Raw genomic sequence first — 56,933 nt, forward strand, 5'->3', positions numbered from 1 at the left:
CCGGTTCCGGACGGACGGGTATGTGGCGGGGGCGAAGGACGACTCGGAGGATGGGTGGGCCAGCGTGCCTGGGTTGTCCGCCTGGTAAAAAACGGAAGCGGGGCCGTCCGGACGGACGGCCCCGCTTCTTCTCGGGTTGTCTAGAGGAGGACCGAGAGCAGCAGGACGAAGCCGATCCCGACGACCGAGATGATCGTCTCCATCAGCGACCACGTCTTGACCGTCTGCCCGACGCTCATCCCGAAGTATTCCTTCACCATCCAGAACCCGGCGTCGTTGACGTGGGAGAAGAACAGCGAACCGGCGCCGACGGCGAGGACGAGCAGGGCCGAGTGGGTCGTGCTCATGTCGGCGGCGAGCGGGGCGACGAGGCCCGCGGCCGAGATCGTGGCGACGGTCGCCGAGCCGGTGGCGAGCCGGATGCCGACCGCGATCAGCCAGGCGAGGAGCAGCGCGGAGACGGACCAGTCCTTGGAGACGTCCAGGATCATCCGTCCGACGCCGACGTCGATGAGCGTCTGCTTGAAGCCGCCGCCCGCGCCGACGATCAGCAGGATGCCGGCGATCGGAACGAGCGACTTCTCGACGGTCCCGGCCAGCCGGTCGCGGCCGAAGCCGGCGGCGCGGCCGAGGGTGAACAGCCCGACGAGCACGGCGGCGAGCAGGGCGACGAGGGGCGAGCCGATGACGTCGGCGACGCGCTGCACATGGTTCTTGGGGTCGTCGACGACGATGTCGACGAGCGCCTTGGCGAGCATCAGGGCCACGGGCAGCAGAACGGTCGCCACGGTGGCGGCGAAACCGGGCCGCCGCTCCAGCGTCTCGGAGGGGCGCTGCGGGATGAGCTTCTCCGGCGGCGTGATGTCCACCCAGCGGGCGGCGAGGCGCGAGAAGACCGGGCCGGCGATGACGGCGGTCGGCACGGCGACGAGCACGCCGAGCGCGAGCGTCACCCCGAGGTCGGCGCCGATGGCGTCGATGGCGGCCAGCGGGCCGGGGTGCGGGGGCACCAGACCGTGCATGACGGAGAGTCCGGCGAGGGCCGGGACGCCGATGCGCATGAGCGAGTGCCCGCCCCGCTTGGCGACCAGCAGCACCACCGGGATCAGCAGCACGATGCCGACCTCGAAGAACAGCGGCAGGCCGATGACGCCCGCGATGAGCACGATCGCCCACGGCATCGAGCGGGTGCCCGCCCGGGCGAGGATCGTGTCGACGATCTGGTCGGCGCCCCCGGAGTCGGCCAGGAGCTTGCCGAGTATCGCGCCGAGGGCGATGAGCACGCCGACGCCGGCGACGGTGGAGCCGAGGCCCGCCGTGAAGCTGGCGATGACCTTGTCCATGGGCGCCCCGGCGGCGGCGCCGAGGACGAGGGAGCCGATGGTCAGGGAGAGGAAGGCGTGGAGTTTGAAGCGGGTGATGAGGAGGACGATGACGGCGATCCCGACGAGGACGGCGATGCCGAGCTGTGCGTGACCCGCCGAAGTGATCGGTGCGGTGGGCGCTGCCGCGGCCAGCATCTCGACGCTGAGAGTGCTCACGGGCTTCCTTGGGGGGAGGAGGGGGGAGGAGGGGGCCTGTTCAGGAGGGGGTGTGTCAGAGCCGCCGCAGGGCAATGACGGCCCGGTCGGCGATGACGCGGGCGTCGGGGGTGACGTCGACGGCGACGCCGGCCTCGTCGTCCCGGAGGGGTTCGAGGGCGGCGAGCTGGGACTCCAGCATCCGGGTGGTCATGAAGTGCCCCTGCCGGGCGGTCATTCGGGCGGTGATCAGCTCGCGGTCGCCGGTGAGGTGGAGGAAGACGACCCCGGGCGCGGCCGCGCGCAGCCGGTCGCGGTAGGCGCGCTTGAGCGCCGAGCAGCTGACCACGCCACCCCGTGCGGCCCGGTCGTGGAGCCAGGCGCCGACGGCGTCGAGCCATGGGGCCCGGTCGGCGTCGTCGAGGGGGACGCCGGCCGACATCTTGGCGATGTTGGCGGCGGGGTGGAAGTCGTCGCCCTCGGCGTAGGGGACGCCGAGGGCGTCCGCGACCAGCGGGCCGACCGTGGTCTTGCCCGTCCCGGCGGTGCCCATCACCACGACGAGGTGGGGGGTGGTCATGCGGTCCTCGCTGTCTCCGTCGACATCGGGGCTGTGCGCCCTGTGGGGCCTCACTGAAGCTCATCGGATATGACGTATTCAAGCCCCCGTAACTAAAACGTCATACTTATTTCGTCGGTAGGCGGACCGTAGGCTGATCCCATGGACAACCAGGGACAGGCGACGGAGGCCGCGGGGGAACGGGGAGGCAGCGGCCTGCACGCGCGGGTGCTGGACTCCCTGGGGCCCGCGATCACGGCGGGCGAGCACCCGCCGGGCAGCGTGCTGCGCACCGACGAGATCGAGGAGCGCTTCGACGTCTCGCGCAGCGTGGTCCGCGAGGTGGTCCGCGTCCTGGAGTCCATGCACCTGGTCGCCTCCCGGCGGCGCGTGGGCGTGACCGTGCTTCCGCCCGAGGAGTGGAACGTCTACGACCCCCGCGTCATCCGCTGGCGGCTCGCCGGCCCGGACCGCCCCCGCCAGCTGCGCTCGCTGACCGTGCTGCGCTCGGCGGTCGAACCGGTGGCCGCGGGCCTCGCGGCCCGGCACGCCACGCCCGCGCAGTGCGCCGAGCTGACCGAGCACGCGCTGGGCATGGTCGCGACCTCGCGCGGCCAGCAGCTGGAGGGCTACCTGGTCCACGACATCGCGTTCCACCGCGTGATCCTGCGCGCGTCGGGCAACGAGATGTTCGCCCGGCTCGGTGACGTGGTGGCGGAGGTCCTCACGGGACGTACGCACCACCAGGTGATGTTCACCGACCCCGACCCGGCCGCGGTGACGCTGCACGTACGGGTGGCGGAGGCGGTACGGGAACGGGACGCGGAACGGGCGGAGGCGCTGACGCGGGAGATCGCGACGGGCGCGATGGCGGAACTGGACATCCTGGTCCCGTAGGACGATGCCAGGTGCGGTGCCGGCCCTTTCGGATCAGTCGGGCCGGACCCCGGGCCACTGCTCGTACCACCGCTGATCCACCTCCAGCTGGGCGGCGAGGGAGATGAGCAGGGGCTCGCTGTTGGCGGGGCCGAGGAGCTGGGCGCCCATCGGCAGCCCGGCGGCGGTGAGGCCGGAGGGGACGCTGAGGGCGGGCCAGCCGAGGACGTTCCAGGGCCAGGCGTACGGGCAGGCGGCGATCATGCGGGCGTTGGTGTCGCGGCTGCCGAGGCCGGCCAGGTCGCCGGTGCGCAGGGGCGGTACGGCGGTGGTGGGGGTGAGAACGGCGTCGAACCGCCAGAACATCTCGCCGATGCGCCGGCGCAACGGCGCCTCCGCGGCGCGCGCGGCGCGCAGGACGCCACCACCGAGGACGCGGCCGCCGCGCACGTTGACGTGGGTACGGGCCTCCAGGAGCGTCCGGTCGGGGACGCGCGCGGACCAGTCCCGTACGCCCGCCATCGAGCGGGGTACGAAGGCGAACCCGATGGGCCCGTAGCGCGGGTCCTCCTCGACGACGTCGTGCCCGAGGAGTTCGAGGCGGCGGGCGATGCGGAGGGTGGCGTCGCGGACGACGGGATCGAGCCAGTGCCGGACGGCGGCGAAGGCGGGGCGGAAGGAGAGGGCGATCCGCAGCCGCCGCCGGGGCTCGTGCCCGGCGGCGGCGAGGGCGTCGACGGCGGGCGGCCGGTGGAGGTCGCCGGGGTGCGACCCGGCGGCGGCCTGGAGGAGGAGGGCGGCGTCACCGACGGTGCGGGCGAGCGGCCCGTCGCTGGTGATGCCGCGGAAGGCCTCGCCCTGCGGCCAGGTGGAGATGCGGCCGCGCTGGGGCTTGATGCCGACGAGGTGGGTCCAGGCGGCGGGTATGCGGATGGAGCCGGCGCCGTCGGAACCGAGCGCGGCGGGCACCAGCCCGGCGGCGACGGCGGCGGCCGCCCCGCCGGACGAGCCGCCGGGGCTGTGCTCGGGGCTCCACGGATTGCGGGTGACGCCGAAGGCGGGGCCGTCGGTGACGGGCCACTGGCCGAGCTCGGGGGTGTTGGTCTTGCCGACGATCACGGCGCCGGCGGCACGTAATCGCCGGACGGCCTCGCTGTCGGCCTTCTTCGCCGGAAACGTTCCGGCACATCCGAAGGCGGTGGGCTCGCCGGCCACGTCCATGTCGTCCTTGACGGCGAGGGGCACCCCGAGCAGGGGCAGCCGCTCCCCGGCGGCGAGCCTCCGGTCCGCCTCGTCGGCCTCCCGCAGCGCGGCCTCGTCCCGTACGACACGGAAGGCGTTGAGCGTCCCCTGCGTCTCGTGAATACGCCGCAACGCCCGCCCGACGAGCTCGCGGGAGGAGACACGACGCGCGGCCAGGGCCCCGACCTGCTCGGCGAGCCCCTCGAACCCCTGCTCCCCCTCGTGCGCCCCGCCTGTTGAACCGGTCACAAGAGCCCCTTCCTCCCGATCGAACACACGTTAGTGCGACGACAGTTGGAGGGACATGGGGCCGGTGCGCACGGATGCGGTCACGGCCCGCGTCACGGCCCGTCAGTAATCTGTGACGGAAGGGAGGGGAGCCGCATGACGGGGAATCCGGTGGGACCTGTGGGGCCGGTGAGTCCAGCGCTGCCGAAGCCGGTGAGCGGGCTGGTGATCGCGTCGGACTTCGAGTCGAAGACGCACGGGGAATTGTGCGCGATGGTGGAGGCGGCGGACGTGCATCGCACGAACCTGATGTCCGCCCGCCTGACCGCCGCCGCCGCGCTCCTGACGGAGGTGGGCGAGGAACTGAAGCGGCACATGGCGGGCGTGTCGTGGGAGGGGGACGCGGGCCACGCCTTCCGGATGTGGGGCGGCGACCTGGCGAACGCGACGTTGCGGCTGGGCGAGCTGAGCGGAAGCGCGGGGCTGTGGATGGGTAACGCGGCGGCGACGCTGGCGAAGGTGAAGTCGTCGATGCCGAAGCCGTCGGAAGAGGCGCACTCGACGCTGGAGGCGTATCGGAAACATCCGCAACCGGGCCAGGTGGGGCTCGGGCCGTCACCCTTGGTGTCGGACACGTCGGGCGGGGTGACGCCGGCGTCGAGCCCGTCGCAGCGTCAGGCGTACGCGGCCCAGCAGCGACTGGACGCGGACCGGACGGAGGCGGCGGGCCTGATGCGGCAACTGGCGGAGTCGTACGCATGGTCGGCCCACCAGATCGCGGTGGCGCCTCGGCCTACGTTCAGGCCGTTGCCGGCGGAAGTCATGCCGAGCCCTGGAGACCGGGAGAACATCCGGCACCTGCCCCAGGGCGCCCCCTCGTCGCCCTTCCACGGCGGAAGCGCTGGGAGCCCGGCGGGTTTCGCGGACACCGGAGCGGTTCCTCGGGGGATCTCCGGCGGACGACACGCCTCGGCGAATCCTGCGGCCATCGCCCCCGATTTCCCGGCACCGAGCCGTCTCGACGGGTCGGCGGTGAGCCCTGCCCTTCCGAGCGAACCCTCCGGTTCTGCGAGCGTTCCGAGGCTCGACAGCACCGACCTGCCCGCAAGCCCTGTTCAGACCCCGCCATACGCATCGTCTGCCATGCCTGCTGGACGGGATGGCCATCCTGAAACGCCGGGAGCGGTCCGTTCACCCGACGTGTGGCCGGGAGGGCTGCCCGCGATGGGCCGGCCACCTCACACCAGGACTTCCACCAGGCCCCCCGAATTCCGGGCACCGCGCCCGCCCCTGGGAGACCTCCCCGACGGTGTTGTCGGAGGCCGCCAGTCCCCCCGGCCGACGGAGCAGACGAGCGGAAGGCTGCCACGCAGGACCGTGATCGGCACCGAATCGGGCCAGACGCGTTCCCCCATGGGCTACGGTCCCGTCGCCGGCCCTGTCGGCGGCACCGCGGGCAGTGGAGGGCAAGGCCGCTTCGGCGGCCGACGTCTGACCACCGAACGCGGAGGAACCGTGGGAGGTCGCCAGCCCCAGCGAGGCAGCACCTCCCAGGACTCCTTCACACCTGGGGGCACGGGCCTCGTCCGGAGCCCTTCCGCGTCGGAGGAGCGGCCACGGCGGAATGATCGTGGCCAGCGGCCCGGCTATCTGGTCGAGGACGAAAGCAACTGGACCAACGGTCATCGCGGCGTCGTCCCCCCTGTCATCGACTGATGTCCCGAACCACAGCTGCCGAAGAGGATGCGTGCAGAAGAAAGTGAGAATCCACGCCCGCGGATTGCTCGCCGCAACAGCCTGCCTGGTCTCCCTGTGTGCCCATGGCACACAGGCCCACGCCGATTCGATTCGTAGTCAGCAGTGGTACCTGGATGCCATGCAAGCCGAGGAGATGTGGAGGACGAGCACGGGCGAGGGAGTGACAGTGGCCGTGGTCGACTCCGGCGTGGACGCGAATCTGCCGGACCTGAAGGGACAGGTCCTCGAGGGCCGGGACTTCACGGGCCTCTCCGACACGGCGCAGACGGACACCCACGGCCACGGAACCCGGATGGCCCTCTTCATCGCAGCCACCGGCAAGGGTGACGGGGCGTTCGGCCTCGCTCCGGGCGCGAAGATTCTCCCCCTGCGGGCTTCCGGCACGAAAAACGCCAAAACAGGGGCATCGGCTATGGCATCGGCGATCCGATTCGCGGCCGACTCCCCGGCAAAGATCATCAGCATCTCGCTCGGCACGCCCGAGGAGAGTCACGAGGAGGCGGACGCCGTCCGCTACGCGGTCGCCAAAGGCAAACTGATCTTCGCGAGCGTCGGCAACTCCGGTGACAAGACCAACCTGCGGGAGTTCCCGGCCGCCACCCCCGGCGTGGTCGGCGTAGCCGCCGTGGACCGGCAGATCAAGGCGGCCCCCTGGTCCCAGCACGGCCCCCAGGTCGACCTGGCCGCCCCCGGCGCCGACATGGTGGCCCCGTGCGCCGACGGAACCGCCGGCCTCTGCGCCGGCGACGGGACCAGTGACGCCACCGCCCTGGCCTCGGCCTCCGCCGCCCTGGTCTGGGCCGCGCACCCCGGCTGGACGGCCAACCAGGTGTTGCGTGTGCTCATCAACACCGCCGGTGCCCCCAAGAGCGGCGAAAAGCGCAGTGACACCATCGGGTACGGCGTCGTCCGCCCCCGTATCGCCCTCCAGAGCCCCGGCGACCCCGGCCCCGCCGACACCAGCCCCCTCCCCGAGCTCGCCGCAGGCGACAAGGCGGAGGCACCGAGCCCCACCCCTCGGCCCGCGGCGACCACCGACGATCCGCTGGTCTCACCCACCACGGCGGTCGCGGCGACAGTCATCGTTCTCGCGGCAGGGGGCGCCCTCTTCCTCACCCGCCGCCGGAAGCGTCACAGCGGCCCCCCGGCCCACTGACGGCTCGCCCACCCCCCTCACCCCCTCACCCCCTCCCCCTCGAAGGCCGCCCCATGCCCCAGGACACCCCACTCCGCACCCGCATCGACGCGATGTACGACCAGGAAACCGAGCCGCACCCCGCCGCCCTGGTCGGCGAGTTCCGCCGTACCGCCGTCCTGGTCCCCCTCATCGACCCCGCCTCCGGTCCCGACCCCGCCTTCTGGACCGTCGACATGGACGGCATCCGCTGGATCTGCGCCTTCTCCGGCGAACCCGCCCTCGCCCGCTTCGCGGTGGCGCACGGTCTGACGGCCGACGGGGCGTGGGAGTACCGGTCGGTGCTGGGCGCCCGGCTGCTGGACGTGGTGATTCCGGCGGTGACCGGAACCACCGGTGCCCCCGCGGGCGTAGCTCTCGACGTGGGGAGCGAGCGGCCGGTCCTGTTGCCGCCCGTGCGCGCAATCGTTCCGGACGAGGTGGCGCTGGACGCGCCGGACGCCCCGCAGAATCGTTTCTTCGCCACCAGACCGAACGAGGGGGACCACAACCAGTGAGCGGGCAGACGAGCGGAGCCCACGGCGGGGCCAAGGGCGGCATACGCGCCGGCGCCGACGCCCTCGACGGCGTCGCCAAGGGCATCGACGCCGCCATCGGCGAGCTCAAGACCCTCGGTACGCCGGGCGCCGCCTCCGTCGGCCGCGGGTTCGAGGAGCTCGCGCTGTCCGGCGTGGAGACGGGTCATGACGGTCTGACGGCCGCGTTCCGGACGTTCTGCGAGCGCTGGGAGTGGGGCGTGCGCGCGCTGGTGCACGACGGTGGCGAGTTCGCGCGGCGCGTGGGGCTGGCCGCGGGTTACTACCACGAGAGCGACCAGTACGTGAAGGACACCGTGAAGGTGGTCGTCAACGCCGCCATCGGCAACCCCCACCTGACGGACGAGCAGGTCGAGCACAAGCGCATGAAGGACGTGCTGGCCGACAACCCGGTCACGCAGATCCGTGACGCGGACTACAGCAAGGGCTCGTTCACGAAGGCGGCGAAGGACGCCGAGCAGGCGTGGACGAGGACGGCCGAGGACGTCGGCGGCACCGCCGGCGTGGTGGGGGCGACGGGCCGGCGGGCCAGCAAGATCGAGGACTACAACTGATGAGTTCGTTCGGGGACGCGGTCGACAAGGTCGGCGGCGCGGTCGAGGACACGTTCGACAAGGGGAAGAAGGCCCTCGGCAAGGCCGTCGACAAGGGCACCGACGCGGTGGCCGACGGCCTGCACGCGGTCGGTGCGGACGACGCGGCGGACGCGGTCGAGCGCTGGGGCGACCGGACGGCGTCCGGGCTCGGCGCGCACGTCGGCGAGCACGCCCTCGGCCGGACCGAGGACCCCCGGGAACTCGTCCACGGCGACGCCAAGAAGATCAACGCCACCGCCAAGCACCTGCGGAACTTCCACACCGCCTTCGACACGACCCACGCGGCCCTTCTGAAGGTGCGTGCCACGGACGGCTGGAAGGGCGAGGGGGCGGACGCCTTCGCGACGCGGTTCGTGGAGGAGCCGCGGAAGTGGGCGGAGGCGGCCGACGCGTGCGAGGCGGCGGCCGGGGCACTGGAGGCGTACGCCCACACCGTGACCTGGGCGCAGGGTCAGGCGAAGGAGGCCGTCCGGCTCTGGAAGCGGGGTGGGGAGACGGACCGCAAGGCCGTCGAGGAGTACAACCGCCAGGTCGACGCGTACAACGCGGAGGCCGCCGAGGCCGCCCGCGCCTGCCGGGTGCCCGGTCCCGCCCCGACCAAGCCGGGCACGCCCGGCGCGGCGGACCGCAAGGAGGCCGAGCGCATCCTGGCCGAGGCGCGCAAGCAGCGGAACGCGGCGGCGGGCGAGGCGCGGACGAAGGTCGACGCGGCGGTGTCCAATGCCCCGAAGAAACCTTCCTTCAGCAGCCGTCTCGCCGCCACCTCGGCCGACCTCGCCGACGGCGGCAAGGTCGAGCTCCTCCACGCCGGCGGCGGAGTGGTCCGCTCCGTGACGGACGTGGCCAAGGCGGCCCGCAGCGTCAGCCCCTTCGACGTCTACAACATGACGCACCCCGCGGAATACCTGGGCTCCGTCAACGCCACCGTCACGGGCATGCTCTCCCTCGCCTCCCACCCGGAACGCGTCCCGGCCGCCCTGGTCGGTACCGGCTGGGGCTCCGACCCCTCCGAGGCGGGCGGCCGCCTGGCCGGCAACCTCGCCATGGCCGTCCTGACCGGCGGCGGCAGCGCGGGCGCCGCGAGCGGCGAACGCGCGGCCCTCGCGGCCGCCCGCCGCGAGACGGTCCGGGGCGCCGAGGGCGCGTCCGCGAAGGGCGCCGCCAAGGAGACGCCGCGCCCCGCCCGGGAAGCCGTCCGCGAGAACCCGGACGACCCCGCGCGCACCACCGCCGACAAGGCGTGCCGGCAGGACCCCGTCGACATGGCGACCGGCCGCGTGCTGCTGCCACAGACGGACGTCACCCTCCCGGGCTCGCTCCCCCTGGTCTTCTCGCGCCACTTCGAGTCGTCGTACCGGGCGGGCGTCTGGTTCGGCCCGGGCTGGGCGAGCACCGCCGACCAGCGCCTGGAGATCGACTCCGAGGGCGTCGTCCTGGTCCGCGAGGACGGCGTCCTGCTGTCCTATCCCCACCCCGTCCCCGGCGTCCCCACCCTGCCCGTCGCGGGCCGGCGCCGGCCGCTGACCGTCGACGCCGACGGCACGTACACGGTGAGCGACCCGGCCGACGGCCGGACCTGGCGCTTCCGCCCGTACGCCCACAGTGCCAACGGTGCCGACGGTGCCGACGTGGACGGGATCGCGCTGCTCGACGAGATCACCGACCGCAACGGCCGCGGCATCGTCTTCCACTACGCGGAGGACGGGGCGCCGACCGACATCGTCCACGACGGCGGCTACCACCTGCGCGTCACGACCGACGCCGGACGCGTCACGGCCCTGCACCTCGCCGACGCCGGGCCCGACGGCTCGGACCTGGAGCTGGTCCGCTACGGCTACACCGACGGCCACCTCACCGAGATCGTCAACTCGTCGGGGCAGCCCTTGCGTTTCGGATACGACGAGCGCGGACGCGTCACGTCGTGGACCGATCGCAACGGCAGCCGCTTCGACTACGTCTACGACGAGCGCGACCGCTGCGTGGAGCAGTCGGGCGCCGCGGGCCACATGCGGTCGGTCTTCGACTACGACCTCACCGACCCGGAGACCGGCCTCCGGATGACGGCCGTCACCAACTCGCTCGGCCACACCGAGCGCTTCGTGATCGACGACGCGCTGCGTGTGGTGGCCGACGTGCTGCCGGACGGAGCGACGATCCGTTCGACCTGGGGCAGGGGCAACCGGCTGCTCTCGCGCACCGACCCCCTCGGCCGCACCACCCGTTTCCGCTACGACGAGGACGACCGGCTGGTCGCGCTCACCCGCCCGGACGGGCGGGAGGCCACCGCCACGTACGGCGACGGCGACGGCGACGGCGACGACAGCGGCGGCCCGGACGGGGCGCACCTGCCGGAGACAGTCATCGAGCCGGACGGTTCGGTGTGGCGCCAGACGTACGACGCCGCGGGCAACCGGACCTCCCTGACCGATCCCACCGGGGCCGTCACCCGCTTCACGTACGACGCGCTCGGGCACCCCGCCTCCGTCACCGACGCGCTGGGCGGCACGACGCGCGTCCGCTGCGACGCGGCGGGCCTGGTCACCGAGGTGACCGACCCGCTGGGCGGGATCACCACGTACCGGCGCGACGCGTTCGGCCGCGTCAAGGCCGTCGTCGACCCGATGGGCGGGGTGACGCGCCTGTGGTGGTCGGTGGAGGGGCACCTCCTCCGCCGCGTCGCCCCGGACGGCGCCGAGGAGTCGTGGACGTACGACGGCGAGGGCAACCGCCTCACGCACACCGACGCGGTGGGCGGCGTGACGACGTACGAGTACACGCACTTCGACCTGCTCGCCGCGCGGACCGGACCGGACGGCGTACGGCACGAGTTCACGCACGACACCGATCTGCGGCTGACGCGCGTCACGAACCCGCAAGGGCTGACGTGGGACTACACCTACGACTCCGTGGGCCGGCTCACCGCGGAGTCCGACTTCGACGGCCGGCCGGCGGCGTACGCGCACGACGCGGCGGGCCGGCTGACCGCCCGGACGAACGCCCTCGGCCAGATGGTCACCTACGAGCACGACGTCCTCGACCGGATGGTCGCCAAGGAGGCGGCGGGCGAGATCACGACGTACTCGTACGACGCGGCGGGCCGGCTGGTGGCGGCGGCCGGGCCCGACGCGACGGTGGTCTACAGCCGGGACCGGCTCGGCCGGGTCAAGTCGGAGACGACGAACGGCCGGACGCTGACGTTCCGATACGACGAACTCGGGCGCAGGGTGCGGCGCACGACGCCCGTGGGGGCGACGAGCACCTGGACGTACGACGCGGCGGGCCGCCGCACGAGCCTGACGGCGTCGGGCCACACGTTCGGGATCGAACACGACGCGGCGGGCCGCGAGATCGCGCGCCACTTCGGTGACGGGCTGTCCCTGCTGCACACCTGGGACGCGGCGGGGCGCGTGACCGGCCAGGAACTGACCGCCGACGGGCGGCGGCTCCAGAACCGGTCGTTCACCTACCGCCGTGACGGCTACCTGACGGCCGTCAACGACCGCACCTTCGAACTGGACGCGGTCGGCAGAGTCACGGCGGTCAACGCGCCCGGCTGGCAGGAACGCTACGCCTACGACGAGGCCGGCAACCAGACGAACGCCACCTGGCCCACCACCCACCCCGGCCGCGAGGCCCAGGGCTCCCGCGACTACACGGGCACGCGCATCACCCGCGCCGGCAACATCCGCTACGAGCACGACGCGCAGGGGCGCGTCGTGCTCCGCCAGAAGACCCGCCTGTCGCGCAAACCCGACACCTGGCGGTACGAATGGGACGCGGAGGACCGCCTGAAGGCGGTCACCACGCCGGACGGGACGCGGTGGCGGTACCTGTACGACCCGCTGGGCCGCCGCACGGCGAAGCAGCGGCTGACGGCCACGGGCGAGGTCGCCGAACAGACCGACTTCACGTGGGACGGCCCGACCCTCACCGAACAGACGACGACCTCGGCCGATCTCCCCCACCCCGTCACCCTCACCTGGGACCACGACGGGCTCCGCCCGGTCGCCCAGACGGAACGCATATCGGCGGCGGACGCCACGCAGCGCGAGATAGACAGCCGCTTCTTCGCGATCGTGACGGACCTGGTCGGCACCCCGACGGAACTGGTCGACGAATCGGGCACGATCGCGTGGCGCACCCGCACCACACTCTGGGGCACGACGGCCTGGCCCAAACGCAGCACGGCGTACACCCCCCTCCGCTTCCCGGGCCAGTACTTCGACCCGGAAACGGGCCTGCACTACAACGTCCACCGCCACTACGACCCGGAAACGGCGAGATACACCACCCCGGACCCCCTGGGCCTGACCCCGGCCCCGAACCCGGCGACGTACGTCCACAATCCCCACACGTGGGCCGACCCGCTGGGGCTGGCCGCGTGTCCGCCCGAGAAGATCGCCATTTACCGGGGGACTGAAATGGGTACAGAGAACTACATCGCGCGGGAAACCGGGATGCTCATGAGTGAAGCTGCACAACGAGGATTCATGGAAGGCGGCTTCTCTACCGAAGCCGGCCTTCAGGCATCACAGAAGGCCCATGCGGCAGCACTATTGGAATGGGGCGGCGAAGAGAATCTCATGCACGCCCACGCTCTATTCGGAACGGACATGGGCAAATTTGGACTACGGTCAACCATGTCCTTTACCACCGACCCCGACACCGCTATATTCTTCGCCCGGGGCGGACCTGTCTATAAGTCGTTGATCCACCCGAGCGAAGGCCTATGGCAAACTTTGGAGACATCAACCGAAAGCGAAATCCTCATACCCCATATGATCAAGGTGACGCCATGGCTGGAATAGAAATCACGCTCGGTTACGCATTGCCGATCACCCTTACTTACTTTCCGGCCGGCGAGCCGCTGACCCCGAAGGGAGAGGTTGTTAATTTCAATGAGCAGGACGACCGCACGCTGGCAGATCACCGCAGCGTGCGACGCGTGCTGATGCGCCTGTCCCCCCAGTGGCCGCTAACTCTCTACTACCTGCACTGGAGCGACGCCACTGATCTGGCTCAACTGGACACCAAGATGGTTGAGCGGACCGCCACCGAGCAAGACTTCGAAGGAGCTCATCTGGGCGAGGCCCAGTGGTTCTCGTGCCCTCACTGCCAGGCGACTTTCCGAGTCATTAAGCCCGACTTCGTCATCCCCCTGTTCAAGGACCAGACGCGGAGAGCACAAGACCATCTGTTCAAAAGGGAGTGCCCTGCCTGCGGTGGGCATCTGATCCACACCCCGCTCGAGTTCATCGGAAAATACTGAACCTGAACCATATCGATCAATGTGGCGACCTCGAGGATCCCAAAAATGCGGGCAGAAGTAGTAAGAGTGATCGGCTCGGAGGGCGACAATGTCACCTTCACGTCCGCCCTCGGCAACGCTTCCGGGGTCTGGAGAGGAGAAGAGCGTCCGGAGCCCGGCGTCTATCACGTGGAGCTGGAGGTACCCGACGAGATCCGCACGTGGGTCGTCCATCCTCGTGGAGAGCGCGGCGCACAGCTTCGGTCGCTCGATGGCGGCCAAGGCGTATCCATCACCGCCCTGGTCGAACGCGTCGACGACGACTCCGTCGTCGCGCTGAGGGTGGATACCGACATCCTCCTGGTCGAGGTCTCGCCCGCGGCTCCCGCCGTCGCGCGCGGTGACTTCGTGACGTTCGTTGCGCCTGTGCTGGAGCTCTACCCGTACACGGTCTAGGAGGAAATCCGGTGGCCAGTCGGCGTCCGGCTCCGACAGACTCCCCGCGTGCGTGAAGAACTCGAAGCCCCGGGCCTCCTGTTGCGGCCGTGGGCACCGGAAGACGTGCCCGCCGTCCTGCGGGCCTTCGCCGAGCCGCTTATGCGGTGGCAGGCGCCCAGCCCCGTCGAGCACCTCGGCGATGCCCGGCAGTGGGTCCTGGCACGCGCGGCTCAGTGGGCGAGTGGCGACGGGTTCTCCTTCGCCGTCGTCTCGGCCGACGGTGACGTCCTCGGGAACGTCGCCGTCACCGCCGTCGATCCCCGGCACTCCACCGGATGGGTCTCGTACTGGACCACCGCCGCCGCCCGGCGGCGTCGTGTCGCCACGCGGGCCTGCCGGGCCGTCGCGCGGTGGGCCTTCGACGATCTCGGGTTGTTCCGGCTCGAGCTCGGGCACCGGGTCAATAATCCCGCCTCCTGCCGCGTCGCCCACGCCGCCGGCTTCGCCGTCGAGGGCGTCCAGCGGCAGAGGCTGCTCTACGACGGCGTCCGCTACGACGTCGAGACCCACGCCCGCCTCGCCACCGACCCCGAGCCGCGCGGCTGAGTCAGCCGCGGCGCTTCGGCGGGGCTATGCGCACCCGCTGGTCGGTCGGGGCGTTCTCGAGGTCGTCGAGCTGCGCCACGATCGTCTCGCGCAGGTCGTCGTAGTCCTCGAAGCGGTGGTCGTTGAACAGCGTGTAGCCCGTCCACATCAGGTTCGCGCACACCCGTGCCGGTACCCGGCCGGTCCGGGCGCCCATGCCGACGAGGGCCACCGACCCGATGCTGCCCGGCTTCTCCCCGTTCTGCCGGTGGATCGCCTGGAACGCGGCGGCGCAGGCCAGGGCCACGTTCAGGGTCTCGCTCACGTTCTGCGCGGAGTGCTCCATCGTCGGCGTCGAGATGAGGAACCTCGGGTTCGTCGCCCCGGACGGGACGCACACCGCGCTTCCCACCGGCAGTCGGCCTTCGAAGCGGTCGCGGATCGCCCGCTGTACGCGCAGTTGGATGCCCGCGCCGAGGTGTCGCTTGATGACCGCGTCGACCCCGCCGTCCATCCGGCCGCGGGAGTTGGTGGGCGTGACCCAGGCGTCGACGTTCTCGTCGAGGATCGAGCCCTTGCGGATCTCGATCCCCGGGGTGTCGGCGAACGCCGCCCGCCACGCCTCCACCACGCTCGCGTTGACGTCGGTCAACACCACCCTGAGTGACGGCTGCACGTGGTTCTCGGTCATGGTCCACTCCCATCGGAACGCGGTTCTTCCAGCACGAACGACGCTACAGCCACCCACTGACAACGCCCCCTCGCCCCCGCTTCGGTGACTGGCCGTCACGATTGCCCGCTCCTCCGACCGGTGCTAGCCTGCCGCCAGATTTCCGCGAGCCGAGCCTCTCCGCGATCCGGCGCTGTCCGCTTTCGCGCGCTTCAGGCCCCTCGTCACCCGATGCCGTCCGATCAGGCATTCGCGCGGAGATCGACTACTTCACTCACTCACCTCGGAGTTCCTCCATGAGCGATGCCCACTCCCCCTCCGACCCGCTCGCCCTCGCCGACCTCTTCAAGGGCGGCGGCGAACCGTGGCTCCCGCTGCTGAAGCCGGTCATCGAGGCGCAGCCGGGCGCGGACGCGTTCATCGGGGCGAGCCGCGGCCAGGACGTCGTTCCCGTTCGCGAACTCACCTTCCAGGCGCTCAAGCCCAACCCTCCGCACAAGTGGAAGGTCGTCGCCTTCGGCCAGAACCCGTACCCGCGGCCGGAGAGCGCCACCGGCATCGCCATGTTCGACAACACCTTCCACGACTGGAAGGACAGCCAGTTCGGCAGGGTCGTCAGCATCCGCTGCATCATCAAGGCCGCGGCGATGTGGAAGTACGGCATACCCAAGAAGACCCCGATCGCCGACATCCGCGCGCTGTTGAAGGAGCGGGACACCGTCCAGCCGCCGGAGTGGTTCCAGGCGATGCTCACACAGGGTGTGCTGCTGCTGAACACGGCGCTCACCGCCAGCAGCAACGCGGGACGGGGCGCCGACGCCGACCGGCACGCCACCTTCTGGCGTCCGGTGGCCGAGCGGATCGTCGAGGAGATCCTCAAGGCCAAGCAGGACGCCGACGAGGAGGACCGCGGCGTCGTCTTCGCCTGGTGGGGCGCCCACGCGCGCAGCCTGAAGAAGGTCGTCCTCCGGCTTCAGGAGAAGTACCCCGACGTCGACGTCCGGCACATCGACCACCCGAACCCCGCGGCCCAGGGCGACATCTTCTGCGACGGCGACCACTTCGCGGTCGTGAACGACGCCCTCGCGTCGCTGGGCGCCGAGACGATCGACTGGCTGCCCAGCAAGGGCTGGGACAAGGCCGCGGCGGAAGCCGGCGGCGGAACCGGCGACAGCGACGTCGCCGAGCGCATGGGCGCCTTCATCACGTCCACCATGGAGCTCCACCAGCTCTATCTGGAGCGTCTCGCCAGCGTCAAGGACGAGGGCCTCGCCCTCCCCGCGATCACCGGCGTGTCCGACACCCCGCTCATGGACTTCCGCGAGGCCGTCGCCCCGGTGGCCGAGCTGTTGAACGGTCTCGACCGGCACGTCGGCCAGTCGCACGACTTCGGCACGAGCCGGGCGGCCGAGCCGGACGCGGCCGGCGGCCTGTCCGCCGACGCGATCGCGGCCCTCTACCTCTACACCTGCGAGTCCGCGTTCTACCGGGAGATCAACGCCATCCTGCGCTCCCCGGACCGCTCCAAGGTCGTCCCGTACCTGCCGTATCTGCGGCTGCTGTTCTCGGCCGTGTCGGGCCTTCCGGCCCGTACGGAGCCGCTGTGGCGCGGCGTGTCGCTGGACCTGCGCGCGCAGTACCCGGTGGGCCGGACCGTCACCTGGTGGGGCGTGTCGTCCTGCACGCCCAAGCTCGGCGTGGCGCGGGCGTTCCTCGGCAGCCGCGGCAAGCGGACGCTGTTCGAGGTGCGTCCCTCCAGGGCCGTGGGCATCCAGCGGTTCTCGGCGTTCACCGGCGAGGAGGAGTACATCCTCCTGCCCGGTACGCAGCTCAAGGTGGAGGACGTGAAGGTCGAGCGCGGCGGTCTGTGCACCGTACGGCTGGCCGAGCTGGACGAGCAGCCGCTCGTCTCCTGAACCGAATCCTGAACCGAATCCTGAACCGAACGGATCTCAGGGGTGGGCGCGGCCCGGACCCAGGCGCCCCGGCCGCGCCCACCGCTTTCGCATCACCGGTGACCGCGACAGTCCACCCGTGATGCGGCTACATCGGCACTCGTCGTATGGCGGCTCCTCCGGTGATTACCCCCCGGACATCTGTTGTCAAGAGGACTTGCCGGAGAGAGCTGAACATAAGCCTCTATGTCGACATATTCACACCTTTGGGGCAGCCGGCCGGTGGCTGGCCGGCAGCCGGCCGGCGTTCGATCACCCCTCCAGACCCGACAGGTCCAGCCGCTCCAGCCGCTCCGGGTCCGCCAGTACATCGATGGCGGCGACCTTCCCGTCCACCACCGTGAACGCCATGACGGACCACCGCAGCGCCCCGTCCGCCACCACGACGCCCGCGACACCGTTGACGAGCGCCGGGCGGATGAACGGCGCGAACTGCCCGAAGCTGACCGCCTGTCCGGCCACCGTCCGCGCACCGCGCAGCACCATCGACAGGCCGGCGCGCGCCGTACCGCCGTCGGCCCGCAGGACGACGTCGGGGTCGAGGACGCCGACCAGCGCGTCGAAGTCGCCGTCGTGCGCCGCCGCGAAGAACGCGTCGACGGCCGCGCGCTGGCGGGCCAGGTCGGCGTCCGGGGCCGGGGCCCGGCCCTGGACGCGGCGGCGGGCCCGGCTGGCGAGCTGCCGCGTCGCGGCCGGGGTCCGTTCGAGCAGCGGCGCGATCTCGTCGAAGGGGACGCCGAACATGTCATGGAGGACGAACGCCAGCCGCTCGGCGGGCGCCAGCGTCTCCATCACCACCATCATCGCCAGGCCGACCGAGTCGGCCATGAGCATCTCCCGCTCGGGGTCGACCACCCCGGACGCGGAGCCGATGAGCGGGTCCGGGACCCGTACCCACGACGGCTCCCCGAAGGGCTCCCCGGACGGCTCACCGAGCGCCCCCTCGATGGGCTCCTCGCGGCGCAGGCTCCGCGACCGCAGCATGTTCAGGCAGACGCGCCCCGCGACGGTGGTCAGCCAGCCGCCGAGGTTCTCGATCCCGCTCGCGTCGCTACGGCCGAGGCGCAGCCAGGTCTCCTGGACCGCGTCGTCGGCCTCGCTCAGCGAGCCGAGCATCCGGTAGGCCACGGCCCGCAGGTGGGAGCGGTGTTCCTCGAACCGCTCCGCCAGGCCGGCGAACTCGTCCACCGTCACGTGTCACATTCCTTCGTCGCCGCGAGTCATAGGAGTAGAGCCACGAAAACTAACCGATACGAACGGGAGTTCAACTCCCGGGCCGAAGGAACTCGGAGTAACACCATGACGTCGTCCCTCATCCTGGTCACCGGCGGTACGGGCACCCTCGGCCGGCTCGTGGTTCCGCTTCTGCGTGCCGAGGGCCGCCGGGTGCGGGTGCTCAGCCGGAACCCCCGCCCCGCCGAGGACGGCGTCGAGTACGTGGGCGTCGACCTGATCGACGGCACGGGGCTCGACGCCGCGCTCGACGGCGTCGGAACGGTCCTCCACCTCGCCGGCGGCCCCAAGGGCGACGACGAGGCCACCCGCAACCTCGTCGCCGCCGCCCAACGCGCCGACGTACGGCACCTCGTGTACATCTCGGTCGTCGGCGCCGACCGGGTCCCGCTGGCCTGGCTCCGGTCCAAGCTCGCCGCCGAGGAGGCCGTGGCCGGCTCCGGGCTGCCGTGGACGACGCTGCGTGCCGCGCAGTTCCACGACCTCGCCCTGACCGTCGTCGAGAAGATGTCGAAGCTGCCGGTCGTACCCGTCCCCGGCGGCCTCCGCTTCCAGCCGGTCGACGTCCGCGAGGTGGCGGACCGCATCGTCGAGCTCACGCTCGGGGAGCCGGCCGGCCTGGTGCCGGACCTGACGGGCCCCCGCGTGTACGGACTCGACGAGCTGGTCCGCGGCTACCTGCTGGCCCAGGGCCGGAACCGCCGCCTGATGATGCCCGTCCGGATGCCCGGGAAGGCCGGCCGCGCCTACCGCGCCGGCGCGAACCTCACCCTGGAGGGCGCCGCGGTCGGCCACCGCACCTGGGAGGACTTCCTGGCGGAGCGCGTCGCCGCCTGAGGCCACGCGCCGGGTCGGGACCCGGGGGCCGTTCGGCGGCACGGGCTTGCGTTGGAGTCGGCTCCAACTCCTACGTTTCTCCCGTGGCGCCGGCCAGGCCCACCCCGCACCACCACGCACCACCACGCACCACCCCGCACCACGAACGAACGGAGCACGCCATGACCACCGCCGAGAACCGTCCCGAGACCCGTCAGGACCGCTTCGAGCGCGGCATGCGCGTCCTCAGCGACATCGACGGGGAGGCCGGCGAGCGGGTCGTGTCCTCCCTCGCCGACATCTCGCCCGAGCTCGCCCACCAGGTCGCGGCCTGGGGCTTCGGCGACATCTACAGCCGTCCCGAGCTCGCTCCCCGCGACCGGCAGCTCGTCACCCTCGGCATGCTCACGGCCCTGGGCGGCTGCGAGCCGCAGCTGGACGTGCACATCAACGCCTCCCTCAACGTCGGGCTCACTCCCGAGGAGATCGTCGAGGCCTTCCTCCACTCCGCCGTCTACTGCGGCTTCCCGAAGGCGCTCAACGCGACGTTCGTCGCGAAGAAGGTGTTCGCCGAGCGCGGCCTCCTGCCGGTCGGGACCCCGTAGCGCTCCCCCTGCTCAGGCCGGCTCGGGCCGGGGACAGGCCGAACACGGCTTGTCCTTGTACCGGTCGTGGATCGCGTCCAGCCGGCCCACCTCCCGCCGCGCCACGGCCGCGTGGCCCAGGTCGAGGGCCATCGCGAGGCGGCCGCAGATGTAGTGGAGGTCCTCGCGGTCCCGGGGGGTCAGGTCGCAGCGCCTGAGGATCTGCGAGCGCCGGACGTCGAGGGACAGTTTGATCCCCTTCAGTTCGTCGAGCTTCTCCACCGGCATGAGGTCCCGCGTGAGGTCCTTCGCGTAGTCGCGGACCTGGGCGTCGGACTCGTAGCGGCTCGTGGTGGCCGGGAAATGGGGGTGGTCGGCCCAGGACTCCGCCGCGAACTCCAGATCATCGACGAAGCGCCATGCCGCCTCGAAGTCGTCGGCCGCCAGGGCCACCTGTACGGCCGCCGTCGTGCCGGCCAGCCTCCGGCGGGCCGCGACCGCGTCGTCGTCGACGCCGAGGTGTCGTGAGGCGAGGAAGCCGACCAGCACGTCGACGCGCTTGAGCACCTCGCTCCTCCGCCACGCGTCGTCCATCCCGGCGCACAGCAGCTCCGCCACAGCCTTCTCCTCTTCGGGCCCCCGCTTCGAACCAGGTGATTATCAGCCTCCCCCGAGATCCACCCTGGGGGTACCCCCACCCCACCTGGGTGGAACTCCTGATGTTCCCGCGCGTCCCGCTCAACGACCATGGTCCGCATGGCACTTACCTCCGCGGTCCACGGCCGCCGCAAGGCCCTCCTCCTGACCCTCGCCACCGCGGCCGTCGCCGGCGCCCTCGCCTCGCCCCCGGCCGCCGCCGGCACGTCCCGGTCCGACTCCCTCGCCTGGCACCCCTGCCAGGCGGGCTCCCCCACCGAGTGCGCCACCCTCACCGTCCCCCTCGACTACCGCGAGCCCACCCGCCGTACCGTCGACATCGCCGTCTCCCGCCTGCGTTCCGACCGGCCCGCGGCCAGACGCGGCACGCTGCTCCTCATACCGGGCGGGCCGGGCAGCTCGGGCCTGGAGAAGCTGAACAGGACGGGCGAGCGGCTGCGCACGGAGACGCGCGGGGTCTACGACATCGTCGCCTTCGACCCGCGCGGCACCGGCGGCAGTGTCAAGGCCGACTGCGGGCTCGGCGCCGACGATCTCGACCTCACCCGCCTGCGGCCCTGGCCCGGGCCGGGCGGGGACATCGGCGAGAGCGTCGTCCGCGCGCGCCGCATCGCCGAGGCCTGCACCCGCAACGGCGGTGAGGTGATCAAGTCGTTCTCCACCGCCAACGAGGTACGCGACATCGAGCGCCTCCGCCAGGCGCTCGGCGAGGACAAGCTGTCCGCGTGGGGCACCTCGTACGGTACGTACGTGGGCGCCGTGTACGCGCAGAAGTACCCGAAGCGCACCGACCGTTGGGTGCTCGACAGCAGCGGCGACCCCGATCCCCGCCGCGTCGCGCGCGGCTGGCTGGCGAACATGTCGGGCGCCGCCGACGACCGCTTCCCCGACTTCGCCGCGTGGGCCGCCGACCCCGCCCGCGACCGCGCGCACCGGGTGGCCGAGCGGGCCGGGGACGTCCGGCCGCTGTTCCTCTCCCTCGCGGAGAAGCTGGACCGCGTGCCCGAGCGGTCGGCCGACGGGAAGGAGCGGCTCACCGGCAACCGCCTGCGGATGCTCATGCAGAGCGCGCTGTACGACACGGGCTCCTTCGAGCGGCTCGCCGCGCTGATCGTCACCGCCCGCGACGCCGGGGACGCCCCCGTCCCCTTCGAACCCCTCCGCGCGACGTCCACCGAGGCCGCCGTCAGCGTCGGCGTCATCTGCAACGACGTGCGCTTCCCGCGCTCGCTGCCCGGCTACGCCCGGGACGTCGCGGCCGACCGCGTCGCCCACCCGCTCACCGCCGGCATGCCCGTCGGCGTCATGCCGTGCGCGTTCTGGCCGTACGACCCCACCGACAAGCCCACCCGCATCACGTCCGACGGGCCCTCCAACGTCCTCATGGTGAACAACCTGCGCGATCCCTCGACCCCCCACCGCGGCGCGCTGAAGATGCGCGAGGCCCTCGGCGACCGGGCCCGCCTCGTCTCCGTCGACTCCGGCGGCCACGGCGCGTACCTCCGCAACGGCAACGCCTGCGGCGACCGGACCGTCACCACGTTCCTCACCACCGGACGGCGGCCCGCCCACGACATCCTCTGCCCGGCCGGAATGGACCACAGCTGATCGCAGTTGTTGAAGCCATGACCAATCTCGATCAGCCCGTGCAGCCCGTACAGCCCGAACAGTCCACCAACAAGCGGAAGTTCCTCTTCCTGGTCGGCAGCTCCCGTACCGACGGCAACACCGAGGCACTCGCCCGCGCGGCCGCCGCCCAGCTCCCCTCCGACGTGGAGCAGCGGTGGCTGCGGCTGCGCGATCTGCCGCTGCCCGCGTTCGAGGACCTGCGGCACACCGGCGACGGCACCCGCCCCCTCCCGGCCGGCAACGAGAAGGCCCTGTTCGACGCCACCCTCGACGCCACCGACCTGGTGATCGCCTCTCCGCTCTACTGGTACACCGTGTCCGCCGACACCAAGCTCTACCTGGACTACTGGGCGGGCTGGCTGCACCTGCGCGACGAGCTCCGCTTCAAGGCCCGGATGCGCGGCAAGACCCTCTGGGGGATCACCGCCATCAGCGAGGAGGACGCCTCCCAGGCCGACCCGCTGCTCGGCGCCCTCCGCCGCTCCGCGGAGTACATGGGCATGGAGTGGGGCGGCGGACTGGTGGGACACGGCGACCGGCCCGGCGACATCGAGGCGGACACGGACGCGCTCACGGCCGCCAAGACCTTCTTCGCGACGGCTCCGAATAACGGCTGACGCCTCAGAACAGCTGCTGCTGCCCGTCCATCGGCGGCTCCTCCGGGTCGAACAGCCGCGGTTCCGTCGCCAGCAGGGGCGCGGAACGGCGCGAGCCGGGGCAGGAGACCAGCTCGTACGAGAACGTGGGACGCCGGCCCGGCGGGTCGTGGCGGGCGAAGCGGCCGCCGACGACGGCGATCTCTCGGGTGCATACGGGGCAGTGCCGGCGGGGTGAGGACATACCTCCCAGTGTCCCTCACCCCACGGGCCGTCCCACAAGCCGGCCGGTACGCCGGCGTGCGTCAGCGTGCGTCAGAACGCCTCCGTCGGCACGTACGACCCCCACACCTCACGCAGCGCCCCGCACACCTCGCCCACCGTGGCCCGGGCGCGGAGGGCGTCCTTCATTGGGTACAGGACGTTGTCCGTCGTCCCCTCGGCGGCCTCCCGCAGGGCGGCCAGGGCGGTCCCGACCGCCCGCCCGTCACGCTCGGCGCGCAGCCGGGCCAGCCGCTCGCGCTGCCGCGCCTCGATCTCCGGGTCCACGCGCAGCGGCTCGTACGGCTCCTCCTCCGCCAGCTGGAAGCGGTTGACGCCGACCACGACCCGTTCGCCGCTCTCCGTCTCCTTCGCGATCCGGTACGCGTTGCGCTCGATCTCGGCCTTCTGGAAGCCCCGCTCGATCGCGGCGACCGCGCCGCCGAGGTCCTCGATCCGCCGCATCAGATCGGTGACGGCCTCCTCGACGGCGTCCGTCAGCGACTCGACGGCGTACGAGCCGGCGAACGGGTCGACGGTCGCCGTGACGTCCGTCTCGTACGCCAGCACCTGCTGGGTGCGCAGCGCCAGCCGGGCCGCCTTGTCGGTGGGCAGGGCGATGGCCTCGTCGAACGAATTGGTGTGGAGCGACTGCGTGCCGCCCAGCACCGCCGCCAGGCCCTGCACGGCGACGCGCACCAGGTTCACCTCCGGCTGCTGGGCGGTGAGCTGCACGCCCGCCGTCTGGGTGTGGAAGCGCAGCATCAGCGACTTCGGGTCGCGCGCGCCGAACTCCTCGCGCATCACCCGCGCCCAGATCCGCCGGGCCGCCCGGAACTTGGCGACCTCCTCCAGCAGGGTCGTGCGCGCCACGAAGAAGAACGAGAGCCGGGGCGCGAGGTCGTCCACCTCCATGCCGGCGGCCACGGCCGTACGGACGTACTCGATGCCGTCGGCGAGCGTGAAGGCGATCTCCTGCGCGGGCGAGGCCCCCGCCTCGGCCATGTGGTAGCCGGAGATGGAGATGGTGTTCCAGCGGGGCATCTCGGCGCGGCAGTAGCGGAAGATGTCGGCGGTCAGCCGCAACGAGGGCTTGGGCGGGAAGATGTACGTGCCGCGCGCGACGTACTCCTTGAGCACGTCGTTCTGGACCGTGCCCGTCAGCCGGCCGGCCGGTACGCCCTGCTCCTCCGCCACCAGCTGGTACAGCAACAGCAACAGCGCGGCCGGGGCGTTGATGGTCATGGAGGTGGAGACCTCGCCCAGCGGGATGCCGTCGAACAGCACCCGCATGTCCTCGATCGAGTCGATCGCGACCCCGACCTTGCCGACCTCGCCGCTCGCGATCGGCGCGTCGGAGTCGTGGCCCATCTGGGTGGGCAGGTCGAAGGCCACGGACAGGCCATGGCTGCCGTGGGCGATGAGCTGCCGGTAGCGGGCGTTGGACTCGGCGGCGGTGCCGAAGCCCGCGTACTGCCGCATGGTCCAGGGGCGTCCGGTGTACATGGAGGCGTACACGCCACGGGTGTAGGGATACGCGCCGGGCTCGCCGAGCCGCTCGGCCGGATCCCAGCCGGCCAGGTCGGCGGGGCCGTAGACCGGCTCGATGGGCGTCCCGGACTCGGTCGACCGGATCGACGGGGACTCGGTCATGGGGTGCCTCCCACGCGCTCCTCGGCGGAACCTCCGCTTGGGACTGTAGCGGTGCGCGGGCGCGAGACGTGGGGGGCGCGGGCAGAGCCGGGGGAAGAGCCCCGCCCGCGCCGATGCGAGGAGCCGACTGTATGGGGGGAACTCCGGCTCCTGCGCAGCCGATGACCAGTCGGCTTCATTACGTACAGCGCCGTGGCGCCGAAAAGTGTCACACCGGGTGCGGCACGGGGTGCCGCGGCCGGCGTCAGCCGGTCGTCAGGCCCCGCGTCAGGTCCGTCGCCGCAGACACCGGTACGGCCGATACGGCCGATACGGCCGACACGGTCGAGGTCACCGTTCCCGTCACGCCCTGGGTGAGGGCCGACGCACTGCGGGAGCGCGGCTTGCTCGGGATGACCGGGTCGCGGTCGTCCCCCGAGGACCCCGAGGAGTCGTCGCCGGACTCACCGCCGTCGACGGCGTTCAGCAGCCGCTCGCAGTACGCGCGGATGGCCGCGGCGCCGCTGCCGGCGCTGCGCTCCAGGGTGCGGACCCCGTCCTCGTCGACGCCCGCTCCCCCGCCGTTCCGCTTGCCGTTCACCAGGAACTCGCGGCACAGCCGGGCCGCCCAGGTCTGGCCGTTCCCGCTGGTCGCGTCGTCGTCCCCCTTCTTCCCGTCGCCCTTGCCGCCGGTGCTTCCGCCGTCGCGGCGCGGGGTGGCCGAGGGGGTGCGGCCGGGTCCGGTCCCGCCGGTGCCGGGCAAGGAGGGCGTGGCGCCGCCGGGCTTCCCGGAGGAGTACGGCTCGGGGCTGCCGCCCGGGTGCCCGCTCGCGGATCTGCCGGGGGCCGGGGTGACGCCGGGCGCGGCGGCGCCGGGACCGGAGGTCTCCCTGCCGGATCCCTCGGCGGCGGTCACGCTCCGGGCGGAGTCCGGGGACTTGGAGCCGCGACCGAACGGGCTGGGCAGCACGCCCGTGCCCGCGGCCACCGCGACGCCGCCGACGGCGCAGCCGGCCAGGGTCATGGCGACGACGACCTTCAGCGGACGGTCGAGGTACGCGCGGAGGGCCGCGAGGGGCCCGGTGCGGGGCCGGCCCGCGACGGGGTCCGTGGTGGCCGCCGGCGCCGGGGCGGCCCGTGCCGCGCGGAACGCCGCGACCGCCGCCTCCTCCCCGGGCAGCGGTGCGTCGCCGGGCGCGGCGGCGGGGACGGCGAGGGACCGGAGCACCGCGTCGAGCCGCGCGGCCACGGCCTCGGCGTCCGTACGGTCGTCCGCGGCACCGTCGGCAGACGCGTCGCCGGTGTCGTCGTCCCTGCCCGTGGCGCCCTTCCCCATGGGGCCGGATTCGTCACGACCGGCGACGAGGGCGCCGCGCAGCAGCCGCTCCACGGCGTCGTCATCCAGCCAGTCGTACCGGTGGTCGTCCGCCATCACATGTCCTTCTGCGTCCGCGCGCGCAATTGCGTCACACCGGCAGAAGCGTTCGGTCCGCTCGCGCCGGTCGGTGACTGCCGCTGTCCGGGAGTGGTGTCGCCGCCGACCAGTTCGGCCAGTCGGCGCAGGCCGCGGTGGGCGGCGGTGCGCACCGCGCCGGGGCGTTTGCCCAGGACCCCGGCGGCGCTCTTGGCGTCGAGGCCGACCACGACCCGCAGCACGACGGCTTCGGCCTGGTCCTGCGGGAGCTGGGCGATGAGGGCGAGGGTCCGCCCGGTGCCGAGGGCCTCCAGGGCCTCTCCTGCGGTGTCGGCGTCGGCGGCCCGGCCGGCGAGCTCGCTCTCGTCGCCGCCGATGGCCGGGCGCCTGCCGCGCATGCGTATGTGGTCGAGCGCGCGGTTGCGGGCGATGCGGGCCGCCCAGCCGCGGAACCGGTCGGCGTCGCCGGTGAACCGTTCGAGGTCGCGGGCTATCTGGAGCCACGCTTCCGAGGTCACGTCCTCCGCGTCGGCCTCGCCGACCAGCGTGCGCACGTACCCGAGCAGACGGGGGTGCACGGTCCGGTAGACCGTACGGAATGCCGTCTCGTCCCCGCCCTGCGCCGCGCGCACCGCGTCGGTCAGCTCAGCGTCGTCCCCCTGCACGCTCTCATCCTGCACCACGTACCGTGCCCGCGGTTCAGGTGCCCGTGGGACCACTGCCGAAAGGATTCTGCGGGGGCTGGTAGGTGTGCGGTGGACCGTACGGGGCTCCGTACGGGGCGCCGGGCTGGGCGCCGGGCTGGGCGCCGGGCTGGGCCGGCGGCATCGCCGGGCCCCAGGGCTGGGCCGGCGCCGGTGCCATCGCACCGTAGGGCATGCCCGTCGCGGCGCGCTGCTCCTGCATCCGCGTCAGCTGGCGCACCACCAGAATGGCGAGGACTCCGGCCACCGCCGTCAGCAGCGCCCCCAGGCCGCTGACCGCGAGGGCGTTCTGCAGCCCGGAGGCCGCGTCCTCCCAGCCGGAACGGTCCAGCGTCCCGTCCCTGAACTTCTGCTTGGCGTCCGTCTTGGTCGCCGCCTCCATCACGAGACCGGCGAAGCCGACCGTGAACGAGCCGACCCACACCGTCCACCAGGCGTTGAGCAGGCCCTTGGGCGCGCTCTGCGGTCCCGCCGGGGCACTGGCGCGGTAGATGTCGTTCGCCATCTGCTTGGGGAACCAGAGGCTGACGACCGGGGTGATCCACGAGCCCACCGCCCAGCCGCTGCCGAAGCGGTGCGTGCCGGGCGCGAAGACCTCGGCGTTGAGCCGCGCCCGGCGGAACCAGATGACCCACAGCACGCCGGTGGCCAGGTTGGTCAGGCCTGTCAGGATCGTCATCGCCGCGTCGAACGTGTCGGCGTCGTCGGCCTTGTCGAGGGCGGCCTGCGTGATGCCGTCGTCGAGCATCATCTGAATGGCGCTGCGCTGCTGCCCGAGCGCCGCGACGCTCAGCAGCGCCATCAGCACCGCCACGCCCAGCAACACCATGACCCCGATGGGCACCCCGCGCCGCAGGTCCACCCCGCCGACCGGCATCGGCGCGGGCATGCCCGCCGGTGCGGCCGAGGGGTAGCCGTACACCGGCGCGGCCGACGGGTAGCCGTACGCCGGTGCGGCGGCCGTCGCCGGCGCTCCGGCCGGCTGCTGGTACGCGCCGCAGGCGGCACAGCGCCCGTCCGGGCCGACGGCGGTGGCGCGGCAATGACCGCACGGATACATGTCTGCTGACCCCCAGGGTGGTGGCCTGTGTCCCGGCCACCGGGAAAACGTCTACGAGCGGGTGATACTACGCGTCTTCGTGCCCGCGCCTGAGCGCTCCCGGCCATATGTGCGCCGACCTGTGCGTACCCCGGTGTGACGAATTTTCGATTCGTGGCGCTGTAGGAAGTGCGTACCTCACCAGGGTTCGCAACGGGCGGGCGGCCGGGGCCTCTCCTGTGGGGGGTGGCGGCCCCGGCCGTCCTCCGTCCGTCTCGTTCCGGGCCGTCAGGCCTCCGTGCCCTCCGTGGCGCCCGCCGCGTCCTTCACCGTGACCGTGAGGTCGTTCGTGACCGTGAAGTACGGGCGCAGCCGCACCGCGCCCCGCACCGCGCCGGGGAAGGTGTCGATGCCCTTGCGGTCGGCGAAGTCGCCCGTGAGCCGGCCGAGTCGCACCAGCGCGGCGCCCGCCTTCGGACGCACGTAGAGGTCCCACAGGTCCTGCTCCTCGTCGGGGCGGACGCGCCGGGCCATCGGCTCGTGGGGCAGGAAGGCGGTGCCGTTCTCGACGTCGGCCCGGACGTCGGCGGTCGAACCGTCGGCGCCGCGCAGCCGGGCGATGAGCTCGGCGCCCTCGCCCAGCACGGCCTCCCCGTACGCCTGGAGGGTGACCGTCGTCCCCTCCTCGTCCACCCGCACCTCGACGGCCTCGACGTGGTGGGTGCGCAGCCAGGTGCGGACGGCGAGGAACCCGTCGGCGGTCTCGTAGGGCACCCAGGCGGCGACGCCCTTGGCAGTCCGCTGGAGGGGCAGGCCCAGCAGGGCCTTCTGCTCGACGAGCACGGCCGCGAGCCGGCGCCGGGACTTGTCGCCGGAGCGCTCGACGTAGGTGTCCCAGCGGCCCTCGGTCAGGGTGTGGGCGTCGCGTCCGAGGCGGGCCTCGACCCACTGGCCGGGCTCGGGGCGCCGCTCGGGCAGGGCCGCGCGCACCGACTCCTTGCCCTTGCTGCCGCGGTGGCGGAGCAGGACGTGGGTGTCGGCGGCGGTCAGCTGCTCGGCGCGCAGCCGGACGAGGAGGGAGCCGTCGGTGTCGACCGCGCAGCGGGCCTCGGGGTGCGGCGCGTCGCCCTGCGGGGCGGCCGCGGGGGTGGCGGGCCGGCGGTCCTTGCGGCCGCCGCCGAAGAGGCCGCGCAGCAGGCCGCCCTTCTTCTGCGGCTGGGCGGTGCTGCCAGGGCGGAGCTCCTCGAAGAGCTCCTCGTAGCGCCGGGCGATGGCGTCGGGCTCGTAGCGGTGGGCCGCGGTGCGGGCGGCGGCGCCGAGGCGGGCGCGCAGGGCGGCGTCGCCGGTGAGCTTCAGCAGGGCGTCGGCGTAGGCGTCGACGGCGTCGGAGTCGTCGAGCGGGACGAGGACGCCGTCGGTGCCGTCGGTGAGGATCTCGCGCGGGCCGTAGGGGCAGTCGGTGGCGATGACCGGCAGGCCGGCGTGCATGGCCTCGACGATGGTCATACCGAAGGACTCGGCGTCGGAGGCGACCGCGGCGACGGCTCCCTTGGACCACTCGGTCTCGATGGGCGAACGGGCGCCCATGAGCGTGACGCGCTCGTAGAGGCCGAGCTCCTCGATCTGCTTGCGCAGCTTGGCCTTGGCGGGCCCGCGGCCGTAGATGCGCAGGTCCCAGTCGGGGCGGTCGGCGGCGACCTTGGCGAAGGCGGCGATGAGGCGGTCGTAGCGCTTGACGCCGACGAGGCGGCCCGCGGACACGATGGTCCTCGACGTGCCGTCGGAGGGCGCGGCGGCGGGGGACGGGACGGCGTTGGGGATCGCGAGGATGCGGGCCTTCGCGTCGGGCAGGGCCTCGCGGTAGTGGCCGGCGTCGGCCTCGGAGACGGTGGCGAAGGCGTCGAGGGCGGCGATCGCCGGGTCCATCACGGCGTGGAGCTCGGCGACGTGCGCCTCGTGGGTGAGGTGCTCCTGGCCGAGGCGCAGGTAGGGGCGGTCGGCGCCGTACTTCGCGAGGTAGCCGATGAGCTTGGGGCGGGTGGCGATGACGACGTCGGCGTCGGTGGCGGCGAGGTGGGCGGCGACGCGCTGGTCGGTGAGGGCGGTGGCGGCCATGCGGCCGTTGTCGATGCGCTCGTCGCGGAAGATCTCGCTGGGCTGCTGGTTGAGGGGGGCCGCGTACTCGTCGCTCTCGGTCCCCTCGCGCAGATCGACGAGGGGGACCAGGCGGACCCGGGGGTCGAGGGTGAGCTCCGGCTCGTCGACGGGCCGGTTGACGCTGATGATGCTCACTTCGTGCCGGTCGGCGAGGGCGGCGGCGAGGTTGACGGTCGAGCGGATGGTGCCGCCGATGCCATACGCGTTGTGCAGCAGGAATTCGATCTTCATCGGGCCCTCGTTCAAATGCGCGTTCTGGGCGCGGCGCGCGGGCGCGCACACCGCCGGGGGTCAGCTGGACGGGCGACGCGCGCTCCGCAAGCTTCACCCCCGGAGGTTAGGCCCTTCGGCTCAACGTCGCACGCGACCGGCCAAAGCGGAGAAATCAGCCCATGTCCGCTGCGGGGTGGCGGGGTCCCAGAGGCGCTGGGCCACGGCGGCCAGCGGGAGCCGGATGCCGGCGGCGACCTGCTCGGGGGTCTGGGCCTGGGGCCGGTCGCACCACACGGCGAGCCGGCCGCCGGGGACGCGGTCGGCCCCGGTGGGTCCGGTGGGGACGGACACGGTGCCGCGCAGGACGGCGGGCGACCACTGGTGGTAGATGCGCTCGCCGGTCGGGTAGCGGAAGGCGTTGGGCTGGCCGAGCACGTAGTAGAGGTACTCGTCGTTGAGGTTCATCACCACGCGTCCCTCGTTCAGGTACTCCTGCGGGGGGCGCGCGCCGAGTTCCTTGCCCGTCCAGTACTCGACTTCGATGGATTTGTCCGGAGTGACCACTCCGCCGCGGAAGAATCCGTCGTTCCAGGCCCGGGGGGTCTTGCCCAGGCCGCGCACCACGGCGGCCCGGTCGTTGAGCCAGCCCGTCGCCAGGTCCTGGACCCGGCCCGCGTTCCCGTACCGCTGCCGGGCCAGCTCGGCCAGGCGCGGGTAGGAGGCCTGCGGGTCCTTCGCCATCAGCGCGCGGTACTCGTCGCCGCCGAGGTGGAAGTACGGCCCGGGGAAGAGGGGGGCGTACTCGCGCAGCAGGTCGTCGACGATCCGGCCGGCCTCGGGGTTGGCGACGTCGACGGCGCCCCGGGCCACGCCCCCGGACGCGTCGCGCAGCTGGAGGCCGGGGTGGGCGCCCAGGACGGCGCCGAGGTGGCCGGGCGAGTCGATCTCGGGGACGACGGTGATGTGGAGGGCGGAGGCGAGGGCCACGACGCGCCGGACCTCGGCCTTGGTCAGGTGCTCGGGCGAGACGACCTCGGGATGGGTGGCGGACTCGATGCGGAAGCCCTGGTCGTCGGAGAAGTGGAGGCCGAGCTGGTTGAGCTTGAGGTCGGCCATCTCGCGCAGCCGGGCCTCGATCCAGCCGGCGGTGAAGGACTTGCGGGCGATGTCGAGGTTGAGGCCGCGCTGGGGCCGGTCGGGCCCGTCCCGCAGGACCCCCTCGGGCAGGCCGCCGCCGCTGCGGACGGCCTGGACGAGGGTGCGGGTGCCGTAGAAGAGACCCGCCTCGTCGGGCGCTGTGATCATGACCTTGCGGCCCTGGACGACCAGCTCGTAGGACTCGGGGCCGCCGCCCTGGCCGGCCCGCAGGCCCAGCTCGACGTCGCCGGCCCGCGCCGGCCCGGCGACGGAGGTCAGCCGGAGGTCCTCGGCGAGCCGGCGGGCCTCGTCGGCCAGCGGTCCCTTGGGGTCGGCGACCACGCGGGCGCCGGGCGCGGGCCGCCACCCGGGGCCGGAGCGCGGGTTGTACGTCCGTACGGAGGGGACGGTCCCGGGCTTCGCCGCGGGCACCGGCACGGGGGCGGCCGGCGCGGCGGCGGAGGGGGACGACGAGGAGGAGGACTCCGCGGCCCCGGCCGAGCGGGAGTCGTCGCTCCCGGGCCGGTCGGCCGAACCGTCACGCGGACAGCCCATGAGGGACATGGTCACCACCAGCGCGCAGGTGGCCACGGTGCCCCGAATGGCGGCAGGGCGGGAGATCCTTGCGGGCCGTTCGGTACGTCCCATGGAGCAAACCTCCTCATGAACCCCTTACCGGGGCTAACCGGGCGAAGATATTGCTATTCATCACCATTACCCCAAGTCTCATTCAGACACGCCGGGAGGATTCCGACAAGGTTCCCGCAGGTGGCCCGAGGTCCTAGGCCGTACGTGCCTGTTTGATCACACCTGCCCACCCCGGGAGACCGAACCGAGAAGGCGTCGCTACGATGGCCAGGGCCGGTGGACCGTACCCGGCCGGGCCCGACCGACAGTGCAGTCCTTATGGGTAGAAGACTGGCGGCCAGCCCCAATCCCCGCTCCCGGAGGGTTTTCCGTGCCGGCTGGAACGCTGTACCGCGGCCGGGAAGGTATGTGGTCCTGGGTGGCTCACCGAGTCACCGGCGTCCTCATTTTCTTCTTCCTGTTCGTACACGTCCTCGACACCGCTCTCGTCCGCGTCTCTCCCGAGGCCTACGACGACGTCGTCGCGACGTACAAGACGCCCATCGTCAATCTGATGGAGTACGGCCTCGTGGCCGCCATCCTCTTCCACGCGCTGAACGGCCTCCGGGTCATCGCGGTGGACTTCTGGTCCAAGGGACCGCGCTACCAGAAGCAGATGCTCTGGACGGTCGTCGGTGTCTGGATCGTCCTGATGGCAGGCGCCTTCTACCCCGTGCTCCAGCACACGCTGCGCACGCTGTTCGGGAGCTGAGACGCGACATGTCCGCTGAAACCACCCCCGCCGTGAGCGACGCGTCCGACGTGTCCCTGTACGACGTCGACAACCCCGCCCCCGTCATCGAGGCGCCGCGCAAGCGGACCAAGAAGACCCCCAAGGCCACCCGCACGAACTTCGAGCTGTACGGCTGGCTGTTCATGCGGCTGTCCGGCATCCTGCTCGTCGTCCTGGTCCTGGGCCACCTGCTGATCCAGCTGGTCCTCGACGGCGGCGTGAGCAAGATCGGCTTCGCCTTCGTGGCCGGCCGCTGGGCCTCGCCGTTCTGGCAGGCCTGGGACCTGATCATGCTGTGGCTGGCGATGCTGCACGGCGCCAACGGCCTGCGTACGGTCATCAACGACTACGCCGAGCGGGACACCACCCGCTTCTGGCTGAAGATGCTGCTGTACACCGCCACGGTGTTCACCGTCCTGCTGGGCACGCTGGTGATCTTCACCTTCGACCCGAACATCCGCTAGGCCACGGGCTGAGGGACTGAGGTAACCCACTCATGAAGATTCACAAGTACGACACCGTCATCGTCGGCGCCGGCGGCGCCGGCATGCGCGCGGCCATCGAGTCGACCAAGCGCAGCCGCACCGCGGTGCTCACCAAGCTCTACCCGACCCGCTCCCACACCGGCGCCGCCCAGGGCGGCATGGCCGCGGCCCTCGCGAACGTCGAGGAGGACAACTGGGAGTGGCACACCTTCGACACGATCAAGGGTGGCGACTACCTGGTCGACCAGGACGCCGCCGAGATCCTGGCGAAGGAGGCCATCGACGCGGTCCTCGACCTCGAGAAGATGGGCCTGCCGTTCAACCGCACCCCGGACGGCACCATCGACCAGCGCCGCTTCGGCGGTCACAGCCGTAACCACGGCGAGGCCCCGGTCCGCCGGTCCTGCTACGCCGCGGACCGCACCGGCCACATGATCCTCCAGACGCTGTACCAGAACTGCGTCAAGGAGGGCGTGGAGTTCTTCAACGAGTTCTACGTCCTGGACCAGCTGATCACCGAGGTCGACGGCGTCAAGAAGTCCGCCGGTGTGGTCGCCTACGAGCTGGCCACCGGCGAGATCCACGTCTTCCAGGCCAAGTCGGTCATCTACGCCTCCGGCGGCACCGGCAAGTTCTTCAAGGTGACCTCCAACGCCCACACCCTGACGGGCGACGGCCAGGCGGCCTGCTACCGCCGCGGCCTGCCCCTGGAGGACATGGAGTTCTTCCAGTTCCACCCGACGGGCATCTGGCGCATGGGCATCCTGCTGACGGAGGGCGCCCGCGGTGAGGGCGGCATCCTCCGCAACAAGGACGGCGAGCGCTTCATGGAGAAGTACGCGCCGGTCATGAAGGACCTCGCGTCCCGTGACGTCGTCTCGCGCTCCATCTACACGGAGATCCGCGAGGGCCGCGGCTGCGGTCCCGAGGGCGACCACGTCTACCTGGACCTCACCCACCTGCCGCCGGAGCAGCTGGACGCCAAGCTCCCGGACATCACCGAGTTCGCCCGGACCTACCTCGGCATCGAGCCCTACACGGACCCGATCCCGATCCAGCCCACCGCGCACTACGCCATGGGCGGCATCCCGACCAACGTCGAGGGCGAGGTGCTGGCCGACAACGACACCGTCGTCCCCGGCCTCTACGCCGCCGGCGAGGTCGCCTGCGTGTCCGTCCACGGCGCCAACCGCCTGGGCACCAACTCGCTGCTCGACATCAACGTCTTCGGTCGTCGCGCGGGCATCGCCGCCGCGGACTACTCCCAGAAGGCCGACTTCGTCGAGCTCCCCGAGAACCCGGCGCAGCTCGTCGTCGACCAGGTCGAGCGGCTGCGCGCCTCCACCGGCACCGAGCGGGTCGCCGAGCTCCGCAAGGAGCTGCAGGAGACCATGGACGCCAACGTCATGGTCTTCCGCACCGAGCAGACGATCAAGACGGCCGTCGAGAAGATCGCCGAGCTGCGCGAGCGCTACAAGAACGTGTCCGTCCAGGACAAGGGCAAGCGCTTCAACACCGACCTCCTGGAGGCCATCGAGCTGGGCAACCTGCTCGACCTGGCCGAGGTCATGGCCGTCTCCGCGCTCGCGCGCAAGGAGTCCCGCGGCGGTCACTACCGCGAGGACTACCCCAACCGCGACGACGTCAACTTCATGCGCCACACGATGGCGTACCGCGAGGTCGACGCGGACGGCAAGGACTCGATCCGCCTCGACTACAAGCCGGTCGTCCAGACCCGGTACCAGCCGATGGAGCGTAAGTACTGATGGCTACCCCGACTCTCGAGAAGGTGGAGGCCGAGGCGCAGGCCTCGCCCTACATCACGGTCACCTTCCGCATCCGCCGGTTCAACCCGGAGGTCTCCGCCGAGGCCACCTGGGAGGACTTCGATGTCGAGATCGACCCGAAGGAGCGCGTCCTCGACGGTCTCCACAAGATCAAGTGGGACATGGACGGGTCGCTGACCTTCCGCCGCTCCTGCGCCCACGGCATCTGCGGCTCCGACGCCATGCGGATCAACGGCAAGAACCGCCTCGCGTGCAAGACGCTGATCAAGGACATCAACCCCGCCAAGCCGATCACGGTCGAGCCCATCAAGGGCCTGACGGTCCTGAAGGACCTCGTGGTCGACATGGAGCCGTTCTTCCAGGCGTACCGCGACGTCATGCCGTTCCTGATCACCAAGGGCAACGAGCCGACGCGCGAGCGCCTGCAGTCCGCCGAGGACCGCGAGCGCTTCGACGACACCACCAAGTGCATCCTGTGCGCCGCGTGCACCTCCTCGTGCCCGGTGTTCTGGAACGACGGCCAGTACTTCGGCCCGGCGGCGATCGTCAACGCGCACCGCTTCATCTTCGACTCGCGTGACGAGGCGGGCGAGCAGCGCCTGGAGATCCTGAACGACAAGGACGGCGTGTGGCGCTGCCGCACGACCTTCAACTGCACCGACGCGTGCCCGCGTGGCATCGAGGTCACGAAGGCGATCCAGGAGGTGAAGCGAGCGCTCATCACGCGCCGCTTCTGACCTCCGGTTCCTCCGGATCGTCGGCGAGGGCCCGTCCCCACCCCCGGGTGGAGGCGGGCCCTCGCCCGTTCACGGCTGAGCGGCGCGGGCAGTGAGCGCGGTGGCTATCTGCTTGAGGGTGCCCTTGTAGGTGACGTGGCCGGCCAGCCGGGTCAGCTCGGCGAGGGCGTCCGGGCCGTCGACGCGGGAGAGCGCGACGACGCCGGCGTTGGCGACCTTGGGGTTGCGGGGGCCTGTGGAGGGCACCGTGCCCAGCGCGTCCTCCACGAGGGCGCCCAGCGCGCGGACGGTGTCGGGGTGGGCCGGCAGCAGCGCGAGCAGCCAGGCGAGACCGCGCAGGGCGTCGGCGTTGTACACGTCGTAGGTGTTGTCCGCCCAGTGGGAGCCGTCGTCGCTGTACGGCACGGTGCGGGGCCGGCCGACGAGGGCGAGCCAGGACAGCAGGCGCGCCCGTATCGCGTCGGGCTCCTCGTCCAGGTCGTCCAGGAGCGCACGTCCGGTCTTCTCCCAGGCGCGGGTGGGCCGGGCGCTGCGGGCGGTCAGGATGTGCGCCAGCAGGCGCGGCCAGGGGCCGCCGAGGGCGGCGGCGTCGGCCAGGGCCCGGTCGGTCCACGCCTCACCGGGGTTGAGCACCGGTTCCTGGAGAGCGGCGACGGGGTCCAGGTATGCGCGGGGCCAGTTCTGGTTGAAGAGACACGTGCGGCGCAACGTGGCGACGGCGTGGTCCGGCAGCCGCTGCCCGGCGTCGAGGGCGGCGGTCACCCTTTGCCACACGGGATGGTGGAAGCTGTGGGTGACGTGCTCCCGCCCGAGCTCCTCGGCCCAGGCTTCACGGCACTCCCCCGATGTCGTCTTTGCCATGTGACAGACAGTAGGGGAGCCCACTGACAACGGGCGGTGGAGCGGGCGTACGCGCAGGTCAGGCGGACCGCAGGGCCGTCATCGCCAGTGCCTCGTCCTCGCGACGGCGCACCTCCATGGCCTCGGTCACCCCGCGCAGGGCCTCCTTCCGGCGCAGCAGCTCGGCCATCTGCTCCTCGACGCGGGCGAGTTGATCGTCGATCACCTGGACGGAGTGGGAGCAGGAGACGAGCCCGGGGCCGCCCTGGGCGCAGGGCAGCAGGGTGGCGATGACCTCGGTGGTCATACCGGCGTCGAGGAGCTCGCGGATGCGGGTGACGCGTTCGGCGGCGTCGGGGTGGTAGCGGCGGTAGCCGTTGGTGTCGCGCTCGGACCGGAGCAGGCCCTGCTGCTCGTAGTAGCGCAGGAGCCGGGGACTCACTCCGGTACGACGTGACAGCTCACCGATGCGCATGCGCGACTCCCCATCGCAGGACTTGACCTTGACACTGATGTCATACGGCAACCTCTGGGGCATGACGCAGATTCCCGCACCGATCTCCGCACCGGTCTCCGCACCGATTTCCGCACCGCTTCCCGCGCTGTCCACGACCGTCACCGGCTCCGGCCCCGGTCTGCTCCTGGCGCACGGCGCGGGCGGCAGCATCCAGGGCAACTACGCGCCCGTCCTCCCGGCCCTGGCCGCCTCCCACACCGTCGTCGCCCCCGACTACCCGGGCTCGGGCGCCACGCCGCGCGCCACGGGCGAACTCACCGTCGACCTGCTGGCCGACGCGATCGTCGCCGAGGCCGACCGGGCGGGCCTGGAGACCTTCACGCTGATCGGCTACTCGCTGGGCACGCTGGTGTCCGTACGGGCCGCGGCCCGCCACCCGGAGCGCGTACGCGGCCTGGTGCTGACGGCGGGCCTGGCCCGCCCCGACAACCGGACGCGGGCCTCCCTCGACCTCTGGCAGAAGCTGCTGGCCGAGGGCGACATGCAGGCGTTCGCACGCTTCATCGCCCTGTCGGGCTTCGGCGAGGACTTCTACAACGCCCTGCCGGAGGACCAGGTCGGCGCGTTCCTCGACGTGATCGCCACGACCGTCCCGCCGGGCGCCTCCGAGCAGGCCGGTGCCGTCCGCACCGCGGACACCAGGGCCGACCTGGCGGGCATCACGGTGCCGACGCTGGTCATCGCCCCCACCCAGGACACTCTGGTCTCCCCCGTCCATTCCCGCTACCTGGCGGACCACATCCCGGGCGCCGAGTACGCCGAGATCGACGCGGGCCACGTCCCGATGGCCGAACGGCCGGAGGAGTGGCAGAAGCTGATCACGGAATTCCTGGACCGGAAGGGTCTGTAGGGACCGGATGCTACGTGGCGAGGGCGGCACGGACGGCGGCGATGCCGCGGAGGGTGGCGGAGACGGCACCGGAGACGTCGGCGGCGGGCACGGCCGTGGCCTGCTCGTAGCGGCAGTCCCGGCAGGCGGCCTCCCCTGCGACGGGCCGGATGACGCGGCCGCAGCCACCCGCGCAGGGCCGGAGGGCGGGCTGCCGCTCGGGCGCGGCGGCGGCCGGGCCGAGGGGCGGCGCCTCGGGCATCTTGCGCAGCAGGCGGTTGCGCAGGAGCCCGCGTGGGGAGCGGATCTCCTCGGGCAACCCGGCGGTGAGCGCCTCCCGCATCTCCCCGAGCCCGGCCCCGCGCAGCAACCACTGGTCGGCGAGGGGCGCGAGGGCGGCGACGTCGTGCCGGGTGAGGCGGAGGCGGCGCTCGTGGCGGGTGACGAGGGAGAGGGCCTGGGCGCCGCGTTCGGTGGCGGCGCCGGGGTGGTGGGGAGGGTGGGAAGTCTTCTCCCCCGTGGTGTTGTCCTGGGGGGTTTGACGGCCGACGTCCTGGGGGTCCGGGTGACCGACGGCCGGGGGTAGGGCAGTCGGTGGCGTGTCGTCATCCCGGTCGGTGTCGACCCGTGCGGCGGAGGCCTCTTCGGGCGACAGGGGGACGTTCGAGATGAGCTGGACGGTATGCCAGCGACCACCGGGCCCTTGCTCACGCCACTCGTGGAAGTACCGCTCGGCGATCAACTCTCTTTTGGCGCGCGTGAAGGCGGCCTTCTTGATACCGACGCGCAGGCCCACTTCAGAGAGGGAGATGTCGACGCCGGGAGGGAGGGAGAGCGAGTAGATGAGGAGTCGAATGGCCGCTGAGGACAGCCGGGGGTGCCGGATGATCTCGTGGGGAACCCGTGTGTAGGAGCTCATGGGACCGCTACCCTGCTTCTGCATGCGCGTGGAGGCCCTTCCGCGTGGGTGTAGACCCCCGAAGCCGGTTGCCGCCGGCCAGGGGGTCGCTTCATGCGCAAACGTAATGCGCTCGCAAGCCTGAACGACCCATTCCGGGCACAACAACTCCTTTACGGCTAATCATCGTTCAGGAGTGCGACCGCCGCTGATGCTTCCCCATGCTCCACGCGAGCGCGGCGGAGCCCTCACGATCACCGGCCCGCCGGGCGGCGGCCCAGTCCCGCTTGATGACGCGGCACTCCTCACAGCCCCGACTGCGCGTCTCCGCCGCCGGATACGCGCGGAGCGCCTGCGCGATCAGCCGAGCCTCGTCCTCCCGCAGCGCACTCAGGAAGGTCACATACGGTTCCCCGTGCACCGGCGGCTCCGGCACGACCTGCACGGCGTACCCGTGCGCACGCATCGCGTCATGCAGCTCGACGGCCACGCGCGCGGCGGCCAGCCGGATGGTCTCTGAGTTCATGGGCGGGTTACCTCGTCGGTTCTGTCTGGTCCGGTTCCGGTTCCCAGCTTCGAGTCGCGGAGCTACGCTCACCAGGGGGAACGGCTTTCGGCCTTCCGAAGCGAAAACGGGTGACAACGGTGCCGCCACCGAAAGAACTTGACCCGTCAGCGTCTCTGGCGGCCCTGTACGGGGCGAAGTTGCGCAAGCTGCGCGTGCGCGCCGGGTGGACGCAGCGGGAGCTCGGCGAACGGATGTACATCGCCCACAGCCGGATCGCCCAGTTCGAGCTGGGCAAGGAGACGCCACCGAAGAACGTCTCGGACCGCCTGGACAAGCTGCTGGAGGCGGACGGCGACCTGTCGGATCTGTGGACTCACGCACGCCGGACGCCCTTCCCGAACTGGGCGCAAAAGTTCGTGGAATATGAGGCCAAGGCGACCTCCATGCACAAGTACATGGCGCACGTCTTCCCAGGACTGCTGCAAACCGAGGCGTACGCCCGGGAAGTGCTGCGTCTCGGGCAGCCCTGGCGTAGTGCGGACGAGATCGAAGAGCAGGTCGCGGCCCGACTGAATCGGCAGTCCATTTTGTCCGGGGAGACACCACCACTGCTGTGGGCGGTGCTCGACGAAGCAGTGCTGCGACGCCCTGTCGGCGGAACGGCGGCCATGCGCGAACAGCTGGCGCGCGTGCTCGAGGCGATCCAGGCCCCGAACATCGAGGTGCAGATCATGCCATTCACAGTCGGCGGCCACTCAGCTCTCGGCGGTTCGCTGACCGTGCTCTCCTTCCACAACGCACCGGACGTGGTCTACCTCGAAGGTGACCACCACAGCGAGCTCGTGGAAGACGGCGCAGCGGTTGCGAGGCACTCACATCGATACGATCTTCTGCACGCCTCGGCGCTCCCCCCGATCGCGTCAACCGTTTGGCTCGAAAGGGCGATGGAGGACTTCAGCACATGCAGACCAGCGCCGAACTGAGGAACGCCGTCTGGCGGAAATCCACGTACAGCAATGGCGGGGGCGGCGACTGCCTGGAGGTGGCCGACAACATACCCGGCGAGGCGATACCCGTCCGCGACAGCAAACGCCCCGCCGGTCCCTACCTCGCCTTCCCCGCAGCCGCCTGGCACACGTTCGTGACGTCCGTCAGCCGGCCTGCTTGACGCAGGCCTGGTCCTCGGCGGGCAGTCGCCCTGTGGCCAGGCAGGTGTTGGCCTTGCCGTCCACGCAGTCGTTGCCCTAGAGGACGTGCCGGGTCGGCGCCCTTGAGGACGAGCAGCTTAGAGCTCGACAGTTGGCCGTGGAGGGTGAGGCTGCTCCGGTAGCCCGACGGGGTCGCACGCGCCGAACCGGACGCGACCTCTTGGCGTGAGTCGACCTGCAGAGCCGGGCGAAAGAGGCACGCGACGAGCGACACGTTGGATTGAGGCGCCACAGCAAAAGACCGATCAAGAAAAAGCCCTCCAGCCCCAAAGGGGCCGGAGGGCTTTACGCATGAGGTGAACTATGATAATCACCTCACACAAAACTGCTTCACTCGCTACGCGCTAGCGACAAACTTTTCACGAAATGAATCCAGAATCGATTCCCGCCGATTCAACGTCTTCGCGAACAGATGCAACGAAGCGCTCAATCTCCTCGCAAATTGCACTCCAGGCGACTGGACGACTCCACGAGTCGGGCTCGAAAATAGAACCCACCGACCACCCTCCATCTCGCTTCACGACACGAACGGAACCAATCTCCTCGAAGGAAATTGATTTGAACTGAAAATCTCCACCCTCCCCCATGGACGGAAGCCACGAAGCCAGCTCCATAGCCAACTCCGCAACCGGGAACAGCGCCTCCGCATAGAGTACCCGGCTTCCGTCACTTACCGTCAGATCCCCTTCAATGTGAACCAAAAGCTCGCCGAGAGAACGTCCACAAAGATCCCTCGTCGTAAAATTCTCGTACGAGATGCGCACGCCTCTTCTCCTTCGAGCTACGGATTAAACGGGAAGGCATTGAATACACGCCCTTCATCATTGACCATGATCCTAATACCTCTCTGCCCCTTGGTACCCACCGACCTACCCATGTCCACCTCGACCTTGAAGGACGCGTCAGCGGTATTCGGCTTAAACACTGCCCTGTTCGATTTCAGCCCCTCCGCCACCCACTGTTGAATTTCAATTTTGCTCGTTGAGTTGAACTTGGCAAACCTCCCATTGAAGTCAGCCATATGCTTATCCTTGATAAAGATCTTCGAGGGATCCCCTGCGGCACGGTGCGCAATCTCCGAAACTCTCGAAATCTCACCGATTCGCGTGGATTCCGCGAATTTTTCGACATTCTTGAGCTTTGAGAGCTTGGCCTCTGGAAGGAATCCCATAGCGGCCATCAGGCAAGCTTGATTTAAGTCGGGACCCTTCGCGCAGTCGATTACGTCATCCACAAACATCGTCTTCACGATGATGTACATGTCGTCGCAGCGCAGGTCCCACCACTTTGCGTTCATGCACCGGCGTTCAAGGTCGGTGAGAGGCTCGTCGTCAGCCTGCTCCTCGACTTCCCGGGCCTTCTTCCGTGCGGCCTCCTCTCGCTTTCTGGCGTCGGCCTCTTCCTTCTTCGTATCCTCGGCGATCTGCTTGTCGAGTGCCTTCTGGCGTTCCTCGAACTCGAGCGTCGCGACGCGTGCCTTGACCTTGGCATACGCGACCTTCGCCGCCTCGGCGTCCTCACCTGCCTGCACCGCGAGGGCGTATGCGGCAGAGGCCGAGGCATAGGCGTCGTCCGCGGACTGCCGCGCCCACGCGGCTGAGGCGTCCGCCTGTGCCGCCGAAGATTCCGCCGCCTGGGCGTCCACCTCGGCTGATGCCGCCGCCTGGGTGGCCGTTTGCGCCGACTGGGCAGCGTCCGCTGCCGATGCCTCGGCCCGCTTGGCGTGGCCGCGCGCCTCCTCGGCATACCCCTTCGCCACGCCGGCCGAGTCTTTGGCATCCTGTGCGGCCTTGACCGCCTCATCCTTGGCGGCGTTGGCATTTGCCGCCACTACCGCGGCTTCGGCGGCATCCTTCTTCGCTGAGGCCGCGGCCAGTGCAGCCTCAGCGATCGTCTTCTTGACGATGGCGATGTGCGTCGCTGTCAGGTGGTCCTGTCGAGCGGTCATGTACTGACCGACCGTGATGAACTGATGCAGGAGCTGACGCGGGCTCTCCAGGGCGACCTTCGCGGCAGCCTTCGTCTCGGGACCACCGCTGTCGAACAGTTGAGCGGCACGCAAGCGCTCGTCGGCCTCCCGGGCGACATGCTGGCCCTCGCTGAGGAACCCTCGGAGCTTGCCTGCCGTGCCGTCCTTCAGGGCAGCGACCGCAGCACGTTTGACCTCCGGGCCCGCCTTGTCGGAGATCTGCGCCGTCCGCAGGCGGTAGTCGGTCAGTGCGGCCTGATGCTGTCCATTGCGGAGGAACTCCGAGATCTGCTTCGAATCTCCCTTGAGCGCTTCCTTGGCCGCAGATCGAACCCCTTCCAAGCGGCTCTCCGCCGCCAGCTTCTGAACGTTCGCTCGCTCGTCCTCCTGAACAGCCGCCTTCCAGCCGGTCTTCAGGTACTCACGCACAGCGTCGTCGGACCCCGCGAGAGCAGTCTTGGCCGCAGCACGGCTCCAGGGCCCGCGAGACTTCGCCGTCGCGACGGCGAACTTGCGGCCCGTCGCCGCGAGATCCTTGGTCTCCGTCTCCGGCTTGGCCGCTTCGACGGCCAGTCTTACCGCCTCTTCGTCGAGCTCCTTGCTCTCCTTGGCCACGCGGGAGGCTTCGGCCTTGCGTTGTTCGTCGGCCTGCCTGAGCGACCGAGCCTGCTCGACCCTCGCTTCGGTCCGGGTCTTGAGCTCAGCGGACTCGACGTCGCGTGCAACCGCCTGGACCTTACCCGCGGTGGTCACTGCGTCGGCCGCCACATTGGCAGCCTTCTTGGCCTCGGTGGCGTGCTCCGTGGACTGTTTGGCCGCTGTCGCCGATTCGCCGGCGTGCTTCGCAGCCTCTTCGGCGGCCTTCCCCGCGTTACGGGCGTGCACGGCCGCCTTGTCGGCCGCCTCTGCCGCCTCGCTTGCGGCATCCGCAGCGGCGTTGGCCAACTGCTGTGCCTGCTGGGCCGCTCGGGCCGCCTGTCCGGCCCGGCTGCGAGCCGTGGCGGCCCATGCCCGGGCTCGGGCTGCCTCGGAACTTGCCTCGTCGGCCAATCCGCCGGCCTCGTCGGCCGCATCAGCCGCCTCTCCAGCATTGGACGCGGCACTCGCTGCCGCACCAGCCGCCGCGGCAGCCGCACGAGCGGCCACCTCGACCTGCTTGGCCGCTATCTTCGAACTCTCCACCGCCTCCGCGGCAGTGAAAGCGTCCTCCGCTGCCTGACGCGCGGCCGCAGCACCGCTGGCGTCATTCGCCGCCGCACCGGCCGCACTGCGAGCTCGTGCGGCGGCTTCCGCCGCTCCAGCAGCTGCCGCGGCAGCATTTGCCGCCGCGGTCGATGCCATCCGCGCCGCATAGTTGGCGGCCTGGGCAGCGCCGATGGCCTCCTGCGCCGCGTCCGCGGCTCCCTGCGCGGCACGGGCAGCGCGGCCGGCGGCGCCAGCCGCCCGGCCCGCCTCCTTGCCCGCTTCCCTGGTCTCCTCCGCGGCCTTCTTCGCCTGTTCCTTGGCCAACTTCGAGGCCTTTACGGCTCGTTCCGAAGCCGTCTTCGCCGCCTCGGTCTGACTCTTGGCGATCTTCGCGGCGTCCGTGGCCTGCTTCGCGAGCTGCGTGACGGTCGCCCGCTCCTGGTCGCGGTTACGGGCGATGTGCTGACCAACGTTCAGGAACTCGCGTACGTCCTGGATGGATCCGTTGAGCGCGACCCTGCCGGCTTCCTTGGTCGCGGGTCCTCCCGCACTCATGATCTGTACGAGCTGGAGCCGGTCGTCGGCTTCCTTGGCCGGGTACTGGGTGTCTTCGAGGAACTTTCCGACATCCTCGGCTGATCCCTTGAGCGCCTTCTCGCCGGCTTCCTTGACTGCCGGGCCACCGCTGTCGATGACTTGAGCCGCTTGAAGCCGCTGGTCCCGCTCATACGGCGCTTTCCAGCCGTCCTTCAGGAACGTGCGCAGCTCCTCCGTGGAGCCGATGAGCGCTTTGTGGGCGGCCTCGCGTACTTCGGGCCCTCCGACTGCGAAAATGCGACTCGCGTCGACGCGGTCGTCACTGAGCTCGGCGACGTCCTTCTCGCTGTCCAGGAACTTTCGAACATCGGCGTCCGTGCCCACGAGCGCAGCCTCGGCGGCTGCCTTGGTGGCGGGCCCGCCCCGGACCCACAGCTCGACGATGCGACCGCGATCCGTGACCGGATTCAGGTCAGGTAAGTCGTCGTCGTCAGGCGATTCCCCCGCCGCGGCAGAGGGGGCTCCTATTAAGGACACCAGAAGCGCTAAAGGCAGGAGGATTAGACGCAGCAATCGGATGAGCAGCGTCTGATGTCTTCCGCCTCTCGCCAAGTAGAGGTTTTCTCTCACTGTTCAGGTAACTCCGGTCAGTTGAGGTTCTGCGCCATTCGGCGCGGCGAGCATAGCCGCCCCGAGCTCCCGCACCGACCGGCCATGGCCGAAAACTTCGCAGCTCAGAGGCTTGATTTCGTTTCATCGCGAGCGAGAGACCTTGACAACTAGTCATGCCCACGCCATGAGTGCACCGCAAGTAACATCTCAACAATCTCGCACTATAACTCTGAGTCACCGTCAATAACTGGCAAAGTCCGCAGGAATGGTAGGTTCGCGGCCGACCGTCTTTATTTCACTATTACGGAATGGTCTCTTCCGTTGCGGAACCACGTAAGGATTCTCTGGTGATATCTCACGTGCGCAGAACCCTGTTCGCAGCCGCCGGCGGGGCAGTCTCCCTGCTCATGGCAGGCTCCGCCCTCAGCAACGCCTCAGCCACTCCGGCCCCTGCGGACGACCCCGCCCTGCCGTCGGCCGTGGAGACGTTCGACTACCCCAACGCCGCCAAGATCCTCAAGGAGCGGGGCATAGCCCTCCGCAAGGGCGACGGACACATTCTTCTGGCCAACTGCGCCACTACCACCGACATCGTCGTCGTGTCACTGCAGGCGGATCTGCCGGATCAGGGCCGGTTCTGCTTCAGGGTCACCGGCACCGGCAAGACCGGGTACCTCTCCCTGGAGGTGCCGAAGGTCTTCCACATCGCCACGGGCGACTACGCCGTGCGCGCCAGCCTCACCGCCGACGGCAAGACCACGAGCGTCAACATCGCCAAGAACGACGGTGAGTCCGTCGGCCAGGGCACCAACCCGCCGGGCAGCCCCGCCGTGCTGGTCGAGCTCCGCGTCACGGCCTGACACAGCCTCGGCCATCCCAGCCCTCACCGACACGTATCGCTCGGCACCACTCGTGCGCTGAGTACTCACTCCGAAGGAAGAACCACATGCCTGCCATACGTCCGCGCACCGCGTGGATGACCGGGATCCTCGCCTCCGCCGTCACGGCGGGCCTGCTGACCGCCGCCCCGGCGAACGCGGTCGTCGGTGAGACGGCCAAGGACGGTACGTACGCGTTCACCGCGAAGCTCGACATCGGCGGTGGTCAGCGGAGCTGCTCGGCAGCGCTGGTCGAGCAGCAGTGGCTGGTCACCGCCGCCAGTTGCTTCGCCGACAATCCGGCCCAGGACTTAAAGGTCCCCGCGGGCGCACCGAAGCTGAAGACCACGGCCACCGTCGGCCGTACCGACCTCACCCGTGACAACGGCAGTGTGGTGGACGTCGTGGAGCTCGTGCCGCGCGAGGACCGCGACCTGGTGCTGGCGAGGCTGGCCACGCCGGTCACCGGCGTCACGCCTGCCGGGCTCGGCTTCAGCGCGCCTCTGCCGGGCGAGGACCTGTGGGTCGCCGGCTACGGCCGCACCAAGGACGAGTGGGTGCCGGACCGCCTGCACTACGCGAAGTTCACGCTCGACTCGGTCAAGAACACCACCCTTGGCCTCACCGGCAAGTCCGGCGACGCGGTGGTGTGTCAGGGCGACACCGGTGGTCCCGCGTTCCGCGACATCGGCGGCCGGTACGAGCTCGTCGGCGTGCACAGCACTTCCGGGCAGGGCGGCTGCTTCGGTACCGACGAGGCCGAGACCCGTAAGAACGCCGTCGACACGCGCGTCGACGACCTCGCCGCCTGGATCCAGACCGTCACCTCCCGCGACGTCCTTCCCCGCGCCAACTGGAAGAACGCCGCCCACATGGCGTCCGGCTACTTCACCGGCCAGTCGGCCGGCAACAAGCGCCGCATGGACCTCTTCGTGGTCTGGAACGACGGCTCCGCGAGCCTCTACCAGGGCGCCGACCACAACGATCCCAAGTACCCGTACTCCGCCGAGTACAAGGTCGCCCCTGCCGGCAGCTACTGGAAGGACGCCCGCGCCATCACCGGTGGCAGCTTCACCGACACCGGTTCAGACGGGATCACAGTGCGCTGGGCGAACGGCAAGCTCTCGACCTACACGCACGTGGACCAGAACGGCTTCCACGACGAGAAGACGCTCGCCTACAGCGACACCTGGAAGCGTGCCCGTCTGATCACGGCCGGCCGCTACACCGCCAACGCTCTGCGTGACGACCTGCTCGTCCTGTGGGACAACGGCTCGACGTCGATGTACTCCGACACCGACGTCAACGGTGTCGGCAAGGAGTCTCAGCTGACCAACGCGGACAAGGGCTGGACCGAGGCCGCACAGATCAGCTCGGGCGAGTTCACCGGTGGCAAGACCGCCGACCTCGTGATCCGCTGGAACGACGGGAACACCAGCCTCTTCCCCGGCGTGGACACCGCCGGGTACCACGGCCGCATCCGTATCCGCCCCGACCAGTCGGCCTGGAAGAACGCCCAGATCCTCACGGTCGGCTCCTTCACCGCCGCCTCGAACCGCCCCAACGACATTCTCATCCGTTGGAGCAACGGCAACCTGAGCTACTACCCCGGCGTGGACGCGAACGGAACGCACAACGAAGTGCAGCTCGTCGGCTGACCCGCCCTCAGAGCACAGAACGAGCCCTGCCGCCCCAGGAACGGACGGCAGGGCTTCTCATCGTCGATCGAGGCAGAGGTTCATCCACTGTGATCCCGTTGTCCCCGATACCAGCCCTTCGGCGATCCCTTTCTTCTTCGTCCTCTCCGGCTTCGTGCTCGCTTGGTGGGCACAGCCGAGTGCTGCTTCGCCACAGCAGCGGCCGGTCACAGCGCGGCCGCGCGCCCTCGGACCAGGAGGTTCTGGGTCAGCAGGCCGACCGCCACGTACGCGTAGAGGGACGTGGTGCCCAGAAGGCCGGTGCCGTTCTCGTGGTCGATCCACAGGCCCAGGCCGAGGTGGACGGCCAGCGAGGCCAGCCACAGGGCGGTGGTGGCCGCCGTGCCCTTGCGGAGGACCGTGCCTTCGGGGTCGCGCCAGACCCGTACCGTCCGGGACCTGATCGCGCCGAAGCCGGCGGCGATGGCGAGGCTGGCGGCCAGGAGGAGGACGGGCAGCGTGGTCAGGGGGTGTTCCTTGACGACCGAGGCGATACCGAAGGCGATCCCGAGGACGCCCAGGACGCCCAGGAACGCCGGAACGACCAGCGAACCGTTTCGCCGCACCGGCCTGGTCCGCAGCTGGCGACGTATCACCACGGCGCCGACGACCACCACGGCCGCGCCGAGAACCTCACCGTTGGTGTTCTGCATTCCGATCCCCCGTCGCGGTCCCACACCCCGGGCGGCACGGCCGCACCGCCCCCGCCCCATTGTGCGGGGCGGCTCGGGGCGCGGTCGCGGAGGGTCGAGCCCGCCTAGATCCTCCCCAGCTCCCAAAGCCGCCAGATGCCCGTGCCGTCCGACAAATACTGGACGCCCGAGACGGACTTCGTGCTGAGGGCGTAGTCCTTTTTCTGCCAGAGGGGGACCAGGGGGACGTCCTCGGCGACCAGGCGTTGGATGCCGCGGAAGTCCGTGGCCACGCGGGCGCGTTCGGGGTTGCGTTGGGTGGCGCGGATGAGGGTGTCGATGCGGGGGCTGGAGTAGCCCGTGTGGAGGGCGTTGCCTGCGCCTACCAGGGGGGTCGTGAACGTGTCGGGGTCGGGGAAGTCGGCCACCCAGCTGATGGTGTACGCGTCGTAGGCACCCTTGGCGTAGCCCTTCTGGAACTCGGTCCAGCCCACGTACCGCGTATCCACCTGGAACAGGCCCGTCGCCTCGAGCTGCTTCTTCAGCAGGGTCGCCTCCTTGTCCGTGGCGACGCCCTGCGAGTAGGCGAGGGTGAAGCGGACCGGGGTGGCCACGCCGGCGCGGGACAGGAGGCGGGTGGCCAGGGACGTGTCGGGCTGGGGGTAGGTGTCGTAGAAGGAGGTCGTGTGGCCGGTGATGCCCTGGGGGATGAGGGAGTACAGGGGTTCGACGGTGCGCAGATGGACGTCCCGGGCGAGGCCGTCGCGGTCGGTGACCGCCGCGATCGCCTGCCGTACGGCCTGGTTCTTCATGGGGCTGCCGTCGCGGAGGTTGAAGACGAGGGCGCGCACGTTGGCCGCCGTGGTCTCGCTGACGCGGAAGGACGTCTCGGACGGCGAGAGCTTGGCGAGGTCGGCGGGCGGCAGCTGGCGGCCGACGACGTCGAGGGAGCGGCGCTCCCAGGCCTCGCCCAGCCGGGCGGGGTCGGTGAAGTAGCGGACGGTGACGTCTTCGCCGGGCTTCTTCATCGCCCCGCGGTAGTACTTGTTGGGCTTGAGTCCGGCGGTCGCGCCCGCCGTGTAGGAGTCGAGGGCGTACGGGCCGGAGCCGTCGGCGGCGTTGCCGGTGCGCAGCCGGTCGGCCGGGTAGACCCGGCTGTCGACGATCGAGCCACCACCCGTGGCGATCTTGAAGGGGAAGGTGGCGTCCGGCACCTTCAGCCGGAACGTCACCGTGTCCCCGGACGCCGACGCGTCCACCGACCTCAGGGTCTCGACCAGCGACTCCGGCCCCTGCGGGGACTTGATCCGGACGATGCGGTCGAAGGTGAACTTCACGTCGGCCGCCGTCAGCGGATGCCCGTTGCCGAACTTCAGACCGGGCCGCAGCTCACAGACGTACGTGCGTAAGTCGTCACCCGTGAAGCCGCAGCGCCGCGCGGCGTCCGGCACCGGGGTGCTGGAGCCCGGCTCGTACGTCAGCAGCGACTGGTAGATGTTGCTGTACAGCGCCCACGAGCCCGCGTCGTACGCGCCCGCCGGGTCGAGCGTGCTCACCCGGTCGGTCGTCCCGACGCTGATCGGTCTTTGGCCGGATCCACCCCCCTGAGTGATCTCGCAGCCGCCGACGGCAGCCACCAGCAACGCCGCCACACCGATCGAACCCACCCGAATTCGGACACCGCGCATCGCCTGCGCCCCCTCCCGCCCAGTGATGCGCATCACGGTAAACACACGAACGCGCGTACGTCCTGGGAATCGGCCAAGTGATCGCCGACTTGGGTGAGGGGGCCTCGCCGAGCGGGCGGGCGACGTCCCTTATGGGCGTTCCTATGAGCTGCGCCGCAACGCCCTCACGCCACGCAACCCGATGATCCCGACAGCCGTCCCCAGAAGAAACGAGGTGATCGCGAGCAGCAGATGCACCCAGAAGTACGCGGTCGGATCACCGGCGTCGTCGAAGGCGAGCCCGCTGCCGTCCTTCCAGAGGTTCTTGACGAAGGTGATCCAGATGAACCAGCTCCACACCCCGAACGCGAGCAGGAACCAGGACACGGGACGAGAGAGGGTCGCGGGGGTTCGGGGGGCCGCTTCCCCGGAAGACTTCACCATGGGTTTCAGTATGCGTTTCGCCTCGCGCACTGGTCCTATCGGGTCCTCGACGCGGGCCCGCCGTGAGGCGCCGTCACCCGTCACAGGGCGTGGAGGTACGTTCACCAGCGTGCCGACGAAGACCTCACCCCCGCCGCGTCCCGCCGCGCGGTACTCCGCGACGAGCCGCCGACGCCCCGGCGCCGTCATCGCCGCCACCGCGCTGGCGACCGGCGCCTCGCTGCTGCTTCCGCTGGCGGCCGCCAGCCCGGCCCCGGCCACCCCCGGGCCGAACCCCAGCTCCGGCCCGAGCGCCGGTCAGAGCACCGGCCCGAGCACCGGCGCGACCCCGGCCGACGGCAAGGCCAAGCCGCCCAAGCAGCCGCCGAAGCAGCCGCCCGCCAAGATGTCCACCGTCGGCGGCGAGCTGCTCGGCAGGCCCGGCACCCAGGTCCGGCTCGAGCCCGGGGCACCCGCGCTGCCGGACGAGCTCAGCGGTGACTCCTGGCTGGTCGCCGACGCCGAGTCGGGCGAGATCCTGGCCGCCCGCAACGCCCACTGGCGGCTCCCCCCGGCCTCCACCCTGAAGATGCTCTTCGCCGACACGGTGCTCCCCAAGCTGCCCAAGAACGAGAAGCACCGGGTGAAGCCCTCCGAGCTGGAGGGCATGGGCGAGGGCAGCAGCGCGGTCGGGATCAAGGAGGACTCCTCGTACTCCGTCCACGACATGTGGCTGGGGGTGTTCCTCCGTTCGGGCAACGACGCGGTGCACGTGCTGTCCGCGATGAACGGCGGCATCGACCGGACCGTCAAGGACATGCAGGCCCACGCCGACGACCTCCAGGCCTTCGACACCCACGTCGTCACGCCCGACGGCTACGACGCCGACGGGCAGGTCTCCAGCGCCTACGACCTGACGCTCTTCGCGCGCTCGGGGCTGCAGAAGGCGGACTTCCGGGAGTACTGCTCGACGGCCAGCGCGCAGTTCCCGGGCGAGGAGAAGCCGGGCAAGACGCGCGAGACGTTCCCCATCACCAACACCAACCGGCTGCTGACCGGCCAGGGCATTCCCGCGTACAAGGGCATGGCGGGCGTGAAGAACGGGTCCACCACCAACGCCGGCAACACCTTCACCGGCGTCGCCCAGCACGACGGCCGCAAGCTCCTGGTGACCGTCATGAACCCGGACATCAAGGAGCCCAACCAGGTCTACAAGGAGACCGCGCGGCTGCTGGACTGGGGCTTCGAGGCGGCCGGGCACGTGAAGCCGGTCGGCGTGCTGGTGACGCCCAAGGGCGCGGCCGGCGCGTCGGGCGGGAACGGCGACGGGCGCAACGGCCAGAGCGGCCAGGCCTCGGTCACCGGGGGCGGCGACGGCATGTGGACGGCGGTCGGCCTCACCGGCGCGGCGCTGGCGCTGCTGGCGGCCGCCGGGTACGTGGTCAACCGGCGGCACCCGCTGCCGGCCCGCGCCCGGCACCGCTCGCCGGCCGCGACCGAGCCCCCGGCGAAGCCGGACACCCTCCCCAGCAAGCCCGAGGGTCCGCCGCCCGGCACGCCCGACGGCACGCCCTGACTCCCTAGTCACGACGGCGGCGGCCGGGGTCCTCGACCCCGTCCGCCGCCGGCGCGTCCGTCGCCCGCGCGTCCGTCGCCGTCCACGCCGCGCAGAAGAGCGTCAGCTTCGCCGTGAAGTTGATCCACAGCAGCAGCGCGACCGGCGTGCCGAACGCCCCGTACATGCTCCTGCCCGCCACCCCTTGCAGATAGCCGCTCAGCACCAGCTTGAGCAGCTCGAAGCCGAACGCCCCGATCAGCGCGCCCACCACGAGGCGGCGCCGTCCCGGGTGGACGTCGGGCAGGCGGGACAGCACGAACATCATCATGAGGAAGTCGGCGAAGACGGCGGCGCAGAAGCCCGCCACTGTCAGCAGGGCCCCGACGCCGCCCAGGCCGGCCTTGTCGACCGCCCAGCCCGCGGCCGCCGACGCGAACGCCGAGCAGGCCGCCGACAGCAGGAAGACCCCGCCCAGGCCCACCAGGAGCACCGCGTCCTTGGCCTTGAGCAGCAGGGGGTTGCCGGGGGCCTCGTCGAGCTCCCACACCGCCCTGAGGCACTCCCGCAGCGCGCTCACCCAGCTGATGCCGGTGAACAGCAGCAGGGTCGCCGCGACGAGCCCGACGGTGCCGGCGTTGTCGACGAGGCCCTGGATGTCGAGGCTCCCGGAGATGCCGGGCACCTGCTCGGTGAGGCGCTGTTCGAGGTCGCGCGTCTGGTCGTCGGTCAGTATGACCGCCGCGACGGCCGCGCCCAGGGTGAGCAGCGGGAAGAGGGCGATGAAGCTGGTGAACGTGATCGCGGCGGCGAGCCGGGTCCACTTCACCCGGTCGAGGGTCTCGTACGAGCGCCAGGCGTGCGTACGCGTCGCCTTCCCGGCCAGTGGGCCGATCAGGGGAAGCCGAGTGAGCCAGTCCATGATCAACCACTACCATCCGGCGGGCCCACCTACGCCTCACCCGGACGGGTGAAATGGGGCGATGGCGCGGTCCCGGGGAGCGCGGTCAGGCGGTGGGCGCCGCCGGGCGCGCGGCGCCCGTCTGCTGCGGGACGGCTGCGGGGGCGGTCTCCTGCGGGACGGCGGTGGCGGTCGGTGGCGGGGGCTCCCCGTCAGTCCGTCCGAAAGGGAAATCCCGCTCCAGCCGCCACACGCCGTCGGCGCCCTGCTCGTACAGCGCGAAGCCGTCGATCGTCCAGGCCGCCTCGTAGTCCGCGAGCTCCGCGTAGGCCCGGTCCATGGCCTCCTCGGGGATGCCGTGGGCGATCGTGACGTGCGGGTGGTACGGGAACTGCAGCTCGCGGGCCACCGGCCCGGAGGCGTCCCGCACCCGCTTCTGCAGCCAGGCGCAGGACGCGGCGCCCTCGACCACGTTGACGAAGACGACCGGCGACAGCGGCCGGAACGTGCCCGTCCCGGACAGCCGCATCCGGAAGGGCCGGCCCTCGGCCGCCACCTCGGCGAGGTGGGCCTCGATCGCGGGCAGCGACGAGGCGTCCACCTCGGTGGGCGGCAGCAGGGTGACGTGCGTGGGAATGCCGTGGGCGTGCGGGTCGCCGAAGCCCTCGCGGCGCTTCTGGAGGAAGCTTCCGTACGGCTCCGGGACCGCGATCGAAACGCCGAGCGTTACGGTCCCCACTGCGTTCTCCCTCCTGTGCGCCTGTACGTCCCCGTGGTCAGTGTGACGGCTGGGCCGCTCCCACTGCCAGGTCACCTCTCCGGATGGCTCAGTGCTTCGCGGGCAGGAAGCCCAGCCGGTCGTAGACCTGGGCCAGCGTCTCGGCCGCGACGGCGCGGGCCTTCTCGGCGCCCTTGGCCAGGACCGCGTCCAGGGTCTCCGGGTCGTCGAGGTACTCCTGCGTCCGGGCGCGGAACGGGGTGACCCACTCCACCATGACCTCGGCGAGGTCGGTCTTCAGCGCGCCGTAGCCCTTGCCCTCGTACTTCTGCTCGAGCTCGGCGACGGTGGTGCCGGTGAGCGTGGAGTAGATGGTGAGGAGGTTGCTGACGCCCGGCTTGTTCTCGGCGTCGAAGCGGATGACGGTGTCGGTGTCGGTGACCGCGCTCTTGATCTTCTTCGCGGAGACCTTGGGCTCGTCGAGGAGGTTGATCAGGCCCTTGGCCGTGGCCGCCGACTTGCTCATCTTGGCGGTCGGGTCCTGCAGGTCGTAGATCTTCGCGGTCTCGCGGACGATGTGCGCGGCCGGGATGTTGAAGGTCTCGCCGAAGCGGCCGTTGAAGCGCTCGGCGATGTCGCGGGTCAGCTCGATGTGCTGACGCTGGTCCTCGCCCACCGGCACGGCGTCGGCCTGGTAGAGGAGGATGTCGGCCACCTGGAGGATCGGGTAGGTGAACAGGCCGACGGTGGTGCCCTCGGCGCCCTGCTTGGCGGACTTGTCCTTGAACTGGGTCATGCGCGAGGCCTCGCCGAAGCCGGTGAGGCAGTTCATCACCCAGGCGAGCTGGGCGTGCTCGGGCACGTGGCTCTGGATGAAGAGGGTGCAGCGCTCCGGGTCGAGACCCGCGGCCAGCAGCTGGGCGGCGGCGATACGGGTGTTGGCCCGCAGCTCCGCGGGGTCCTGCGGGACCGTGATCGCGTGCAGGTCGACGACCATGTAGAAGGCGTCGTGGGACTCCTGCAGGGCCACGTACTGACGGACGGCACCGAGGTAGTTCCCGAGGTGGAACGAGCCTGCGGTGGGCTGGATACCGGAGAGCGCGCGCGGACGATCAAGAGCCATGCGCACATTCTCTCAGGTACCGCACCGGACTCGGTTCAGCGGTGCGGGAGCGGGTGTAGAAAGACGTCAGCAGCATGCCCCGAACCCCCTACAGCAGGAACGGAGCACACGTTGACAGCCACGGAACGCAGCATCGCCGCCGCCGGGAAGTACAGCGCGCACAACTACCACCCGCTCCCGGTCGTGGTCGCGACCGCCGAGGGGGCGTGGATGACCGACGTCGAGGGGCGCCGCTACCTCGACATGCTCGCCGGATACTCGGCGCTGAACTTCGGCCACGGCAACCGCCGGCTGATCAACGCGGCCAAACAGCAGCTCGACCGGGTGACACTGACGTCGCGCGCCTTCCACCACGACCGGTTCGCGGAGTTCTGCTCGGCGCTCGCGGACCTGTGCGGCATGGAGATGGTGCTGCCGATGAACACCGGCGCGGAGGCCGTCGAGACGGCGGTGAAGACCGCCCGCAAGTGGGGCTACCGCGTCAAGGGCGTGCCGGACGGGCGCGCGAGGATCGTGGTGGCCGAGAACAACTTCCACGGCCGGACGACGACCATCGTCAGCTTCTCCACCGACCCCGAGGCGCGGGCGGACTTCGGCCCGTACACCCCCGGCTTCGAGATCGTCCCCTACGGCGACCTGGCCGCGCTGGAGGCGGCGGTCGACGAGGACACCGTGGCGGTGCTGCTGGAGCCCATCCAGGGCGAGGCGGGGGTGCTGGTGCCGCCGCCCGGCTACCTCGCGGGCGTACGCCGGCTGACGGCCGAACGGAACGTCCTCTTCATCGCCGACGAGATCCAGTCGGGGCTGGGGCGCACCGGCCGGACCTTCGCCTGCGAGCACGAGGGCGTGGTCCCGGACATGTACGTGCTCGGCAAGGCGCTGGGCGGCGGCGTGGTCCCGGTGTCGGCGGTGGTCTCCTCCCGCGAGGTCCTCGGCGTGTACCGCCCCGGCGAGCACGGCTCCACCTTCGGCGGCAACCCGCTCGCCTGCGCGGTGGCCCTGGAGGTCGTCGCCATCCTGCGCTCGGGCGAGTACCAGGAGCGGGCGACCGAGCTGGGCGACCACCTCCACCGCGAGCTGGGCCTCATGGCGGGCGGCGGCGCGGTGACCGCCGTCCGGGGCCGGGGCCTGTGGGCGGGCGTGGACATCGCGCCGGAGCTCGGCACGGGCCGCGAGATCTCGGAGCGCCTGATGGCGCGCGGCGTGCTGGTGAAGGACACCCACGGCTCGACGATCCGCATCGCCCCTCCGCTGGTGATCGCCAAGGAGGACCTCAACTGGGGGCTGGAGCAGCTCCGCGCGGTCCTGGAGGGCGCCGGGGCGTGACGACCGTGCCGCCCCGCTTGACGTGCCGGGTGACGAGCGTGGTCTCGGCACCCAGCACGCCGGGCAGCGCGCCGACGCGGGTGGCGAGGTAGTCGTAGAGCGCGTCGGCGTCCGGGACGACGACGATCGCCATCATGTTGCTCGGCCCGGTGACGGCAGCGGCGAACGCGACCTCGGGGTGCCCGGCGAGGGCCTCGGCCACGGTGCGCAGCTGGGCGGGGGCGACGGTCAGCCACAGCATCGCCTCGTACGGGTAGCCGTACAGGGCCGGGTCGATCTCGACGTCGAAGTACAGCACGCCGGCGGAACGGAGTTCGTCGATCCGGCGACGGACGGTGGACTCCGACCATCCGGTGGCGGCGGCCAGCTCGGGGACCCCGGCGCGGCCGTCCTTGGCGAGGACGGCGAAGAGGCGCTCGTCGGCGGCGCCGGGCCGCACGTCGCGCGAGGGCGGGGCGGGCACGGCGGGGCGTGACAGCTCCCCGGCCTGCCGTGCGTCGAGCGCTTCGGTACGGCCCGGCCAGCCGGCCAGGCCGGCCACCGGGCGCAGGATGCAGTGGGCGGTCACGCCGGTGATCCGCGGCGTCCTGGGCAGCTTGGACAGCAGCATGCTGCCCTGCGCCGAACCGCCCTGGGCCCGCGTGATGCAGGTGATCTCGGTGCCGCCGGAGGCGAGGCCCACCCAGGAGGTGTCCGCCCGCTCGGCGAGCGCGGCGGCGATCGCCACGGACGCGTCGGGGGTGCACTGGATGCGGACGCCCCAGTCGACGAGGCCGAGGCTACGGGCCTCCGGCAGCCCGACGACGCGGAGCACCCCGTCCGCCCGGAGCCGGTGGTAGCGGCGGGCGACCGTACGGTCCGAGGTGCCGATCACGGCCGCGATCCTGCTGAACGGGACGCGCCCGTCGATCTGCAACGCGTGGGCCAACTGCCGGTCGAGGAGGTCGAGGTGACGTAAGCCGGGGGTGCTCATGGGGTCGCGCATGACGGAATCCATCACGGGAAGCTATCCGATGCCGGATTCCGTCAGGGAGGGGCCTGCCGGGGACGGGAGGCGCCCGGC

General features: G+C 71.0%; 51 protein-coding genes. 25 read left to right on the forward strand and 26 right to left on the reverse strand.

Annotation, left to right across the window (positions count from 1 at the left end; genetic code table 11):
- Positions 1-140 precede the first annotated feature (140 nt).
- Positions 141-1,541 (reverse strand): GntT/GntP/DsdX family permease, encoded by a 1,401-nt coding sequence (locus AC07BS_RS05480; RefSeq protein ID WP_478930384.1) that lies wholly within the window; start codon positions 1,539-1,541, stop codon positions 141-143.
- Between the two features lie 55 nt (positions 1,542-1,596).
- A complete protein-coding gene (locus tag AC07BS_RS05485) occupies positions 1,597-2,100 on the reverse strand; it encodes a gluconokinase (protein WP_478930386.1) in 504 nt (167 codons plus the stop codon).
- Positions 2,101-2,241: 141 nt separating this feature from the next.
- On the opposite strand from AC07BS_RS05485, the gene AC07BS_RS05490 reads away from it, so the two are divergent.
- Positions 2,242-2,976 carry a FadR/GntR family transcriptional regulator gene (locus AC07BS_RS05490; RefSeq protein ID WP_478646066.1) on the forward strand — a complete coding sequence of 245 codons (735 nt, stop codon included), beginning with the start codon at positions 2,242-2,244 and terminating at the stop codon, positions 2,974-2,976.
- A 33-nt stretch (positions 2,977-3,009) separates the two neighbouring features.
- Here AC07BS_RS05490 and AC07BS_RS05495 read toward each other — a convergent pair whose 3' ends face one another.
- On the reverse strand, positions 3,010-4,446 hold the full coding sequence (locus AC07BS_RS05495) for an amidase (protein WP_478930388.1): 1,437 nt from the start codon (positions 4,444-4,446) through the stop codon (positions 3,010-3,012).
- A gap of 135 nt (positions 4,447-4,581) precedes the next feature.
- On the opposite strand from AC07BS_RS05495, the gene AC07BS_RS05500 reads away from it, so the two are divergent.
- The 8 genes from AC07BS_RS05500 (at position 4,582) to AC07BS_RS05535 (ending at position 14,802) form a co-directional block, all read left to right on the forward strand.
- Positions 4,582-6,141, forward strand: a complete 1,560-nt coding sequence (locus AC07BS_RS05500) for a hypothetical protein (RefSeq protein WP_478646070.1) — start codon at positions 4,582-4,584, stop codon at positions 6,139-6,141.
- Between the two features lie 208 nt (positions 6,142-6,349).
- Positions 6,350-7,339 (forward strand): S8 family serine peptidase, encoded by a 990-nt coding sequence (locus tag AC07BS_RS05505; protein WP_478646071.1) that lies wholly within the window; start codon positions 6,350-6,352, stop codon positions 7,337-7,339.
- 53 nt (positions 7,340-7,392) lie between these two features.
- A complete protein-coding gene (locus AC07BS_RS05510; protein ID WP_478930391.1) occupies positions 7,393-7,875 on the forward strand; it encodes an SseB family protein in 483 nt (160 codons plus the stop codon).
- The gene (locus tag AC07BS_RS05515) at positions 7,872-8,468 is read left to right on the forward strand and encodes a hypothetical protein (RefSeq protein ID WP_478930393.1); all 597 of its coding nucleotides are present in this window, start codon (positions 7,872-7,874) and stop codon (positions 8,466-8,468) included. Before AC07BS_RS05510 ends, AC07BS_RS05515 begins: the two co-directional genes overlap by 4 nt.
- Positions 8,468-13,318, forward strand: a complete 4,851-nt coding sequence (locus AC07BS_RS05520; protein ID WP_478930395.1) for a putative T7SS-secreted protein — start codon at positions 8,468-8,470, stop codon at positions 13,316-13,318. The genes AC07BS_RS05515 and AC07BS_RS05520 overlap by 1 nt, the downstream gene beginning before the upstream one ends.
- A complete protein-coding gene (locus AC07BS_RS05525; RefSeq protein WP_478930397.1) occupies positions 13,306-13,779 on the forward strand; it encodes a hypothetical protein in 474 nt (157 codons plus the stop codon). The genes AC07BS_RS05520 and AC07BS_RS05525 overlap by 13 nt, the downstream gene beginning before the upstream one ends.
- A 66-nt stretch (positions 13,780-13,845) precedes the next feature.
- Positions 13,846-14,214, forward strand: coding sequence for a hypothetical protein (locus tag AC07BS_RS05530; protein ID WP_478930399.1), 369 nt, complete (start codon positions 13,846-13,848; stop codon positions 14,212-14,214).
- A 48-nt stretch (positions 14,215-14,262) separates the two neighbouring features.
- Complete coding sequence (locus tag AC07BS_RS05535; RefSeq protein ID WP_478930401.1) at positions 14,263-14,802, forward strand: GNAT family N-acetyltransferase; 540 nt, start codon at positions 14,263-14,265, stop codon at positions 14,800-14,802.
- Position 14,803: 1 nt separating this feature from the next.
- Here the strand turns inward: AC07BS_RS05535 and AC07BS_RS05540 are convergent, their stop codons facing one another.
- Entirely contained in the window at positions 14,804-15,472 is a 669-nt protein-coding gene (locus AC07BS_RS05540) for a macro domain-containing protein (protein WP_478930403.1), read from the reverse strand.
- A gap of 275 nt (positions 15,473-15,747) precedes the next feature.
- Between AC07BS_RS05540 and AC07BS_RS05545 the strand changes: the two genes are divergently transcribed.
- Positions 15,748-17,367 carry an ADP-ribosyltransferase domain-containing protein gene (locus AC07BS_RS05545; RefSeq protein ID WP_478930404.1) on the forward strand — a complete coding sequence of 540 codons (1,620 nt, stop codon included), beginning with the start codon at positions 15,748-15,750 and terminating at the stop codon, positions 17,365-17,367.
- Between the two features lie 291 nt (positions 17,368-17,658).
- Here the strand turns inward: AC07BS_RS05545 and AC07BS_RS05550 are convergent, their stop codons facing one another.
- On the reverse strand, positions 17,659-18,594 hold the full coding sequence (locus AC07BS_RS05550) for a sigma-70 family RNA polymerase sigma factor (protein WP_478646725.1): 936 nt from the start codon (positions 18,592-18,594) through the stop codon (positions 17,659-17,661).
- Positions 18,595-18,705: 111 nt separating this feature from the next.
- On the opposite strand from AC07BS_RS05550, the gene AC07BS_RS05555 reads away from it, so the two are divergent.
- The gene (locus AC07BS_RS05555) at positions 18,706-19,476 is read left to right on the forward strand and encodes an SDR family oxidoreductase (protein WP_478646087.1); all 771 of its coding nucleotides are present in this window, start codon (positions 18,706-18,708) and stop codon (positions 19,474-19,476) included.
- A 161-nt stretch (positions 19,477-19,637) separates the two neighbouring features.
- On the forward strand, positions 19,638-20,060 hold the full coding sequence (locus AC07BS_RS05560; RefSeq protein WP_478646090.1) for a carboxymuconolactone decarboxylase family protein: 423 nt from the start codon (positions 19,638-19,640) through the stop codon (positions 20,058-20,060).
- A gap of 12 nt (positions 20,061-20,072) precedes the next feature.
- Here AC07BS_RS05560 and AC07BS_RS05565 read toward each other — a convergent pair whose 3' ends face one another.
- Positions 20,073-20,657 carry a hypothetical protein gene (locus tag AC07BS_RS05565; protein ID WP_478930406.1) on the reverse strand — a complete coding sequence of 195 codons (585 nt, stop codon included), beginning with the start codon at positions 20,655-20,657 and terminating at the stop codon, positions 20,073-20,075.
- A gap of 138 nt (positions 20,658-20,795) precedes the next feature.
- Between AC07BS_RS05565 and AC07BS_RS05570 the strand changes: the two genes are divergently transcribed.
- Together AC07BS_RS05570 and AC07BS_RS05575 are read left to right on the forward strand one after the other, a co-directional pair.
- A complete protein-coding gene (locus AC07BS_RS05570) occupies positions 20,796-22,304 on the forward strand; it encodes an alpha/beta hydrolase (protein WP_478930408.1) in 1,509 nt (502 codons plus the stop codon).
- 17 nt (positions 22,305-22,321) lie between these two features.
- Positions 22,322-22,942 carry a flavodoxin family protein gene (locus AC07BS_RS05575; protein WP_478930410.1) on the forward strand — a complete coding sequence of 207 codons (621 nt, stop codon included), beginning with the start codon at positions 22,322-22,324 and terminating at the stop codon, positions 22,940-22,942.
- Positions 22,943-22,946: 4 nt separating this feature from the next.
- Here the strand turns inward: AC07BS_RS05575 and AC07BS_RS05580 are convergent, their stop codons facing one another.
- The 7 genes from AC07BS_RS05580 to AC07BS_RS05610 all read right to left on the reverse strand — a co-directional run bounded on the left by AC07BS_RS05580 (position 22,947) and on the right by AC07BS_RS05610 (position 32,126).
- Positions 22,947-23,165: a hypothetical protein gene (locus AC07BS_RS05580; RefSeq protein ID WP_478646099.1), complete on the reverse strand. Its 219-nt coding sequence runs from the start codon at positions 23,163-23,165 to the stop codon at positions 22,947-22,949.
- A 71-nt stretch (positions 23,166-23,236) separates the two neighbouring features.
- Positions 23,237-24,835, reverse strand: coding sequence for an acyl-CoA mutase large subunit family protein (locus AC07BS_RS05585; protein ID WP_478930412.1), 1,599 nt, complete (start codon positions 24,833-24,835; stop codon positions 23,237-23,239).
- Between the two features lie 244 nt (positions 24,836-25,079).
- Positions 25,080-26,246: a hypothetical protein gene (locus AC07BS_RS05590; RefSeq protein WP_478930414.1), complete on the reverse strand. Its 1,167-nt coding sequence runs from the start codon at positions 26,244-26,246 to the stop codon at positions 25,080-25,082.
- Positions 26,246-26,893 (reverse strand): RNA polymerase sigma factor, encoded by a 648-nt coding sequence (locus AC07BS_RS05595; RefSeq protein WP_478646107.1) that lies wholly within the window; start codon positions 26,891-26,893, stop codon positions 26,246-26,248. The genes AC07BS_RS05590 and AC07BS_RS05595 overlap by 1 nt, the downstream gene beginning before the upstream one ends.
- A gap of 34 nt (positions 26,894-26,927) precedes the next feature.
- Positions 26,928-27,992 (reverse strand): DUF4328 domain-containing protein, encoded by a 1,065-nt coding sequence (locus AC07BS_RS05600; RefSeq protein ID WP_478930416.1) that lies wholly within the window; start codon positions 27,990-27,992, stop codon positions 26,928-26,930.
- Positions 27,993-28,259: 267 nt separating this feature from the next.
- Positions 28,260-30,359: a glycosyltransferase gene (locus AC07BS_RS05605; protein ID WP_478930418.1), complete on the reverse strand. Its 2,100-nt coding sequence runs from the start codon at positions 30,357-30,359 to the stop codon at positions 28,260-28,262.
- A 120-nt stretch (positions 30,360-30,479) separates the two neighbouring features.
- Complete coding sequence (locus tag AC07BS_RS05610; protein ID WP_478930420.1) at positions 30,480-32,126, reverse strand: beta-N-acetylhexosaminidase; 1,647 nt, start codon at positions 32,124-32,126, stop codon at positions 30,480-30,482.
- Positions 32,127-32,436: 310 nt separating this feature from the next.
- On the opposite strand from AC07BS_RS05610, the gene sdhC reads away from it, so the two are divergent.
- Genes sdhC through AC07BS_RS05630 form a run of 4 tightly spaced genes read left to right on the forward strand, consistent with a single transcriptional unit; the run spans position 32,437 to position 35,847 of the window.
- Entirely contained in the window at positions 32,437-32,817 is a 381-nt protein-coding gene (gene sdhC / locus AC07BS_RS05615; protein ID WP_478646116.1) for a succinate dehydrogenase, cytochrome b556 subunit, read from the forward strand.
- 8 nt (positions 32,818-32,825) lie between these two features.
- Entirely contained in the window at positions 32,826-33,302 is a 477-nt protein-coding gene (locus AC07BS_RS05620) for a succinate dehydrogenase hydrophobic membrane anchor subunit (RefSeq protein WP_478646119.1), read from the forward strand.
- 32 nt (positions 33,303-33,334) lie between these two features.
- The gene (sdhA, locus tag AC07BS_RS05625; protein WP_478646122.1) at positions 33,335-35,089 is read left to right on the forward strand and encodes a succinate dehydrogenase flavoprotein subunit; all 1,755 of its coding nucleotides are present in this window, start codon (positions 33,335-33,337) and stop codon (positions 35,087-35,089) included.
- Entirely contained in the window at positions 35,089-35,847 is a 759-nt protein-coding gene (locus AC07BS_RS05630; RefSeq protein ID WP_478646124.1) for a succinate dehydrogenase iron-sulfur subunit, read from the forward strand. The genes sdhA and AC07BS_RS05630 overlap by 1 nt, the downstream gene beginning before the upstream one ends.
- 69 nt (positions 35,848-35,916) lie before the next feature.
- Here AC07BS_RS05630 and AC07BS_RS05635 read toward each other — a convergent pair whose 3' ends face one another.
- Positions 35,917-36,708: a hypothetical protein gene (locus AC07BS_RS05635; RefSeq protein ID WP_478930423.1), complete on the reverse strand. Its 792-nt coding sequence runs from the start codon at positions 36,706-36,708 to the stop codon at positions 35,917-35,919.
- Between the two features lie 58 nt (positions 36,709-36,766).
- Positions 36,767-37,162: a MerR family transcriptional regulator gene (locus AC07BS_RS05640; RefSeq protein WP_478646129.1), complete on the reverse strand. Its 396-nt coding sequence runs from the start codon at positions 37,160-37,162 to the stop codon at positions 36,767-36,769.
- 61 nt (positions 37,163-37,223) lie between these two features.
- On the opposite strand from AC07BS_RS05640, the gene AC07BS_RS05645 reads away from it, so the two are divergent.
- The gene (locus AC07BS_RS05645) at positions 37,224-38,054 is read left to right on the forward strand and encodes an alpha/beta fold hydrolase (RefSeq protein WP_478930425.1); all 831 of its coding nucleotides are present in this window, start codon (positions 37,224-37,226) and stop codon (positions 38,052-38,054) included.
- A 10-nt stretch (positions 38,055-38,064) separates the two neighbouring features.
- Here the strand turns inward: AC07BS_RS05645 and AC07BS_RS05650 are convergent, their stop codons facing one another.
- The gene (locus AC07BS_RS05650) at positions 38,065-38,952 is read right to left on the reverse strand and encodes a hypothetical protein (RefSeq protein ID WP_478930427.1); all 888 of its coding nucleotides are present in this window, start codon (positions 38,950-38,952) and stop codon (positions 38,065-38,067) included.
- A gap of 169 nt (positions 38,953-39,121) precedes the next feature.
- A complete protein-coding gene (locus AC07BS_RS05655; protein WP_478646136.1) occupies positions 39,122-39,457 on the reverse strand; it encodes a hypothetical protein in 336 nt (111 codons plus the stop codon).
- A gap of 179 nt (positions 39,458-39,636) precedes the next feature.
- Between AC07BS_RS05655 and AC07BS_RS05660 the strand changes: the two genes are divergently transcribed.
- Positions 39,637-40,422, forward strand: a complete 786-nt coding sequence (locus AC07BS_RS05660; RefSeq protein ID WP_478930429.1) for a helix-turn-helix domain-containing protein — start codon at positions 39,637-39,639, stop codon at positions 40,420-40,422.
- Entirely contained in the window at positions 40,401-40,607 is a 207-nt protein-coding gene (locus AC07BS_RS05665) for a DUF397 domain-containing protein (RefSeq protein ID WP_478930431.1), read from the forward strand. Before AC07BS_RS05660 ends, AC07BS_RS05665 begins: the two co-directional genes overlap by 22 nt.
- A gap of 399 nt (positions 40,608-41,006) precedes the next feature.
- On the opposite strand, the gene AC07BS_RS05670 is transcribed toward AC07BS_RS05665, so the two are convergent.
- Both AC07BS_RS05670 and AC07BS_RS05675 read right to left on the reverse strand, forming a co-directional pair.
- On the reverse strand, positions 41,007-41,411 hold the full coding sequence (locus AC07BS_RS05670; RefSeq protein ID WP_478930433.1) for a DUF7878 domain-containing protein: 405 nt from the start codon (positions 41,409-41,411) through the stop codon (positions 41,007-41,009).
- A 17-nt stretch (positions 41,412-41,428) separates the two neighbouring features.
- Positions 41,429-44,968, reverse strand: coding sequence for an ALF repeat-containing protein (locus tag AC07BS_RS05675; protein WP_478930435.1), 3,540 nt, complete (start codon positions 44,966-44,968; stop codon positions 41,429-41,431).
- Positions 44,969-45,357: 389 nt separating this feature from the next.
- On the opposite strand from AC07BS_RS05675, the gene AC07BS_RS05680 reads away from it, so the two are divergent.
- Positions 45,358-45,810, forward strand: coding sequence for a hypothetical protein (locus AC07BS_RS05680; RefSeq protein WP_478930437.1), 453 nt, complete (start codon positions 45,358-45,360; stop codon positions 45,808-45,810).
- A gap of 86 nt (positions 45,811-45,896) precedes the next feature.
- On the forward strand, positions 45,897-47,486 hold the full coding sequence (locus AC07BS_RS05685) for a S1 family peptidase (RefSeq protein ID WP_478930439.1): 1,590 nt from the start codon (positions 45,897-45,899) through the stop codon (positions 47,484-47,486).
- A 206-nt stretch (positions 47,487-47,692) separates the two neighbouring features.
- Here the strand turns inward: AC07BS_RS05685 and AC07BS_RS05690 are convergent, their stop codons facing one another.
- From AC07BS_RS05690 to AC07BS_RS05700, 3 genes are all read right to left on the reverse strand, one after another.
- Complete coding sequence (locus AC07BS_RS05690) at positions 47,693-48,178, reverse strand: hypothetical protein (RefSeq protein WP_478930441.1); 486 nt, start codon at positions 48,176-48,178, stop codon at positions 47,693-47,695.
- 104 nt (positions 48,179-48,282) lie between these two features.
- Positions 48,283-49,878, reverse strand: a complete 1,596-nt coding sequence (locus tag AC07BS_RS05695; protein WP_478930443.1) for an ABC transporter substrate-binding protein — start codon at positions 49,876-49,878, stop codon at positions 48,283-48,285.
- A gap of 108 nt (positions 49,879-49,986) precedes the next feature.
- Positions 49,987-50,268: an SCO4848 family membrane protein gene (locus AC07BS_RS05700; RefSeq protein WP_478646147.1), complete on the reverse strand. Its 282-nt coding sequence runs from the start codon at positions 50,266-50,268 to the stop codon at positions 49,987-49,989.
- A gap of 109 nt (positions 50,269-50,377) precedes the next feature.
- Between AC07BS_RS05700 and AC07BS_RS05705 the strand changes: the two genes are divergently transcribed.
- On the forward strand, positions 50,378-51,823 hold the full coding sequence (locus AC07BS_RS05705; RefSeq protein WP_478646150.1) for a D-alanyl-D-alanine carboxypeptidase family protein: 1,446 nt from the start codon (positions 50,378-50,380) through the stop codon (positions 51,821-51,823).
- Positions 51,824-51,827: 4 nt separating this feature from the next.
- Here the strand turns inward: AC07BS_RS05705 and AC07BS_RS05710 are convergent, their stop codons facing one another.
- From AC07BS_RS05710 to trpS, 3 genes are all read right to left on the reverse strand, one after another.
- The gene (locus AC07BS_RS05710) at positions 51,828-52,724 is read right to left on the reverse strand and encodes a YihY/virulence factor BrkB family protein (RefSeq protein WP_478930445.1); all 897 of its coding nucleotides are present in this window, start codon (positions 52,722-52,724) and stop codon (positions 51,828-51,830) included.
- A gap of 85 nt (positions 52,725-52,809) precedes the next feature.
- A complete protein-coding gene (locus tag AC07BS_RS05715) occupies positions 52,810-53,442 on the reverse strand; it encodes a 2'-5' RNA ligase family protein (RefSeq protein WP_478646156.1) in 633 nt (210 codons plus the stop codon).
- Between the two features lie 88 nt (positions 53,443-53,530).
- Positions 53,531-54,544 carry a tryptophan--tRNA ligase gene (trpS, locus tag AC07BS_RS05720; protein ID WP_478930448.1) on the reverse strand — a complete coding sequence of 338 codons (1,014 nt, stop codon included), beginning with the start codon at positions 54,542-54,544 and terminating at the stop codon, positions 53,531-53,533.
- A 111-nt stretch (positions 54,545-54,655) separates the two neighbouring features.
- On the opposite strand from trpS, the gene rocD reads away from it, so the two are divergent.
- Positions 54,656-55,870 carry an ornithine--oxo-acid transaminase gene (gene rocD / locus AC07BS_RS05725; protein WP_478930450.1) on the forward strand — a complete coding sequence of 405 codons (1,215 nt, stop codon included), beginning with the start codon at positions 54,656-54,658 and terminating at the stop codon, positions 55,868-55,870.
- Here rocD and AC07BS_RS05730 read toward each other — a convergent pair.
- Positions 55,818-56,855 carry an AsnC family transcriptional regulator gene (locus AC07BS_RS05730; RefSeq protein WP_478930452.1) on the reverse strand — a complete coding sequence of 346 codons (1,038 nt, stop codon included), beginning with the start codon at positions 56,853-56,855 and terminating at the stop codon, positions 55,818-55,820. The two genes, rocD and AC07BS_RS05730, sit on opposite strands and share 53 nt — an antisense overlap.
- Positions 56,856-56,933: the final 78 nt, after the last annotated feature.

Source organism: Streptomyces sp. NPDC044063 (assembly GCF_056434285.1).

Coding starts and splice junctions, on each gene's coding strand:
- AC07BS_RS05485 (WP_478930386.1), bottom strand. CDS start 2,100: ATGACCACCCCCCACCTCGTCGTGGTGATGGGCACCGCCGGGACGGGC.
- AC07BS_RS05490 (WP_478646066.1), top strand. CDS start 2,242: ATGGACAACCAGGGACAGGCGACGGAGGCCGCGGGGGAACGGGGAGGC.
- AC07BS_RS05500 (WP_478646070.1), top strand. CDS start 4,582: ATGACGGGGAATCCGGTGGGACCTGTGGGGCCGGTGAGTCCAGCGCTG.
- AC07BS_RS05510 (WP_478930391.1), top strand. CDS start 7,393: ATGCCCCAGGACACCCCACTCCGCACCCGCATCGACGCGATGTACGAC.
- AC07BS_RS05520 (WP_478930395.1), top strand. CDS start 8,468: ATGAGTTCGTTCGGGGACGCGGTCGACAAGGTCGGCGGCGCGGTCGAG.
- AC07BS_RS05525 (WP_478930397.1), top strand. CDS start 13,306: ATGGCTGGAATAGAAATCACGCTCGGTTACGCATTGCCGATCACCCTT.
- AC07BS_RS05540 (WP_478930403.1), bottom strand. CDS start 15,472: ATGACCGAGAACCACGTGCAGCCGTCACTCAGGGTGGTGTTGACCGAC.
- AC07BS_RS05545 (WP_478930404.1), top strand. CDS start 15,748: ATGAGCGATGCCCACTCCCCCTCCGACCCGCTCGCCCTCGCCGACCTC.
- AC07BS_RS05555 (WP_478646087.1), top strand. CDS start 18,706: ATGACGTCGTCCCTCATCCTGGTCACCGGCGGTACGGGCACCCTCGGC.
- AC07BS_RS05560 (WP_478646090.1), top strand. CDS start 19,638: ATGACCACCGCCGAGAACCGTCCCGAGACCCGTCAGGACCGCTTCGAG.
- AC07BS_RS05570 (WP_478930408.1), top strand. CDS start 20,796: ATGGCACTTACCTCCGCGGTCCACGGCCGCCGCAAGGCCCTCCTCCTG.
- AC07BS_RS05575 (WP_478930410.1), top strand. CDS start 22,322: ATGACCAATCTCGATCAGCCCGTGCAGCCCGTACAGCCCGAACAGTCC.
- AC07BS_RS05580 (WP_478646099.1), bottom strand. CDS start 23,165: ATGTCCTCACCCCGCCGGCACTGCCCCGTATGCACCCGAGAGATCGCC.
- AC07BS_RS05585 (WP_478930412.1), bottom strand. CDS start 24,835: ATGACCGAGTCCCCGTCGATCCGGTCGACCGAGTCCGGGACGCCCATC.
- AC07BS_RS05590 (WP_478930414.1), bottom strand. CDS start 26,246: ATGGCGGACGACCACCGGTACGACTGGCTGGATGACGACGCCGTGGAG.
- AC07BS_RS05600 (WP_478930416.1), bottom strand. CDS start 27,992: ATGTATCCGTGCGGTCATTGCCGCGCCACCGCCGTCGGCCCGGACGGG.
- AC07BS_RS05605 (WP_478930418.1), bottom strand. CDS start 30,359: ATGAAGATCGAATTCCTGCTGCACAACGCGTATGGCATCGGCGGCACC.
- AC07BS_RS05610 (WP_478930420.1), bottom strand. CDS start 32,126: ATGGGACGTACCGAACGGCCCGCAAGGATCTCCCGCCCTGCCGCCATT.
- AC07BS_RS05620 (WP_478646119.1), top strand. CDS start 32,826: ATGTCCGCTGAAACCACCCCCGCCGTGAGCGACGCGTCCGACGTGTCC.
- sdhA (WP_478646122.1), top strand. CDS start 33,335: ATGAAGATTCACAAGTACGACACCGTCATCGTCGGCGCCGGCGGCGCC.
- AC07BS_RS05630 (WP_478646124.1), top strand. CDS start 35,089: ATGGCTACCCCGACTCTCGAGAAGGTGGAGGCCGAGGCGCAGGCCTCG.
- AC07BS_RS05635 (WP_478930423.1), bottom strand. CDS start 36,708: ATGGCAAAGACGACATCGGGGGAGTGCCGTGAAGCCTGGGCCGAGGAG.
- AC07BS_RS05640 (WP_478646129.1), bottom strand. CDS start 37,162: ATGCGCATCGGTGAGCTGTCACGTCGTACCGGAGTGAGTCCCCGGCTC.
- AC07BS_RS05645 (WP_478930425.1), top strand. CDS start 37,224: ATGACGCAGATTCCCGCACCGATCTCCGCACCGGTCTCCGCACCGATT.
- AC07BS_RS05650 (WP_478930427.1), bottom strand. CDS start 38,952: ATGAGCTCCTACACACGGGTTCCCCACGAGATCATCCGGCACCCCCGG.
- AC07BS_RS05655 (WP_478646136.1), bottom strand. CDS start 39,457: ATGAACTCAGAGACCATCCGGCTGGCCGCCGCGCGCGTGGCCGTCGAG.
- AC07BS_RS05665 (WP_478930431.1), top strand. CDS start 40,401: ATGCAGACCAGCGCCGAACTGAGGAACGCCGTCTGGCGGAAATCCACG.
- AC07BS_RS05680 (WP_478930437.1), top strand. CDS start 45,358: ATGGCAGGCTCCGCCCTCAGCAACGCCTCAGCCACTCCGGCCCCTGCG.
- AC07BS_RS05685 (WP_478930439.1), top strand. CDS start 45,897: ATGCCTGCCATACGTCCGCGCACCGCGTGGATGACCGGGATCCTCGCC.
- AC07BS_RS05690 (WP_478930441.1), bottom strand. CDS start 48,178: ATGCAGAACACCAACGGTGAGGTTCTCGGCGCGGCCGTGGTGGTCGTC.
- AC07BS_RS05695 (WP_478930443.1), bottom strand. CDS start 49,878: ATGCGCATCACTGGGCGGGAGGGGGCGCAGGCGATGCGCGGTGTCCGA.
- AC07BS_RS05700 (WP_478646147.1), bottom strand. CDS start 50,268: ATGGTGAAGTCTTCCGGGGAAGCGGCCCCCCGAACCCCCGCGACCCTC.
- AC07BS_RS05710 (WP_478930445.1), bottom strand. CDS start 52,724: ATGGACTGGCTCACTCGGCTTCCCCTGATCGGCCCACTGGCCGGGAAG.
- trpS (WP_478930448.1), bottom strand. CDS start 54,544: ATGGCTCTTGATCGTCCGCGCGCGCTCTCCGGTATCCAGCCCACCGCA.
- AC07BS_RS05730 (WP_478930452.1), bottom strand. CDS start 56,855: ATGCGCGACCCCATGAGCACCCCCGGCTTACGTCACCTCGACCTCCTC.